Consider the following 57,671-nt stretch of genomic DNA (forward strand, 5'->3'; position numbering starts at 1 on the left):
GGTTGCGCAATTAGCTCATCAATATCAAGTCAGCAATGAGGCTATCGTGCTGGCTTGGTTAATGCGTCACCCTGCAAAAATTCAACCTGTGATTGGTACTACGCATCTTGATAGGATCAAAGCGAGTGCGCAGGCGATGCAGGTAACCCTTAGTAGAGAAGATTGGTACGCTCTGTATGCAACAGCTCGTGGTCAAGAGATGCCATAGGTTAGTTGTAAATGAAGGTAGTGGGTATTTACTTTGATGAATCGAGAAGGGCAGCGTAGAGAGTCACAGTTAGCATTTTTACAATCGGGTCAGGATATTCTCATCGGTGATGCGAAGCAGCTACCTCTTTCGATCGCGCAATTACAGAATAGCAGCATCGATAGTGATTATGTGCGCAATTATTTTTCTGATGGTTTAACGGCGCAGGTCTTTAAACTGCAGGCTGGCGGCTCTGCGTGGACGCTAAAGTTAAAACGTGAGCAGAGCTTAGTTAAAAATGTCGATGGTCAAACCTCTTTCTTAAACGAAGTGCAGCGACGTCGTGATTTTCAGCTGCTGAAAAATGACCAGAGCAAGGCTGCATTTTTCCATCACGTAGTCGATACCGAGTATGCATCCTTTCAGCAGGGAATTCTGTTATCTCCGTGGATTGAGGGAGAAATATTACAGACATTTAATGAACGTGTTTTAACGCAATTATTTAGCACATTAGTACAATTCGAATTACACGGTTTCATGGAGTGGGATCTCTGTCCTGGCAATATTCTCGATGATGGAAAAAGTGTTCACCTATTTGATTTCGGCTACTGTTATCGCTTTGATCCCTTAACTGAATTTAATAGCAATGGCATTAAAGACCCGTTATTTCATTGTGCGGAACGATTAGAGACTCGCAATTTTTTTGCTCATTTATTGAATCTACAATCGACTAGTGGTGAAAATGCAGTGTTCGCTTTATTTGAATTAGAGAAAAGGCTAGCTTTACAGGCATATCAATTTAAATATAGTGAGCTAAAAAGACGAGGGGCAAGTCAAACGATATTGGCTTGGACTCAAGGAATAATCAAGCGTTGGCAAGAGGCGTTGCAATCACGCGTTACCTTAGAAGATTTATTGGTGATAGAAGGGTATCGATCTCATCTTATCGACCTTTACGATGATCTACATGGGCAGTCGTGTACCGAGATGACCTTAAAAAGAGTTGATGTGATTGAGTCTATATTGACTGAGCAGTTTGATTTATTAGTAAAAAACAAAGGTCTCTTTTTTGGTGATGAAGAGAAAACACAGCAGCAGCTATTAGCGAGGGTCAGAGAGCATCGCCAACAGGCAATACAGTTTCAACTTTCAGCACAGAGATAAATTAACATTGCGTTAAAATAGAAAAACCCAGCGACTTGCTGGGTTTTTTATTGCAGTGGGTAATTGATTAAGCTGTCGCTACTTTCTTATTATCACTTCTTTTTAGGAAGGCATAACTAAAGCCTGTTACTAGCGTACCAGCAACGATGGCCAGCAAGTAGGGGAGTACCGGGGTGATCGCACCAGGAATAAAGAGTACGAATAAGCCCCCGTGAGGCGCTAATAGATGTGCACCAAATACCATAGATAGCGCACCAGTTAATGCTCCACCAGCCATACAGCATGGGATCACACGTAATGGATCGTGTGCCGCAAAGGGAATTGCCCCTTCAGAGATAAAACAGAGTCCCAATACAAAAGAGGCTTTACCCGCTTCCGCTTCACTAGCCACGAATTTAGATTTTGCTAAGAAGGTCGCTAGTCCCATCCCTAACGCTGGCACCATACCTGCAGCCATAATGGCTGCCATTGGTGCATAGGATTGTGATGCTAATAGACCAACACCGAACGCATAGGCCGTTTTATTAACTGGGCCACCAAGGTCGAAACACATCATCGCACCCAGCAAAATACCTAAAAAGATTGCATTAGCTGAACCCATGTTACTGAGGAAATTAGTTAACCCTGACATGATTGCAGAAACCGGTGTACCGACAACATAAATCATAATCAAACCGGTAATTAAAGTTGCGAATAAGGGGATGATTAAGATTGGTTTAAGTGCCGCCATTGAGTCTGGAATTTTTACTTTATCAGCAATGAATTTAGCGGTGTAACCTGCGATAAAGCCGGCAAGAATACCACCAAGAAAACCCGCGCCAGTAGAGCTTGCTAACATACCGCCAATTAAACCTGGGGCAAGTCCCGGTCTATCGGCAATAGAGAAGGCGATGAAGCCTGATAATACGGGGATCATTAATGCAAACGCGGATGCGCCACCGATAGTCATTAATGCTGCGGCAAGTGTGCCCTCTTCTTTAAAGGCTTCAATACCAAATACAAAAGAGAGTGCAATTAATAGGCCGCCAGCAACAACGACGGGTAGCATATAAGATACCCCCGTCATAAGATGCTTATAAATCGCCGAACCGTGTGATTGAGGCTCCTCTTTTTTACTGCATGTGGTGCTTTCGCTATGTTGATAAATAGTTGCTTCGGAAAATGCTTTGTTAATTTCTTGATCTGTTTTTTTCAATGCTAGACCCGTGCTTGTTTTATATAGTTTTTTACCATTAAAACGAGCTAAATCAACTTCTATATCTGCAGCAATAATAACCATGTCAGCGGCTTTAATATCGTCTTCTGTGAGTTGATTTTTAGCACCCACTGAGCCGCGAGTTTCAACTTTGACTTCATAACCTAAAGCTTTACCATGGTCTTCTAGTGCGGCAGCAGCCATAAAAGTATGGGCAACACCCGTTGGGCAGGCTGTGATAGCGACGATTTTTTGTTGTACCGAGGTTGCTGCAACCGTGTTAACGGTCGTTACTTCGGTTAGTAGCGTTGCTTTATCAACGGCGTTTTGTAAATAGCTTTTACTACCAGTTAAACATTCGCTGATATTGGATTGGTAAACTTTTTTACCTTTAAAACGACTGTTATCGACGGGCGTATTCGTCGCAATAATAATGCACTCTGCCTCTTCAATCTGCTCTGTAGTGAGTGACTGCACAGGCATGATACTCGAGTGGCACTCAATATTGACTTGCCAATTTAACTCCTTGCTCGCTTTTTCTAATAGACCAGCAGCAATGATGCTATTGGCTATGCCACTAGGGCAGGCTGTTACGATAGCTAATTTCATGTTATATCCCTCTTGGTGATTGTTCTGTACGGACATTGTTTTGTGCTGCTAGTACGGCGTTAATATCATTAACACCAACGCCGACTTGACTAACTGCAAGCGAAGCAAGTGCGGTGGCAAAACTAAGAGTTTGCGTTTTTGGCCACTGTTGTAATTCTCCCCAACATAGCCCCGCGACTAGGGTGTCCCCTGCGCCAACGGTACTCACAACTTCACTTAGGGGTGGTTGTGCGGTTATCCAGCCATCTTGATGAACCCATAAAGCACCTTTTTCGCCTAATGAGATAACCACATTGCTACAGCCTTGCCGTTGTAATTTTTGTGCCGCTTGTTGAATATCACTGTCGTTAGTCAGTGGCGCATCGGTTAAAATAGTTAGCTCATGGTCATTAGGTTTGATTAGGTAAGGGTTACTTTTAACGCCAGCAACAAGAGCTTCATTACTGCTATCAAAAAAGACTTTTTTACCCTTTTTCTGTAATGTTTCTATCCATTTTGCGCAGCGTTCAGGTGCAATTCCTATCGGTAAGCTACCTGCTATCACAAAAATATCGTGATCTAGAGAGAGTGCTAACAACTTATCTTCAAAGGCTTGTAAATGTGCTTCTGTCACGCTAATTCCCGGGAAATTAGAATCACTTACTTGCCCCGAATTTTCGACAATTTTTACATTGGTGCGTGTATTGCCAGCAACGCGGATGAATTGATCATTCATATTCAGTGAATCAAATAATTGTGTAAATGGTGCTTGATTGTCACTACCTAGAAATCCACTTACCGTCACTGCTGCGCCTAGTTCAGCTAACACTTTTGCGACATTGATTCCTTTACCTGCGGCATGTAAATCAGCCGATTCAATGAGGTTGACGTGACCAATCGCTAACTGTTGTAGTGAACCTGTTAGGTCTAAAGCGGGATTCAGGGTCACTGTGACGACTTTTAATTGTGCCTTCATACTGTAGTCTCCCCTAAACCTTGCGCAATGGCTTTACCAATTGCTTCTAGTGCCTGTGCGGCATCTTCACCTTCAGCGCTGAACTGTAATTGATGGCCAACTTGTACACCTAGCGTCATTACTTTCATCAAACTCTTGGCATTCACTGATTTGCCACTACCATTGAGGTTGATCATCTGAATTTGTGAGGTAAATTGTTTCGCGGTATGAACCAGCATTGCGCCGGGGCGAGCATGCAAACCATGTGGGTTTTTAATGGTAAAGACCTGTTGCATTCCTGTAGGCTGTTGTTGCGTCAATAGAGAGATGATCTCGGTTGCAGAGGCGCTGAATAGCGACTCAATTTTTTCTGTTTGCAACAATGTAATTAATATTTCCAGATTATTTAAATGGAGTTTGTTGTTGCTAGCAATAGATAATAAACCTTTAACTGGTTTGTCTTGATAGGTAAATGGCGTTGCCACTGTAACTAAAGCGAGTGCACTTTTTTTGATACCTTGATTGCTACTTGTTAGCCATAAACCTTGACCTAAGTAGGTTGCCTCTTTATTGATTAGAGCGGCAATAAAATCGTTTTCTACCGCATCTTGGTTTTTGATGAGGCCAGCGACTACTGCGGTGAGTTGTAATATATCGGTTGCTGGAAAAGCGCATTGGATAAGGTCGCTAGTGAATAGAATTTCCGTTTGTAGTTTGCTATTGAGTAGATCGACGATCTCTTCTGCACTGTTCGCTTCCTGTAGTTGTTGCTCAACGCCATCGGCGGATAACACTTTTGTTAGCTGTTTCAAAATCGCTAAATGTTGATCTGATTGTGCAGCAATACCAATTGCTAAGTAAACCTTATTACCATCGCCCCAATCGACACCTTGAGGAAAGTGATGTACCACAATGGCCGTTTTTTTTACTTGGTCACGCGTATCTGTGGTGCCGTGCGGAATCGCAATGCCGCTACCTAAAAAGGTCGAGTTTTGTGCTTCGCGAGCGAGCATCCCGTCTAGGTAACCGGATCCGACATAACCTTTATCAATTAAGTTATTGGCAATAGATTTGATTGCCTGCTGTTTATCATTCGCGACTTGGGCAAGTACGATATCGTTGTTGCTAATGGTTAACATATTCGGACCTCTATCATATTGGCTGAAATTACAATAAGCGTAGTTTTGTAATTCAAAAAATTCACTGTAGTGACTATTTGCTTGTTTGCTGAAACGATTCAGTTGATATACTGAATCGTTTCAGCTAGGATTGCAATCAGTTTTTAAACAATTATTTATTGGTTAGTAAAAAAATTGCGATAAACTTCACGATTTTGTACTGAACAACTGCGAGTTAACGATGAAATTAGAAGAAATAGCTAAATTAGCGGGTGTCTCTCGTACTACTGCAAGTTATGTGATCAATGGCAAGGCAGAGCAATATCGAATCAGCGAGAAAACGCGTCTAAAAGTGATGGCGGTGGTCGAGGAACATAATTACAAACCGAATTATACAGCAAGCTCATTGCGTGCGGGTAATAGCCATACATTCGGTTTAATTATTCCTGATTTAGAAAACTCAAGTTATGCAAAGTTAGCGAAATTATTAGAGCGAGATGCGCGTAAAGCAGGGTTTCAATTGATCATTTGTTGCTCCGATGACCAGCCTGAAACAGAAAAGAGCGTGGCGGAAAGTTTACTTAGTCGTCGTATTGATGTGCTACTTGTGGCGAGTGCGTTAGCTGCGAACGATAGCTTTTATCGTAACATTCAAGCGAAGGGGGTTCCCGTTGTCGCCCTTGACCGAAGTATGGATGACCAATTTTTTGCCAATGTTATTAGCGAAGATTTAGAGGGGGCGCTAAGCCTAACCTCCTCGTTATTGAGTAAAAATCCGGCTTCTATTGGGTTGATTGGTGCCATGCCTAATTTTAACGTTTCGCAGGAGCGTGAACAGGGCTTTAAGAGTGCCGTTAGCAAACATCAATATCCCTTGCGTGTACAATATGCCTACGGTGACCATTTTAGTATTGAGCAAGGAAAGTATTTAGCGCAGAAGTGGATAGATCAAGGATGCTTTCCCGATGCCTTACTCATCACCTCTTATACCCTCTTTGAAGGGGTATTAGATTGTCTCTCTGCGTATCCTGATTTGTTACAAACAACCGCTTTAGGAACCTTTGGTGACAATCGTTTATTAGATTTTTTACCCATAAAGATACAATCACTGCCACAGCAATACGAAATAATTGCCGATAAAGCTTTACAGCTCGCATTAGCTGCGGCTAACGGTGACTATCAAGCTGGTGTGGACGTTGTTTCGCGTAAATTAATTAAACGGTAAATATTTCGCTAATTAGTAAAGGCATCAATAATCGGGCAATCTGGTTTATCGTCACCACAGCATTTTTCGGTGATCGCTTTTAAACTATTTAAGACCGCCTGTTGCCGTTCAATTTTTCCTTGTAGCTCAGCGATTTTTTCTGACAACAGCGCTTTGACATCGGCGCTGCGTCTAGCTTCATTCGCTGATAAGGTTAATAACGCCTTGCTCTCTTTTAAATTAAACCCCGCCTCTTTGGTTTTTTTAATAAAGTGCAATTGTTGAATTAAATTGGGGGGATAATAGCGATATTCATTGTCACCCCGCGGCGCCGGTGAAATTAATCCAATCTCTTCATAGTGACGAATAGACTTTACCGATAAGCCCGTCTCTTTTGCTGCTTGGCTAATAGTTAGCATGGTTGTTCCTCTTTATCTATTTGATGCGTCGTTTTTATTGAAACGCTGTTGCAACTTTTCTTAATCCGTTTTGGCTTTAAAAAAACGTAAGCGATTCGCATTGCTGACCACGGTGAGTGATGACAATGCCATCGCACATCCAGCAATAACCGGGTTAAGTAATAGGCCAAAAAAGGGGAATAACACCCCCGCAGCAATGGGAACACCTGCGACATTGTAAATAAATGCGCCGACCAAATTTTGTTTGATATTACGCAGCGTGGCTTTACTCACGGCAATCGCATCGGCAAGGCTATGCAGCGATCCGCGCATTAAAGTGATATCGGCGCTCTCTATCGCAATATCGGTGCCCGTACCAATGGCAAAGCCGACATTGGCCAGTGCCAGTGCAGGCGCATCGTTAATGCCATCTCCCGTCATACCGACAATTTCACCCTGCGCTTGTAATTCCGCCACCTTTTTCGCTTTATCTTCGGGGGGGACTTGTGCAAAAAACTCACTGATGCCAACGTCATCGGCAACCGCTTGTGCTGTCTCCTGATTATCCCCCGTTAACATGATCACGCGGATACCACGTTTTTGCAAACGTTTGATGGCGGCGAGGGAATCCTCTTTGATCGGGTCAGCAACGGCAATCACGGAGGCTAATTGACCATCAATGGCGAAGAAGATCGGCGTTTTCGCGGCTTTAGCCATCTTTTTGCTGACCTTGAGACTGTTATCATCAATGGCGATACCTTGGCTGACCATCAGTTGCTGATTGCCCAAAAGGAGCTGCCTGTTTTGCACTTTTCCTTCGACACCTTGAGCAACGATGGCATTAAAATCGCTGACCCTGTTAATCGTTATCTTGCGCGCTTTGGCGGACTCGACAATCGCCTCTGCAAGCGGGTGCTCAGAACCCGACTCTAAACTGGCAGCCAGTGCCAATAAACGCGCTTCATCCATATTGTTAGTGATATAAATATCGGTGACCTTAGGTTTACCCAGGGTGATGGTGCCCGTTTTATCGAGCAACATAACCGTTATTTTTGATGCATTTTGTAGCGCTTCGCCATTACGAATTAACACACCTGCTTCCGCTGCTTTGCCGACACCGACCATCACCGACATCGGCGTCGCTAGCCCTAGCGCACAGGGGCAGGCGATGATCAGCACGGTGGTCGCCGAAACAACGGCAAAGGCGATACTGGGTTGGGGGCCAAAATTTAGCCATGCTAAGGCACTACCGATAGCGATGATTATAATGGTCGGTACAAAATAGGAAGCGATAACATCGGCTAAACGTCCGATCGGTGGTTTAGCGTTTTGTGCTCGTTTAACCATGGTGATGATGCGAGCGAGTGCGGTCTCTTTACCCACGCGTAGGGTGCGAAAAATAATCGTGCCACTTTTATTGATGGTGCCTGCAGCGACTTCGTCATCGACCCCTTTCTTAACCGGCATCGGCTCGCCAGTGAGCATCGATTCATCAACGCTGGTTGTCCCTTCGCAGACTTTACCATCAACGGGGATACATTCACCGGGGCGAACACGAACAAGATCGTTAACTAATACCGCAGCGATGGCAATATCAACCTCTTTACCATTGCGGATAACGCGCGCTGTTTTTGCCTGTAAGCCGATTAATCGTTGTATCGCTTCGCTCGTGCGGCCGCGCGCTTTCAATTCCAGTGCTAACCCTAAATTAACGAAGGCGATGATCATCGCACTCGCTTCAAAATAGAGATGCCTAGCCATCTCTGGTAACGCTTCTGGGGAGATAACCACGACCATAGAATAGAGCCAAGCGGTTCCTGTGCCCAAGGCGATTAAGGTATCCATACTGGCACTATGGTTAAGCAAAGCACGCCACGCTGCGATATAAAAATGTCGCCCGGCAAAGTACATCACTGCCACGCAGATAAGCCCTATCACTAGCCAAATAGTTCGCTCGATAGCGGTGTTGACGGTCATTGCTCCGCCCAACATGCCATATAGCATCAACGGGATGCCCAGCCCTAGGGCGATCCACATTTGGGTTATTAATTTCTGATAATTTATTTGTTCTGCTTGCTGTTTTTCTTCGAGCAGTTGCTGATCACTGGCATTGCCCGTGCTTTTGGCTTGATATCCAGCGGCAACAATTGTGGCTATTAATGTTTCTTTCGCCACATTACCGGTGACGGAAACGGTTCGCAGGGGGAGATTCATTTGCGCCTGTTGTACACCAGTCAGGGCATGTAATGATTTTTCGATTTTATTGACACAGCTGGCACAGGTTGCACCTTCAATCAGTAATTCTTGCGTATTACTGTGTGCGGTTAATTCAGTTGCGTCTGCTTCCGCTTTGCCGCTATCTATCACGGTTAGCGTCGCGCTTTTATCGGCAGAGTCATAATCAGAGGGCGTGGTGGTTTGATAACCTTTAGCGCTGATTACGGCGAGAATCGCATGCACGCTGTTATCGTAATCGACACTCGCCGCGATAGTCAGTTGTGCACTTTTGCTAGGAAAATCGACGGTCGCGCTGACCCCCTCAATCTCATCGAAGGCGCGTTGCAATCGATTGGCGCAGCCATTACAGCTCATTCCCTCTATGGGTAATGTTAAAGTGCGAGATGAAGGCATAGTGAGTCCTGAGTCATAAACAGCGATAATTGAAGTTTAGACCTTACCCTAACGTTAAGGTCAATGGTCAATTAAATAAAATGGACGTATCTCCGTTGACATTCCCCTTGGGGTAAGGCTTATTATAAAAATACCATTTATCTATCGATGTTAATATGAGACAAGCGATTACTTTAATTTTGATGCTGACAATTATGGCGACTTTCACTCAGAAAGCGGCCGCATTTGCATCTTTATTGGATAATGGCATGGTTTCCATGAGCCACTGCCCGATGTCGATGGGATTAAAGCAAGCGCCGATGGAGATGGATAAAACAGATTGTCCAAGCAATGACAGTGCGCAAACGATGGATTGCCAAAGCGATTGTGATTTGATGACGGTTGTCTCTGTTCTCTATTTTATTGATAATGATACCTCTGTTAGCCAACTTATTTTGCTGCAAAGCTATCACCCCGTTACCACTTCCTCCCCCTATTATTTTTCCGAATCCCCATATCGGCCCCCCTTTATAGGCTAATTGTTTTTTTAAACGAAGATTTATTTTCAGGTGTTGATGCACCTAATGATTATAAAAAACAGTTAATTTATTATCCCTAACATCTTTATTTTTATCTGTTTATCGCAAATGAAGTGTGTGGGAGAGAAGGAAATAGAGGATGAAAATTACCTCCTGTTTATTAGTTATAAGTCGTTCATTACTGACGCGTTTGTTGAGCACTGCTATTTTACTTGCTGTCAATCATCTGGCCGCCGCAATGAGTCTTGAGGATGCGGAATATTTGGCGATTAAATCCGATCCTGCACAACAGATCTATCAATCAAAACAGGCCGCCTTGATTGCCCAAGGGGTAGCAGGTTCAACGCTGGCCGATCCGATGATCAAAATAGGCATGGCGAATATCCCGACGGATAATTTTGAGTTAGACCAAGATCCCATGACCCAACTTAGCTTTGGGGTGGCGCAGCAATTTAGCCGAGGCTCACAACGAGAATTGACCCAAGCTGGCTTTAACCAGCGTTCAGAAATAGCCGTTTTGCAAGCCTTAGATCGCCAATTGAGCGTAAAAAAAACGGTGCGTGAACTTTGGTTTAACATTTTATTTATTGATAAATCAATGCAAATCGTTAACGAAAATAAAGCCCTCTTTTTAGGTTTTTATCGCGATCTGCAGTCGAAATTCTCCTTGGGGTTAGCACAGAGTGATGATTTGATTTCTGCAGAAATTGAGATAGGTAAGTTCGATGAAAAATTGGCGTCACTGAATCAGAAGCGCCTTAACTATCGCACCTTACTGAGTGAGTATATTGGTCAATATGCCTACGACAAGCTACCCAGTGATATTCCCCAATGGTCTGAAACCCTCTCCTATGTCAGCACTGCAAAGGTGCAAGGGGATCATTATGATTTATTGACCATGCATCCAAAAACCAAAGCGTTAACGCAAGGCATTAGCGTGGCGGATAACGGCATTGCCTTTGCAGAAGAGAACTATAAACCGAGTTTTAAGGTCGAGGTGGGTTACGGGCAGCGCTTTAGTGAAGATGCGATGGGGCAGTCAAGGTCAGATCTGGTGAGCGCCTTTGTCTCCATGGATCTGCCTATCTTTACCGATAAACGTCAAGATCAGCAGCTTATCTCTGCGCAACATAACAAGGGGCAAAAACAAGCAGAACAGCGTCTCTTATTACGCCAATTGAATGCGTTGCTCAATAGTGAATTGATTAATTATCAGCAGATAAAAGAGCGCATGCAGCGTTATCAAACTAGCTTACTGAAACAGGCAAAGCAGCATAGTCAAATAGTCGAGGAGAGTTATCAATCTAATACGCGTTCCTTTAAAGCGGTGATTGATGCTTACATTCATGAGCAGAGCCTGACATTAGAGTATCAACAACTTTATTTTGAAAGCCTTAATATGCTTGCAAAAATTCGTTATTTACAAGCACTGTAATAGGAAAATAGGATGCGTTATTTAATTATTTTAATCATAGGATTAGTGGTCGGCTTCTTTGCCGCCAATATAGAACAGATCAATGGCCTATTTGCCAGCAGTGAAAAAAACGCTGAACCAGAAATTTTATATTGGGTTGCGCCGATGGACGCCAACTATCGCCGTGATAAACCCGGGAAATCACCGATGGGGATGGATTTAGTCCCTGTCTATGCAGAAACAAATAGTGCTACAAAAGCTGCGCCTAAAATCCTCTATTGGGTTGCGCCGATGGATGCCAATTATCGCCGTGATAAACCCGGTAAATCGCCGATGGGGATGGATTTAGTACCCGTTTATGAAGAGAGCGCGGGGCAATCTGAAGCAGGCCTTGTTACGATTTCGGCGCAAGTTGAGAATAACTTAGGTGTACGTACCGCTGCCGTGGTTAAAGGTGACTTTACAACGGAGATCAACACGCTCGGTACAGTACAGGTGAATGATGACGCCGTTTGGCAGATTAATAGCCGCGTATCGGGATGGATAGATAAACTTTACGTGAAATCGGTGGGCATTGAGGTTGGCAAAGGCGATCCGCTATTTGCATTATATTCACCAGAGTTAGTGCAAGCGCAAGAGTCGTTATTAAATGCCATGCATTTGCAACGCAGTGAACTGATTCGTTCATCGAAAGTGCGTTTACAAGCCTTGGGGGTGAATAGTGAGCAGATTGAAAAAATCGCTAAAAGTAAAAAAGTTTCCCAGAACATTACGATCTATGCACCGCAAAAAGGAACGATCTCAGAACTGAAATTAAATGAAGGTGCCTTTATTTCACCCGCCACGCAGGTTATCAAAGCGGTCAATTTAGACACGGTTTGGGTGGACGTAGAAATTTTTGCAGGGCAGGCTTCTCTGGTCAACTTGGGCGATAAGGCCGTTATGCAGCTAGACTATTTTCCCGGTCAGGCGTGGCAGGGTATTGTTAGTTTTATTTATCCAGAAATGAATGTTAATAATCGTACCTTGGTCGCACGTTTACAGTTTGATAACCCCAATGCGCAATTAAAACCGAACATGTTTGCACGCGTCCTTTTACAGCCTGAAATTGAGAAAAACAGATTACAAATTCCACGCCAAGCGGTTATCTATGCGGGCAATATGAACCGTGCTGTTTTAGCCTTAGGCAATGGTCAGTACAAATCGGTACTCATTAATTTAGGGTTAGAGAATAGAGACTCGGTCGAGGTGTTATCGGGTTTAAATGAAGGAGATAAAATCGTCACCTCGGCACAATTTTTACTCGACTCCGAGTCCAGTATTAGTGCCGATTTTGAGCGAATGTTAGAGCTTGAAAAAGCCAAACCAGTCGAGCCTGAATATGATTCGACCATTCCCGATGATTCCCTCGATTGGTTAGATTTAGGGGTAAATTGGCCGGCTAGTGGAGTAGCGAGTGAGGTGACCTCATGATTGCCAAGGTCATAAATTGGTCCATTAAAAACCGCATTATGGTGCTATTGATAACCGTGGCGATTGTTGCCTATGGGATATTTGCCGTACAGAAAACGCCGATTGATGCGATTCCCGATCTTTCCGATGTACAAGTCATCATCAAGACGAGTTATCCGGGGCAAGCGCCGCAAGTGGTTGAAGATCAAGTCACTTATCCTCTGACGACCGCGATGCTCTCGGTGCCGGGGGCAAAAACGGTACGTGGTTACTCCTTTTTTGGTGACTCCTACGTCTACATCATTTTTGATGATAATACCGATATCTACTGGGCTCGCTCGCGGGTATTGGAGTACCTTTCGCAAGTTGCCCCAAATCTCCCTAAAGAGGCGCGTTCAGCCTTGGGGCCTGATGCCACGGGCGTTGGTTGGATATTCAGTTATGCGCTGGTGGACAAAAGTGGTCAACACGATTTAAGTGAACTGCGTAGTTTACAGGATTGGTTCTTAAAATTTGAACTGCAAACCGTTGCGGGTGTTTCCGAAGTGGCAACGGTTGGCGGCATGGTAAAGCAGTATCAGGTACGGGTTGATCCGAATAAGTTACGTGCTTACAACCTATCGCTTAGCAAAATCATGGCGGCAATCCAGAGTGCCAATCAAGAGAGTGGTGCTAGCGTTATTGAGATGGGCGAAGCAGAATACATGGTGCGAACATCCGGTTATCTCTCATCGATAGATGATCTCAAGGCTATTCCATTACAGGTCAATAGGCGAGGGACGCCGCTATTATTGGGGGACGTGGCAACGATTAATCTAGGCCCACAAATGCGCCGTGGTATTACTGAACTTAACGGCGAAGGGGAAGTGGTCAGTGGCGTGATCGTGATGCGCTTTGGTGAAAATGCACAGGGTGTCATCGCAGCGGTTAAAGAGAAACTGAATGAGTTGCAAAAAAGTTTGCCGAGTGGTGTTGAAATTGTGCCAACCTATGACCGTTCTGAACTCATTGCCGATGCGGTAGAGAATCTTTACCATAAGCTACTGGAAGAGTTTATTGTGGTCATTTTGATCTGTGCCGCTTTCCTATTCCATTTCCGCTCCTCCTTGGTGGTCTTACTCAGTTTACCCATAGGTATTTTTGTCGCCTTTATTATTATGTCTTGGCAGGGAATTAACGCTAATATTATGTCCCTTGGCGGCATTGCCATTGCCATCGGCGCGATGGTTGATGGGGCGATCGTGATGATCGAAAATGTCCATAAGCATATGGAGAAAACCGAGCTAAACGATGAAAATAGGTGGCAGGTAATTAGCAAAGCAACCCTTGAAGTGGGGCCAGCACTGTTTTTCTCACTGCTAATAATCACCTTTAGTTTCCTACCAGTTTTTGCCTTGGAAGGGCAATCGGGCAAAATGTTTTCGCCACTGGCCTTTACTAAAACCTATGCGATGGCGGCCTCCGCAGGGCTGGCGATCACCTTGATCCCAGTATTAATGGGCTATTTTATTCGCGGCAAAGTGTTAGCTGAACATAAAAATCCATTGAATCGCCTGTTGATTGCTATTTACATGCCTGCGTTATCCCTGAGTTTACGTTTCCCAAAACTCGCGATCAGTGCTGCATTCACTATTTTATTAGTGGGGTTCTATCCGATCAGTCACATTGGTAGTGAGTTTATTCCACCTCTCGATGAGGGTGATCTGATGTATATGCCAACTACTTATCCGGGGATCTCCATCGGTAAAGCGCGTGAGTTGTTACAGCAAACCAATAAGCTGATTAAGACCGTGCCTGAAGTGAAAACCGTTTGGGGGAAAATAGGCCGTGCTGAAACAGCCACCGACCCTGCACCATTGACCATGATTGAAACCACCATACAATTTAAGCCCAAAGCGCAATGGCGCACGGGCATGACTAAAAAAATGATCATCGATGAACTCGATAGTTTGATTCAATTTCCGGGGTTAACTAACGCTTGGGTGATGCCGATAAAAACACGTATTGATATGTTGGCAACGGGGATTAAAACACCCATCGGGATTAAAATTGCGGGAGCAGATTTAGCGGAAATCGAAAAAATCGGCAAGCAGGTTGAGCTGATTTTAAAAGAGGTTAAGGGAACCGCCTCGGTCTATGCTGAGCGAGTCTCCGGTGGACGCTATGTGAAGGTCGACATTGACCGAGAGAAAGCTGGACGTTATGGGCTTAATATTGCGGAAATTCAGCAGTTAGTTGCCGTGGCGATTGGGGGTAAAAACATTACCGAAACCATTGAAGGGTTAGAGCGGTACCCCGTTAATTTACGTTATCCGAATGATTATCGTGATTCCGTCACTGCCTTGAAAACACTGCCGATAGTCACAGCAAATAAAATGAACATCAGTTTAGCCGATGTCGCCAATGTTTATATCGAAGCGGGTGCGCCGATGATAAAAACAGAAAATGCGCGTCTTAACGGTTGGATTTTTGTAGACATCGAAAACCGTGATTTGGGTTCCTATGTGCAAGAGGCAGAGCGGCAAGTCAATGAGCAAATTAATTTACCAGCGGGTTATTCGTTAGCTTGGTCTGGGCAATATGAGTACATGGAAAAAGCCAATGCGCGTCTGGCCAAGGTGATCCCTGTGACCCTCGTTATTATTGTTTTGTTGTTGTATTTCGCTTTTCGTCGAGTAGCTGAAGTATTGTTGATTCTTTCGACCTTGCCCTTTGCCTTAATGGGGGGGATTTGGTTGATGTTTTTACTTGACTATAACTTCTCCGTTGCCGTTGGTGTCGGCTTTATCGCGCTCGCTGGCGTTTCGATTGAAATTGGCGTTATTATGCTATTGTATTTAAATCAAGCATTAAGAGAAAAACAGGATAAGCGGCTTGAAAAGTTTAATCTTAATGATCTCAAAGAGGCTGTTATGGAAGGGGCTGGGCTGCGTGTGCGCCCAATCATGATGACGGTGGCCACCGTGGTCATCGGCTTAATACCTATTATGTACGGTGATGGTACGGGATCATCGGTGATGCAGCGTATCGCGACACCGATGATCGGCGGCATGGTTAGTGCCATCATATTAACGCTGCTGATTTTACCCGCAGTCTATTTTCAGTGGAAAAAAATGAGCTATACCCCTATTTTCAAAGGTCATTATAAAAAGGAAACATTATGAATATCAGAAAAAGTAAAATCGCATTAGCACTAACAGGCGTACTCTTTATGGCTATGCCACTTTCTAGCGCCTTCGCCGATCAAGACAGTTGTGAAATAAAAGAGACACGATTGGGTGAAAACATGAAGCACATGAAAAGTGAGTTGCGTGCCTATGTAAAAGCGTTTAAAAAAGATGATGCTAAAATGATGCAGGACCATCTTGATAACTTGTTGAAGTTAAGCGAGCAGGCTGCGCAGGAAACACCCGTTAAAATAAAAAACATGCAGGCGATGCACGATGATCACATGGAAGAGATGGACCATAGTGATATGGACAAGATGTCCCATGATGAGAAAAAAGATAAGAAAGATAAGAAAGATAAGAAAGATAAAAAGGATAAAAAAGAGAAAAAAGATAAGAGCGATAAAAAAGATAAAGACGCACATAACCATATGAAGGATAAACATGATCATGAAACGGATCACGACATGGACCTTGATATGGAGATGGATCATGATATGTCCGCTATGCCGACAATGGAGGGAATGAGTGCTGAGCAACATCATCAACATATGAAGTATTCTCAGGGAATGATGGAACTACAGGATCTCTTTAAAGCGTTAAATCAAACCAAAGATAAAGCTAAAATTAAAGAGATTTTAGAAAAAATAAAAGAGCACAGTAAAAAAAGTCATCAAAAATTCCGTCAACATTGTGATTGATTTTAACCCGTAAAATTGATCTGCGATTTATACCAACTCCGGTAAGTATGTGATCTAAATTTCGCGTAGGATAAACAGCTTAATTCAAGGCGTAATTTGACGTAAATGGTTATTCCCTTTGCGAAAATTACAACGCAGCAGTAAGTTGTTTTAACCAGTAAAATAGATCAGCTATTTATCGGAATTGGTATTATTCCGATTGCTATAATAATGAAAGCAACCGTTGCAGCACGGTTGCTTTCTTTTTTAAACTGGGCAAGGTTATTGAGGGTATTTCTGCTAAAATAACGCGATTGTATCTATTTGTTCCCCCTCAATTGGGGCTATTTATTCAGAAGAGAGTTATGAATAAAAAACTATTTGCGCTTAGCTGCGTATTATTTTCCCTTGTGATTACCCCGTTTAGTGTCGCCAAGCAGGCAGCCCCTGCGCCACGTGCCGTACCCGTCAAGACCGAAGTTGTTGGACTGCAAGAGAGGGCGCAATCGATCTCCTTAATCGGTAAGTTGCAATCGCAGCACTTTGTGAATTTGGCCTTTGAAGTATCAGGTAAAATCAGTGCTATTCATGTTAAAGCCAATCAACAGGTAAAAGCTGGACAGTTATTGGTACAACTTGATGATCAAACGGCACAAACGGAACTACTTGAAGCGCAAGCCTATTTGGCGGATGAAAAACGTAAGTTAGCTGAATTTAGTAAGTTATTGTTAAAAAATGCCACTTCACGAACACAGGTCGATGCCCAGTCGGCGTTGGTAGAAATTGCAGCGGCCCGTTTACAGGCGGCAAAGGTTCACCTCGATTTACATTATTTACGCGCTCCATTTTCAGGTACCTTGGGCTTTATTGATTTTAGTTTAGGTAAACTCGTTAATGTAGGTGAAAGCTTACTAACCTTAGATGACTTGTCAGTAATGGATCTTGATTTACATATCCCTGAGCGTCATCTTTCTCAGCTTAGGATTGGCATGCCCGTTAGTGCAACGACCTATGCCTGGCCTGATAACCGTTTTATCGGAGAGATCAAAGCGATCGACTCTCGTATTAACAGCGATACACTTAATTTACGTGTACGAGTACAGTTTGCTAATCAGCAGCTACAACTGAAACCGGGCTTAATGATGTCAGCGAAAGTGAATTTCCCTGCCGTGGAACAAGCTATTATCCCTATTCAAGCGCTTGAATATTCAGGTAGTAAACGTTTTGTGTATGTGATTGATAAAGAGAGTCGTGTAACACGCCAAGAGGTGATACTCGGTGCACGTATCAATGATAGTGTGCTCATTGAAAAAGGCGTTAACGTCGGCGATGTGGTCGTTGTACAGGGCTTAGTGAATATGCGTGATGGCCTATTGATTAAAGATTTAGGTGACCCAAAAGATAACCGGGAGGTGCACTGATGTGGCTCTCTGATACAGCGGTAAAACGACCCGTTGTCGCGATTGTATTGAGTTTATTGCTCTGTGTCTTTGGTGGTGTCTCTTTTTCAAAACTCGCAGTGCGTGAAATGCCCGATGTAGAAAGCCCCGTGGTGACCATTAATACCCGTTACGATGGTGCTGCTGCCTCGATCATGGAAAGTCAAATAACCTCGGTGATTGAAGAGCAAATCACCAGTATTAGTGGTATTGATGATATCACTTCGGTGTCGCGTAATGGCATGTCTCGTATTACCGTTACCTTTGAACTCGGTTGGGATTTAACGGAAGGTGTCAGTGATATACGTGACGCGGTCTCAAAATCGATACGCCGTTTACCCGATCAAGTGGATGCGCCCATTGTCTCTAAAAATAATGGCGCGGGTGAGCCTTCTATCTACATAAATCTTAATTCAACGGTGATGGATCGAACACAGTTAACAGATTATGCGGAGCGTGTCCTAGAAGATAGATTTAGCCTCATTTCTGGTGTCAGCTCGGTATCATTGTCCGGTGGCTTGTATCAGGTAATGTACGTGAAATTGTTCCCTGATTTGATGGCGGGGCGTGGGGTGACGACCAAAGATATTCTCGATGCACTGAAAAGCGAAAATATTGAAAATCCCGCGGGTGAAGTGCGTAACGATACGACTGTTATGTCAGTGCGAGCGGCACGTTTATATGAAACCCCTCAGGACTTTGATTATCTGGTGGTACGCACCGCTAATGATGGCACACCAATCTATTTAAAAGATGTTGCTAAGGTGTCCGTTGGTGCTGAGAATGAAAATTCCTCCTTTAAAAGTAATGGTGAAATTAATCTTAGCTTAGGTATTATTCCGCAAACCGATGCAAACCCTTTGCAGGTGGCGCAAGCGGTGCAGCAAGAAGTGGACAATATCCAACAGTTCTTACCGGAAAATACCACGCTCAAAGTTGATTACGATGCGACTGTATTTGTCAAACAATCGATAAGTGAAGTTTATCAGACCCTGTTTATTACTGGCGGTTTGGTGATTCTGGTTTTGTATATTTTTATCGGGCAAGCGCGTGCTACGTTGATCCCCGCTATCACCGTTCCTGTCTCTTTGATCTCCTCTTTTATTGTTGCTTACTCCTTGGGCTTTTCCATTAACTTAATCACCTTAATGGCACTCATTTTAGCCATCGGTTTGGTCGTGGATGATGCCATTGTGGTGGTCGAAAACATATTTCACCATATTGACCGAGGTGAAAAACCGCTATTAGCGGCGTACAAAGGGACGCGTGAAGTGGGGTTTGCGGTTATTGCCACCACGCTTGTGTTGGTGATGGTCTTTTTACCTATCTCTTTTATGGATGGCATGGTTGGTCTATTGTTCACTGAGTTTTCGGTATTACTGTCGGTGTCAGTTATCTTCTCTTCACTTATTGCGTTAACTTTAACGCCCGTATTGAGCAGTAAAATTCTTTCCGCTAAACGCAAACCGAATGCTTTTAACCGTTTTACAGATGAACTTTTCCAGCGCTTAGAAGGTTTTTATCGAGATATCGTGAAGCAGGCAATCCGTTTCCGTTATGCTGCTCCTTTTGTGATTATCGCCTGTATTACAGGCTGTCTGTTTCTCTTTAAGGCGATACCGAGTCAATTAGCACCACAGGAAGATCGCGGTGTTATTTTTGCTTTTGTTAAAGGCGCGGAAGGAACCAGTTATAACCGTATGACGGCCAATATGGATATTGTCGAGGCGCGTTTGCTACCTCTATTAGGGGAGGGGTTGATCAAGTCAATCAGCACCCAAGCGCCCGCCTTTGGAGGAAACGCGGGCGATCAAACTGGTTTTGTGATCATGGTGTTGGAGGATTGGGCTGCACGAGATAAGAGTGCCCAGCAAGCCCTTGGCGTGGTACAAAAGGCGCTTGCCGATATTCCTGATGTGAAAGTCAGACCGCTTCTGCCCGGATTCCGAGGTGGCTCCAATAATCCAGTGGAATTTGTCTTAGCTGGTTCTGATTATAGTGAACTGAATGAATGGGCTGAATTACTCAAGGATAAAGCAGAACAAGCTGGTTACTTAAGCGATGGGCAACTCAATTATTCAGAGAAAACACCTGAATTGGTGGTGTCTATTGATAAAGAACGCGCGGCAGAATTGGGCATTAGTGTCAGTGATATATCCAGTACCCTTGAAGTGATGCTAGGTGGACGATCTGAAACAACCTATGTTGAGCGCGGTCAAGAGTACGATGTCTATCTACGTGGAGATGAAAATAGTTTTAATAATGTTACCGATTTAAGCCAAATTTATATGCGCAGTCGCAGTGGGCAATTGATCACCCTCGATACCGTGACAAACATAGAAGAACAAGCAGGTGCCAATAGACTCTCTCATACTAGTAAACAAAAATCGATCACTATCGAGGGGAATATGGGGGGCAGTTACTCTCTGGGGCAGGTATTAGATTATTTAGATGCGCAATCCGCATCATTGTTACCGGGGGATATATCTATCTATTATTCCGGTGAATCGAAGGATTTTAAGGAAAATCAAAGTAGCGTCTTAATTGTCTTTGCTTTAGCTTTGTTGGTCGCCTACTTAGTGTTGGCGGCACAATTTGAAAGTTTTATTAATCCGCTAGTTGTTATGTTAACCGTACCAATGGGCGTCGTAGGCGGGTTTATTGGCTTGAATTTGATGCAGCTGGGACTCAATATATATAGCCAAATCGGCATGCTAATGCTGATCGGCATGGTTACTAAAAATGGTATCTTAATTGTCGAGTTTGCCAATCAATTGCGTGATAAAGGGGTGAGTTTAGATAAGGCGATTATTGATTCTTCTGCGCGTCGTTTAAAACCGATCTTAATGACTGCATTTACTACTTTAGCAGGCGCTATACCGCTTATTTTATCAACGGGAGCAGGTTATGAAAGTCGAATTGCCGTGGGAACTGTGGTCTTTTTTGGTATGTCCTTTGCTACCTTCATCACCCTCTTGGTCATTCCTGCAATGTATCGCCTCATTTCTGGCAACACCCATTCTCCGGGTTATGTACAGCAATTATTAGAAGCAGAACTTGCTGAAAATCAAATAGATAAACAGGCGAGAAATATCGATTAATAATGATGGATTGTGACACTAAGCCCGTTAATCATTAACGGATTTAGTGTTGCTGTTACATGACGCGGTTTCTACCTGCTTTTTTAGCAAGGTACAGGTTTTCGTCAGCCATTTTAATTAAAGTGGCTGCATCCCCGTTTTGCTCACCTATGGTGGTGGCAACTCCAATACTAATGCTGAGGCAATTTGAGACCTGAGAGCCTTGGTGTGGAAGTGCTAAATTTTCGATACCAAGGCGCAGCTTTTCCGCTATCTGCATGGCAGCCTCAGGTGTTGAATCGGGTAAAATAACGGTAAACTCTTCACCACCATAGCGGCAAACAATATCGGTTCTCCGTGCGATTAAACTTGATAGCGTTTGTGCAACGCTCAGCAAACATTGGTCACCGGCTGCATGGCCATAGGTGTCGTTATATTGTTTAAAATAGTCAATATCGATCATTAATAATGATAATTGCGAGTGATAACGTTGTGAAAGCAACCATTCTCTTGCTAAAAACTCATCAAACTTACGACGATTAGCAATACCCGTAAGCGCATCTTCATTTACTAGCTGCTGCAATAATTTACTCTGTTCTATCAGTTTTAAATGGTTTTTTATGCGCAGTTTAATCAAAGGTAAACGAAAGGGTTTGGAAAAAAAGTCGACGGCGCCAAGCTCTAACCCTCTAATCTCATTATCCATTTCATCTAACGCAGAGATAAAAATAACCGGTATTTTAGCGAATAGGGGAGACTCTTTTAGAGATTCACAAATTTCATAACCACAGACGTCGGGCATCACGATATCTAGTAGTATTAAATCTGGAATGGTGTTTTTCAGCCGCTGTAGCACCTCTTTAGAGTTACGAGCGACAATAATATGATAATCAGCGGATAAACACTGCGCTAGTACATCAATATAAAGCGGCTCATCATCAACGATAAGAATGGTGCTTTTGCTGGTCATTTTCTTTTGTTCCTAGCTAATATCTATTGCAGATGCCTTGAGCATCTCTAGCAGTTTGCTATGTGCGGCCTCAAATTCAAAGTTATCGAGCAAGATTGTTAAGGGTGTCATATCGATATTACTATCATCATCATTGAGCAGGCATTGTAGCTCAGATAGATGCTGCTTCGCCTCAAATGCCCCATCACGGAGCGATTTTTCAAGGAGCTTAAAAGTATGAGTTACTTTTTCTCTGTTAGGAATTTTGTTACCTGCAAGGTTATCACATGACTTACTGTGAACTGTAATATTATCAAGTAATTCCTGGAGGGTATCTTTAACTAGTTTAAAGCTCATGGCTAGTTTGTCAATTGCGACTTTAGATGAAGATGCACTCTGTCCCGCGAGGTTTTCTAGGTTTTTAGCGTCTTGGTAAAGTGTCTCGGCAGCAATGGTTGCCGCTACTCCTTTTAATGTATGCGCTATTCTTTTGATCTCTTGGAATTTATGTTCAGCGAAGGCATCGTTAATCGCCACTATGTCATCGCCATGGTTGTCGTAAAATTGCAGCAATAATTTTTTTAAAAAAAGTGCATCACCACCGACATTTTTTATGGCTGAGGCAATATTAATTGGCGAGTCTGTGCTTAATAGTTGAGCTGGAAATAGCGATTGCGTTGCTGGCACCTGTTTATTTAAAGGGAGTGGAAATTGGTCTGATTTTAATTTTGCGACGGAGGCTAATATGGCGGTAAACAATGTCTCTGGATCGAAAGGCTTAGCAATAAATAGATTGAATCCTACATCTAAAATCTCTTTCTGTACATTACATGCGGTTATCGCAGATAACGCGATAATGGGTAATTGCTGTTGATCATACTGCTTGCGTATTTGTGTACAGGTTTGGTAACCATTCATGCCCGGCATGTGAATATCCATCAGTATGACATCAAATTCGCCATCGCTTTGCTTGACTAGCTCTAATGCTTTTAAGCCATTATTTGCCACATAGACAGCCGCCCCTTCTTTTTCTAACAACTTGGTCGCTACTTCTTGATTGATAGGATTATCTTCGACCACTAAAATATTAATACCCTGTAACTTATTGCTGTGTTCTCTGTTTTTCTCTAGTAGTGGTGGCATGCCATTACTGAGGTTTTCCAGTTGTATTAAAAGGTTTTTTATGGTTATAGGTTTTTTTAATATGGCATCGATAGCATTTTCAAGCCCATGATTATCGGCCAGTTGCGAAGTCATTAAGATAACAAAGGGGGGATTTTCTCCTGCAAGTTCTTGGTTTACTTTAATTAGCTCGAGTATAGACGCTTTGCCCATTTTTTGATCCACCAATATGAAACCATAGCGATGGTGTGGGGCATTAAAGCTATCAGATAATTTTGCGATACCATCCTGTATTGATTGCGCAGTGTCGCTTGAAAACTGTAACCGTGTTGCGATATCAGTCATTTCCCGTCGAACGGTTTCATTACCATCAATAATGAGTAAGTGGCAATTTTTTATTGCCCCGTCATACAGGGAACCTGTAAGTGGCGCCGATGATAGAGAATCAGTAGGCAAGGCGAGCGGCAGGTCAAAAGAGAAGGTGCTACCTGTATTAAATTCACTATCAACCCGTAAATTTCCCCCCATTAAGGTGATCAGGTTCTGGCTAATAGTGAGCCCCAATCCTGTTCCACCAAAACGTCTGGTTGTCGATGAGTCGGCCTGCGCAAAAGGGCGAAAGAGCCGTTTAAGTTGCTCATCGGTTATTCCAATACCGGTATCCTGTACGGAAAACTGAATACGCAGCGGTTGCTCTTTTCTCTTTAGCTGTTTAAGGGAAAGAATAACATGGCCCGAATTGGTAAATTTTATGGCATTATTCAGTAAATTTAATAACGCTTGGTGGATACGAAATCTATCACCGTAGAGTTGGTCGGGAACATCATGTTGCCCAACAATGATAATTTCAATATTTTTTTCATTGGCATTGACAATAACGAGGTTGATTAAATTGTTAAGAAGCGTATCGAGGCTGAAAATTTGTTTATCAATGATCAGCTGCTGCGCCTCTATTTTTGAATATTCAAGAATATCGTTAACAATATGTAACAATGTTTGAGAAGCGTTATTAACTTTACTCAGGTAATTGTGAGTCTCGGTGTCTACTTTACCCTGCAACGCGAGGTGATTTAAGCCAATAATAGCGTTTATTGGTGTACGAATTTCATGGCTCATATTGGCTAAAAAGTTAGCTTGAGCTTGCTCTGCTTTATTGGCCTTTTTTATCGAATCGAATAATTTTGTCATGGTGCGATTGATGTGGTCAGATAAAAACTGAAACTCACTGATCCCTTTATAAGAGGGGGGCTGTAACTCGGTTATCGCCTTGGTTATTTGTAAAATGGGTTTAAAAATAGAGAAATAGCTGATAGCAGCAAGACTGAATATAAAGAGGGCAAGTAAAATTAGAGTATTAGATATTTTTTTTGTAAGGGTAGTATTGTTCGTATAACTTTCACTACTTTTAACAAATAGAATATCCCATTGCCAAGGTTTAAAGGAACGTTTATAGATAAAATAAGGGGTTTCTTGAATATTCACGACCTGTAATTTTTCGTATTTTAGCTCTTTATTAATGAAACTTTGTAAGTCCGTTAACTGCTCTCCATTATAAACAGTGGTAACATTTTTTTCTTTAAAATTGGTGTAGATAAATTGCCCCTCTTTAAGGATCCCCGCTTTTAAGTCGTAGCGTTTAAAAAAGGTATCTAAGCGACGTATGGCCTTTGTATGGGCAATACGCGATACCACCGGGGTTATGACCTGATTATTGTTAAGCATTTCGTTTAGAGCGTGGTCGTTGATAAGAGAAACGTGGTCTGCCAATAAGGTATATTCCTGCTGCACCTGTGCGAGGGTAAATTTAGTATAGGCATCTTCGGCGTTATTAAATATGAATATAGCGCTGATAATTAAGAGTATCAGTATCTGCAAAAAGAGCCGGCTGACTAGGCCGTTGCCGAGGTATCTTTTATTTAGTTTGAAGGTCATTGCCACCGCCTATTTTTCAAGCACAATAGTGGTTGATGAAAGAGATTTTGGCCAGACGGTTTGCAGTACCCCATTTTGCCATTGACTTAAAAATTGGCGCTGTTTGATTTGTTTCCCCGTTTTGTCAACGGCAAATCGTCCAATGACGGTCACCGTATTCAGGCTAAGAATAGTCTCTCGAACCTGCTGTGCATTAATGCTACCCGCTCTCTCTATTGCTTCTTGAAAAATTTCACCGGCGGCATAACTTAATGCAGAAATATAGGAAGGAGGCTGCTTAAACTGAGTGTGATAGGCATTTTTAAAGGAGGTAACATTCGCGTCATCATATTGTACATTTGTCACCCACCAAATGGAGGTGACGGTATGTTCAGCTAATGGCCCTAGCTCTGCTTGGTAGTATGCATCAGCAGCGCCCGACGCAGCACTAAAAAAGGTCATAGGCCTAGACGGGTTATTCGCTAATGCCCGACGCATGGCGATAGTTTCCTCTAATGAACCAGTAAAAATGAGATCGGTCGCATTGGTTTGGATAACTCGTTTCGCTAATTTATTGAAAGAGAACTCATTTTTATTGAATATATGATTGAGCACAATATCTACGCCAATGCTATCGGCCCATTCTTGAGCACCATCAGCAACCGAACGGCCGAAGGCATCATCAATACCGAGTATGGCTAGCTTGTGATCGCCATCAAGGGCAAGTATTTCAATAAAATCATTGGTAATATTGGTGGATACTTGTAAAAGTCCAAAGATATTTTTATAACCCTTACTCCATAATTCACTGCTATTGGCTATCATCGCGATTAGTGGGATTTTAGCTTGTTCAACGATGGGCATGATGGCCCCTGTTAATTTGCTGTTGTAGGGGCTGAAAAGAAAATTTATATTTTTGTTGCGAACATAATCTTGATAGATTGTCATGGCGCGCTTAGGGTCACCTTGATCATCTGTAAAGATCAGTTTAACGGGGTGGCCTAAAATCCCTTGGCCGCTATTAACTTGTTTTTGCCATAGTAGAAGACCATTTTTTATTGATGAGCCTATTCTGCTATTTTCGCCCGTTAGGCTTAATGACAATGCAAATGTAATCGGTTTTTTATCTAATGCTTGGCATAGCGGAGCAACCGAAAAAATGAGTATAAAAGAGAGCAACAAGCGAATATATTTTTTTAGCACCAGAGATCATCCATTATTAATGTTTCAATTATATTGTCTAATTAGCTGATTTTTATACTGATAAGTTGGCGAGGCATTGTATGCTAGTATTAATCATTGAGACCATTATCGCCAGCGCATTTTATAAGAGGTATAGCATGAGTCATTTACAGGGTAAAGTTATTTTAATTACAGGCGCGACATCGGGAATAGGGCGAGCTATCGCCCTGCAAGCGATTGCTAAGGGGGCGCGTTTAGCATTGTGTGGCCGAAGCGATGTTAAAATGCAAAAATTGCGTGCCGACTTGAGTAAGTATCAACATGTTTATAGTTCCTTCTTTGATATTACCAATGAGTCATTGACGATGGCATTTATTGGCGATGTGATTAACCACTTTGGGAAAATTGATATATTGATAAACAATGCCGGTGCTAATACCGCAAAAAATAGTGTTGTGGATATTAAAACTTCCGATTACGAATATATGATCAAACTCAACCAAGTCGCTCCCTTTGTGGTGATGCGCGAAGTGTTTAAGGATATGCAACAGCGTCAAGCTGGCCATATTGTTAACATTCTATCCTCGGTTTGTAAGTTTTCCAATCCAAGTATGGGTGCTTATACGGGATCTAAGGATGGTTTTGAGGGGATGACAAAGGTCTTTCGCAAGGAAGCTGCCGAAGATAACGTGGTGGTCACTGCGGTATACCCTGGTGGTGTCGATACTGATTTTCGAGCAATGGACCGCCCTGACTATTTAAGCTCTGACACCGTAGCACAAGCTATTATATCGATGCTTGAACTACCCGCTGAAGCCGCAGTTCATGAGTTATTACTGCGCCCGCATGTAGAGCGAAATTATTAACATTCTGTTGCCAGAATTTTGCATTCATCTAGGGCGAAAGCTTTAGTCATAGTGTTGCAATTACCGGGGCGCAGGCTTTAGCCTGCTAGTTGTTCTGGTGGGCTGAAGCCCACGCCCCTTGTGGAATTGTTTGCCGCTGGGGCGCAGGCTTTAGCCTGCTAATTGTTTTGGTGGGCTGAAAACAGGATGCGCAGAGCTTATCCGCTCATGATACTAAACTGTCGTTTAATTCGCTCCACGCATCTTCATAACACATTGCTTATATCATATAACATATCACTCTAATCTATCCGCTTATATTTCATGCATAATAAATTCCAGTTAAATCATGTGCAGTTGAAGGAATATCATGGACAAAAATAAACTCACTCACCTCAAGGCGCTTGAGGCAGAATCAATTCAAATTATGCGTGAAGTGGCAGCTGAGTTTGATAACCCAGTCATGCTTTATTCGATTGGTAAAGACTCATCAGTGTTATTACATCTGGCTCGTAAAGCATTTTATCCGGGTAAAATCCCTTTCCCATTAATGCATGTCGATACTAACTGGAAATTCAAAGAGATGATTGAGTTTCGGAACAAGTTAGCTGAAAAGTATGATTTCGATTTAATCGTTCATAAAAACCCACGTGGTTTAGCGATGAACATTAACCCCTTTGAACATGGTAGTGCTAAACACACTGATATCATGAAAACAGAAGGGTTGAAGCAAGCACTCGATAAATATGGCTTTGATGCCGCTTTTGGTGGTGCACGACGAGATGAAGAAAAATCGAGAGCCAAAGAGCGAGTCTATTCTTTCCGTGATAAAAAGCATCGCTGGGATCCTAAAAATCAACGCCCTGAGTTATGGAATATTTACAACTCTAAGGTGGATAAGGGCGAAAGTATCCGTGTGTTTCCGCTATCTAATTGGACGGAACTCGATATTTGGCAATATATCTATCAAGAAGGTATCGATATGGTGCCACTCTATTTTGCTGCGAAACGTCCCGTTGTGAAGCGTGATGGCGCGCTTATTATGGTTGATGATGAGCGTATGCCGCTTAACGAAGGGGAAGTGCCTGAAATGAAAATGGTGCGTTTCCGTACACTAGGCTGTTATCCATTAACGGGTGCCGTTGAATCGCAAGCGACAACATTACCGGAAATTATTCAAGAGATGTTGCTAACCACAACATCGGAACGCCAAGGCCGAGTTATCGATAACGATTCAGCTGGGTCAATGGAGAAGAAAAAGATGGAAGGGTATTTCTAATTAGCAATGCTAATGGAAATAGTGCCTTCAGCTTTCGGCTCTCACGAGCTATTGAGCAGATTTAATAACTGAAAATTATATTTTTCAAGGATTTAAAATGTCGAATGATACAAATTTAATTGCGACAGATATCGAAGAATATCTACGCGTACATGAAAACAAAGATCTGATGCGCTTTATCACCTGTGGTAGCGTGGATGATGGTAAATCAACACTGATTGGTCGTTTGCTCTATGACAGCAAGATGATTTTTGAAGATCAAATGGCTGCCATTGAAAAAGATTCGAAAAAATTCAATACCACCAATGAAGAGTTCGATTTGGCCTTGTTGGTTGACGGTTTGCAGTCAGAGCGTGAGCAAGGCATCACGATTGATGTCGCTTATCGTTATTTTTCCACGGAGCAACGCAAATTTATCATTGCTGACACTCCGGGGCATGAACAGTACACACGGAACATGGCAACGGGGGCTTCGACCTGTGATTTAGCCATTATTTTGATTGATGCGCGTCATGGTGTGCAGGTACAAACACGTCGTCATTCTTATATCTGTTCTTTATTAGGTATTAAGCATGTTGTGGTTGCGGTTAATAAAATGGATGCCGTGGAATACAGCCAAGATGTGTATAAGAAAATTAAAGCTGATTATCGTGCGTTTGCAGAGCAGTTAAATATTGCTGATATCCGTTTTGTGCCGATTTCGGCATTGAAGGGGGATAACGTTGTTAACGAAAGCGAAAACATGCCTTGGTATCCCGGTTCGCCTTTATTACGTTTATTAAATTCGATTCAAATTAAAACCGATACGAATGAGAAATTCCGTCTGCCAGTGCAGTATGTTAATCGACCAAACTTAGATTTTCGTGGCTTTTGTGGCACGGTTGCATCGGGTGAAATTCGCGTAGGCGATACGATAGAAGCACTGCCATCGGGTAAGCAAAGTAAAGTTAAATCGATTGTTACTTTCGATGGCAACCTTGATAGCGCTTTTGCGGGGATGGCGATTACCTTAACGCTTGAAGATGAAATTGATATTAGCCGTGGAGATATGATTGTTCGTCCCCATGAAAAGCCTGAATCGACAAAAAGTTTTGTTGCTGATGTGGTGTGGATGTCAGAGGAAAATCTTCATGTTGACCGTGAATATATTATAAAAGCGGGCCCTCATTCGACCTATGGTTCAGCGGTTGCTATCAACTATAAAGTTGATGTCAATAGCATGGAAAAAGGGGAGACGACTCAGTTAGCCTTGAATGAAATTGGTAACTGCCATTTTGAAGTGGCAGAGGCTCTACAGTTTGATGCCTATGCAGAGAATCGCAATACGGGGGCTTTTATTATCATTGACCGCCTCAGTAATTCAACCGTAGGTGCTGGTATGATAACCGGTTCAATTGAGTCTCAACTGAACAACAAACCAGCCTATAGTGCCTTCGAACTTGAGTTTAATGCCTTAGTACGTAAGCACTTCCCGCACTGGAATGCGAAAGACCTTCTTAAAGGATAATTGCTAAATGCTATCCACTGGCCGCGTTAGGCTAACAGTGGATAGCCCTAGCTAATGGCTGATTTATATGACGATTCAAGCGTATTTTGTTTTAGCGGTTTTTATAGGCACGATCGTTGGCCTGATTAAATTTCAGCAGCGTCCCAGTCTAGTGCTTGGCGTGACATTGTTGCTGTTATTTATTTCCGATACGGTGACCACTGAGCAGGTATTAAAAAGTATCTCTAATCAAGGTTTAGCGACCTTAGTTTTACTGTTGCTTTGTTCGCTAGCGCTTGAAAAAACGCGTTTGTTGCGCATTATTGCTGCGCGTGTTATCCAAAAAAATTATGCGTCAACATGGCTTCGCCTATTTGCCTTAACGGTATTTTCATCTGCTATTTTAAATAATACCGCGGTCGTTGCCACCATGTTAGCGCCGATTCGTAATAACCCCTATCATGCGGCAAGTAAATTACTGTTACCGCTCTCGTTTGCTGCTATTTTGGGGGGAACATTAACCTTGGTTGGTACCTCTACCAATTTAATTGTGAATAGTTTGGTGTTAGAGGCTGGATTGCCCTCACTTGCTTTTTTTGATTTTACGCTGGTGGGGGGATGCTTGGTTGTCTCATGTGGTTTGCTGCTCTGGGGATTGTGCCGTTTTCTACCCGAGAATAAAGTCTCCGCGGACGTGCAAAAATCCTACTTTATTGATGCGGAAGTGACGCAAACATCGGCACTGATTGGGCGTTCTATTGATGAAAATGGGTTGCGTCATTTAGAATCACTGTTTCTTGTCGAAGTGGTGCGCAATGGGCATCTGTTAAGCCCCGTTGCACCTTCAGAGATAATCCAAGGTAATGATAGATTAGTGTTCAGTGGAGATGTTTCTAAGGTCAAGCAGCTCAATCAGTTTGATGGTTTATCCATTTTTGCTGACCATCAGGGGTTGTTGGTGGATGATTTAACGGAGGTGGTGATCCGTCCCGAAAGTGTCTTGCTTGGAAAAACCTTAAAAAAAGTGGGCTTTAGGGCGCTCTTTGATGCCGCCGTTGTTGCCATCAAACGCGATGGTGAGAAAGTTTCTGGAAAATTGGGCGATGTCGTTTTAAGGGCGGGCGATTACTTGGTGTTAGCCGCTGGTGAAGACTTTAAATCGCGCCGTAATATCAGTAAGAATTTTATTCTAGTGAGTGATGTGGAATTAGATTCCATGCTCAGTGGTGCGAAGGAACTATTGGCTATCGTTGGCTTCTTTATCGCGATTGCCTGTGCCGCATTGGGATTAATTACTCTGTTTAAAGGCATGTTGTTGCTGTTGGGCGTATTGCTGATGAGCCGCTGTTTAACCTCTGGGGAATTATTACGCCGTTTACCCATTGATATTTGGCTCATTATCTCATCCGCATTGTTGTTGTCTAATGCATTGAATAACAGCGGTTTATTAGCTATTTTAAATGAGTTTGTGAATGGCAATGCAATGGGTTTTTCTCCTTTGCTAGCATTAATTGTTGTTTATATTCTCACTTGGACATTAACTGAGTTGGTGACTAATAATGCAGCAGCGGCGCTTATCTTTCCGATTGCCTACGGTTTGGCGAACAGTTTGGATGCTAATCCAATGGCGTTTATTATGGCGGTTGCCTTTGCGGCAAGTGCCAGTTTTGTTAGCCCCTATGGCTATCAAACCAACTTAATGGTGTTTAATGCAGGGCAATATAAACTGCTCGACTTTGTTAAAATTGGTTTACCCATTAGCCTTGTCTATGGGGTGGTGGCAATTACTGCGATTACGTTCGTTTTTGGACTGTAAAGGAAACATATGAATACTCCGTATATAGAAAAAGAAGTGCTTGGCGATAAATCATCGGATGTTGTTTGGCATCAAGCCGCGGTTTCCCATCAAGATCGTATTCAATTAAATGGGCATAAACCAGCGGTGCTTTGGTTTACTGGGTTGAGCGGATCGGGTAAATCGACCGTCGCCAATGCGGTTGACTTAATGCTTTATAATCTTAACGCAAGCACCTATGTTTTAGATGGTGATAATGTGCGCCATGGGCTTAATGGTGATTTAGGTTTTTCTGATGTTGACCGTGTGGAAAATATTCGCCGTATCGGGGAGGTCGCTAAACTGTTTGTGGATGCTGGTTTGATCGTGTCAACGGCATTTATCTCGCCCTTCATTGCCGACCGTGAAATGGTGCGCAAGCAATTGCCAGAGGGGCAATTTATCGAGGTGTTTATTGATACACCACTGGCCGTTTGTGAATCACGCGACCCTAAGGGGTTGTATAAAAAAGCGCGCGCGGGGGAGATTAAAAATTTCACAGGTATTGATTCCGCCTATCAAGCACCGGTTAATGCCGAAGTGCATGTGCAAACCGCAGATAAATCAATTCAAGCCTGTGCTCAACAGGTTATCGATTATTTACAAAAACAGGGTTATTTAGGCCGCTAATGAATTACGATATTTTTAATGGTGATGCCGACGGCATTATTGCGCTTTTACAATGGCGGCTCGCTTTCCCGCTACAGAGCCAGTTAATTACTGGGGTGAAACGTGATATTCAGCTAGTTGAAAAAATCACACCAGCGAAGGGTGATTCACTAACGGTGTTAGATATCTCCATGGAAAAAAATAGCACCGCGATAAAAGACGCATTAGCGGTTGGTGCTGCTGTTTTTTATGCCGACCATCACCGTGCGGGTGACATCCCAGAGCACCCAAAATTACAGGCGCATATCGACCTTGACGCCAATACCTGTACTTCATTAATTATTGATAAGCTTCTTGATGGGCAGTTTCACGATTGGGCGATTGCCGCTGCCTACGGTGATAATTTAATTGTTAAAGCCGACCAGCTCGCAGAATTGGCGGGGCTATCGCGTGAACAGGCTGAACAGTTAAAGGAGCTAGGGACATTAATCAATTACAATGGTTATGGAGCAAGTGTTGACGACCTGCATTATCATCCCGCGCAATTATTTAAAATGTTACGCAATTATCCTTCTCCCTTTGATTTACTAGCAGATAGCGAATCGCCTTTTTATGTTTTACAAAAAGGATATAACGCAGATATGGCAAAAGCGTTGGCCATTACGAATAGTTATCAAAGTGAGAAACTTGCTATTGTTGAATTGCCCGTTAAGGCTTGGGCGCGACGTATTAGTGGAGTTTACGGTAATTTATTGGCGAATAACGACCCTGACAGAGCACATGCCGTACTAACTGAAAACAGTGATGGGAGTTACTTACTTTCGTTGCGTGCGCCGTTAAGTAAAAAGCAAGGTGCAGGTGAAATATGTAGCCAATTCGCCACGGGTGGTGGACGAGCCGCCGCAGCTGGTATTAACGCCTTAGATAAAAAAGAGCTACAACGCTTTATCGATGTAGTCGAAAACACCTACTGACCTTCAGAATCGCAAGTTTCGCTTTGTGGCGCAGGCTTCAGCCAGAGTGTTGCAATCACCTGGGGCGCAGGCTTTAGCCTGCTTGTTGTTTTGGTGGGCTAAAAACAGGATACGCAGAGCTTATCCGCTCATGGCACTAAACTGCTGTTTAATTCACATACAGGGAATTGCACTTGGGGCGCAGGCTTTAGCCTGCTTGTTGTATTTGGTGGGCTAAAGCCCACGCCCCTTGTGGGCTGAAAACAGGATACGCAGAGCTTATCCGCTCATGATACTAAACTGCCGTTTAATTCGCCCCACGCCCCTTGTGGGCTAAAAACAGGATGCGCAGAGCTTATCCGCTCATGGCACTAAACTGCTGTTTAATTCACATACAGGGAATTGCACTTGGGGCGCAGGCTTTAGCCTGCTTGTTGTATTTGGTGGGCTAAAGCCCACGCCCCTTGTGGGCTGAAAACAGGATACGCAGAGCTTATCCGCTCATGATACTAAACTGTCGTTTAATTCGCCCCAGGCTCCTTTGTATAACTAAAAACAATATGTGTAAGGCTGATTTTGTGTAATTAATGTAGAAAAAAACTAAAAAAATCTGCTAATATCCGCACTTAATTTATCTAAATAAATTTTTTTGCAAACAGAGCATCAACCAACATTTATAACGGAATATACATGACGAAGCCGCAAGTTGGACTAACTACACTCTCTGTTCGCAATAAAAACAACCCCTTATCAGTTCACCGCTCACTAAGACTAAAAGATATGATAATGAAAAATATAATGCGAAAGATAGGCTTGTCGATGCTGTTTTTTACGACAACCCTTTTTGCTCAAACCCCGACTGCAGCACAAATGGCACAATTTAAACAGTTGCCAAGAGCGCAGCAAGAACAACTTGCAAAGCAGTATGGTGTTGATTTAAGCGCGAGCGGAAGTAGCGAGGTGGCTGAAAAAAAGCCGTATATCCCTCCAACTAAAACAGTGGCAGAAAGAAATATAGAAAATGTTGATATAAAAGTTGACTACCAAAGTGGCAAGCAATTAAAACCTTTTGGTTATGATGTGTTAGCAGGGCAGGCAACTAATTCACCGATTGATGATATTCCCATTCCTAATGATTACATTATGGGGCCTGGCGATGAAATTAAAATAGAACTCTACGGTAAGGTGAATAATACCTTTAATCTTAAAGTAACGCGTGAAGGTAAAGTCCATTTACCCGAATTAGGTCCTATTAATTTATCAGGCTTAACCTTTCAAGAAGCTCGTGAAGAGCTAACTAATAGCATTAATAATAAAATTATCGGTGTTGATAGCAGTATCACCATGGGCAGTTTGCGTTTAATGCAAGTCTATATTGTTGGCGAGAGTGCTCAACCGGGCGCCTACAACGTTAACCCTATAACTACGGTGACGCAGGCGCTTGTTGCCTCTGGTGGCGTAAAAGTGACGGGCAGTTTGCGTAATATCCAACTAAAACGAAAAGGTCAAATTGTGACCACGTTAGATATGTACGACCTTATTTTAAAAGGTAATACAGCTAATGATGTGCGCTTGCAGGGTGGAGATACTTTATTTATACCCCCGCGAGAGAACACCGTTGTTGTTGACGGTGCAGTGATGCGTCCTGCAATTTACGAGTTAAAAAATAATACCTCGTTAAATGAGTTGATTGAGCTTGCAGGTGGCACGCAAATGGATGCCTTTTTGCAAAATGTTACCGTACGCCGTCTAACCACTGAGGGTGTTGAGGTTAAATCCGTTGACCTTAGCAATAAACAAAGCACTAAATTTAGTATAAAAAATGGCGATGTAGTGCAAGTAAGCCAAGTAAATAAAACGCTGACAAACGCAATAGCAGTGAGAGGCGAAGTTATTCGCCAAGGTGTTTATCAGTTCGTTCCTGGTATGAAGGTGAATGATGTCATTACCTCTATTGCATCGGATTTAAAATTAACCACGGACCTTAACTATGCATTAGTCGTGCGAGAAATTAACGCACAACATGATATTGAAGTGCTGCAATTTGATTTAGGTGAAGCGATTAAAACGCCACACTCTCGTGAAAACTTAACCCTGCAGAAACTCGATCAGATTTTTGTCTTTAGTAATAGTGTTAATAGTCAATTTTGGCGCGGTGAAACCGAAAAATCGGCATTATTATTAGAACAAGAAAGAAATAAAGAGCAACTGTCTCAAGCGGCTAAAGAAAAAATTCAACAAGATGGCATGCCTGAGAAAATGATTGATGATGTCACTGGTGCCGAAGTTGAAGTTTCTTCTAATCAAGATAGCAAGGCGATGGTTGGCAGCGAGTTAGCAAGCCAATCGGTTGAAAACCTTCGCGAATCGCAACTTGAACCTATTTTGACCCGTTTACGTTCTCAGGCATCATTGATTAATCCTATACAAGTTATCGAAATTGGTGGGGATGTAAAATACCCTGGCACTTACCCCTTAGTTAAAAATGGGCATGTTAAAGATGCGATTAAAGCCGCGGGGGGGTTATTAGAGTCTGCCTACTTAAATGAAGCTGAATTAACGCGTACCAGTTATGTTGAAGATGATTTGAAAATCAAGCAATATCGTCTTGATTTGCATCAATTAGATGCCGCAAATAGCAAGTCTAATTACCAATTAAGATCAAAAGATCGCCTTAACATACTCACCAAACCGGGCTGGAATGATGAATTAGTCGTGACCCTGCAAGGAGAGGTTCGTTTCCCTGGGGAGTACTCCTTCAAACGTGGAGAAACGATTAAGGATATAGTGCTACGAGCGGGTGGTTTGACTCGTTTTGCAAATGCGGAAGGGGCTGTTTTTGCCCGTGAACAGTTAAAAATTCGCGAAGCAAGGGAGATGAAATACCTAAAGGCGCAGATGCAACAGCAAATTTCAGCCATGACTCTACGTAAAAATAGTGTCACGGGGAGTTATGCATCATCTCCTCAGGATGCGCTTAATGTGGTTAATGAATTAGAAACATTGCCAGCACTCGGGCGTATGGTGATTAATCTACCTGAAATACTCAATAACAATGAAAAATTGGATGTACAGCTAGCGAATGAGGATAAAATTTATATCCCTGAGTTAGTCAAAGCTGTTTCAATTATTGGTGAAGTACAGTTTAAGTCAACGCATACCTTCGATGAAAATTTAACTCTTGATGATTACATTGATTTAGCAGGGGGCATGAAAAAACAAGCCGATAATGACCGAATTTATGTAATTCGCGCCAATGGCTCTGTGATGGTGCCAAAAAGCTCTTACTGGTTTAACAATCAAAATCAGCCATTAAAGCCCGGTGATACTATCGTCGTTCCGATCGATGTTGATTACATGGATGGCTTAAGCGCAGTTGCAACGGCAACACAAATTGTTTATCAATTGGGTGTTGCTTGGAGCGCAATTAATAATTAATCGCAATCACGCAAATAATTTTGTTTATAAAGATACAGGCATTGCTTAACTAAGTGATGCCTGTCATAGGCTAATCAATGAATCATAACTACCCTGAAAATATGCAACCTTTTATGGCTGCACAAGCTGATGATGAAATCGACCTGCGTGAATTGTTTCATGCACTATGGAAAGGCAAATGGATCATCATACTCTGTACCGCTGTGCTTGCCGTTGGCGGTGTTTTTTTTGCTTTATCGCAACCCAATACCTATAAATCTGATGTGTTACTCGCTCCCACGCAGGGCAGTTCTGGCGGAGGTTTGTCAGGACAACTTGGTGGCTTAGCTGCATTAGCAGGAGTTAATATCGGTGGTGCACAAGCGGATGATCCTAAGGTTGAGGCATTAGCCGTTTTACAATCGCGTAAATTTATCGACGCTTTCATTGTTAAACATGACCTGTTAGTGCCCCTGATGGCCAGTACAAAATGGATAGAGGATAGTAACACCCTGATTTTAGATGAAGAGCTATATGATGCCGCCACTAAGGAGTGGTTATTTGACCCAGAAGAAAATGAAACGTTAAAACCGACCCTCTGGGATGCTAATAAAGCATTTAAGGAATTACTTGCAGTATCGGAAGACAAAGAAAGTGGTATGGTGACTATCAGCGTTACGCACTTTTCTCCTTTTGTTGCACAGCAGTGGGCGACATTATTGGTTTCTGAGCTTAATGAGTGGATGAAACAGAACGAATTAGACAGATCCAGCAAAAATCTTGGCTATTTGCAGTCTAAAATAGACGAAACATCTATTGCTGAATTGCGTACGGTATTTTATCAAATGGTAGAAGAGCAGATTAAAAAAAGAATGATTGCCGAAGTACAGGATGAATACGTTTTTAAAACCATTGACCCTGCCGTGGTTGCAGAGGAAAAAGCTGGACCTAAACGCGCCTTAATTTGTGTATTAGCAACCCTGTTAGGTGGTATGTTAGGTGTCGCCATCGTACTCGTGCGGTTCGCCTTTAATAAAAAAGAGCCAACAGAGCTCACTACAACCGTATAGTCAAGCAAAGCTCAAATTAGCCTGCCAGAGTATTGTAATAATTAGGGGCGCAGGCTTTAGCCTGCTTGTTTTTGGTGGCCTAAAAACAGGCTGCGTAGAGCTTATGTTGGTTATGGGGCGCAGGCTTTAGCCTGCTTGATTTTGGTAGGCTAAAAACAGGCTGCGCAGAGCTTATGTTGTTATGAGGCGCAGGCTTTAGCCTGCATATTTAGCACTGTCATTATTCATATTCATAAGCACCATAAAAGCGTAGTTCAGCATTATTTAGACCACCTGTTTTTTGGGTGGGCTAAAGCCCACGCCCCTTGTGAGCTAAAAACAGGATACGCAGAGCTTATGTTGTTATGGGGCGTAGGCTTTAGCCTACATATTTAGCGCTGTCATTATTCATATTCATAAGCACCATAAAAGCGTAGGTCAGCATCATTTAGCCTGCTTGTTGTATTTGGTGGGCTAAAGCCCACGCCCCTTGTGAGCTAAAAACAGGCTGCGTAGAGCTTATGTTGGTTATGGGGCGTAGGCTTTAGCCTACATATTTAGCACTGTAATTATTCATCTTCATAAACACCATAAAAGCGTTGGTTAGCATCTTTTAGCCCTGCTTTTACCGCATTGTTTTTAATATATTGATAAGTCATTACAAATTGCTTTTCCGTTCTGACGACCTTATCAAAATAACTCCGATCCCAGACAATCCCTCTTCTTTGATAGTGTTGGTTTATCAAAAAAGCACTACCACCCTTTATTTTTTGCATAATATTAACAAGTGGCAATATTTGCTGAAAAAGCAGGTGGATATGATTGGGCATAATCGAGACTGCAATAAGTTCATAACAACTGGTATTTTTTGCTTTAAAAAAAGCGATAAGTTTGCCAATGATTTCATCATTTAATATTGCCCCTGCATTACAAATATCTAAAAATTGGTCTTGTTTAAATTGTTGCTCTGAAACACTTTGGCTTATATCCGGCCTGTTTTTGTGAAGATAGTAGCGAACACTCTCCTGTGTTCTAAATGTCACGAACTGAATTGCATTAATTTGATCGATATGAAAAAGAGTTTTATGAAGCATAATATAGTGCCATTAAAAATGGATTCATTATTGGTTTAAACAGCTAAGTCTAGAACAGCAAAGCAACATCGACAATTAACGGTTCCCCGCAGTTTATATTGCTCACTAGACTCAGACTTCAGTCAGAGTATTGCAATCACCAGGGGCGCAGGCTTTAGCCTGCTTATTTTTGGTGGGCTAAAGCCCACGCCCCTTGTGAGCTAAAAACAGGCTGCGTAGAGTTTATGTTGGTTATGGGGCGTAGGCTTTAGCCTACATATTTAGCGCTGTCATTATTCATATTCATAAGCACCATAAAAGCGTAGGTCAGCATTATTTAGACTACCTGTTTTTTTGGTGGGCTCAAGCCCACGCCCCTTCACTGCCCCTCATTCGTAACGCTACGGTGGCAAAAAATCAATATTTACCTAATATTATTCCTATTAATTTGAAAATTAGATAGGGAAATCAAGCGTATGCAGATACTCCATCACGGTGCGACTTGTGGCGTAACTGGCTCTTGCCATCAACTGATGATTGATTCGCAAAACAGTCTACTCATCGATTGTGGCTTGTTTCAGGGGGCTGAAATTGCCAATCACAAAAATGAACAACACTTAACCATTGAGTTTGATATTAGCACCGTGCAAGCGTTATTAGTTACACATTGCCATATCGACCATGTTGGTCGCATTCCCTACCTACTCGCCGCAGGTTTTACCGGGGCGATTCTCGCAACAGAAGCCACTGCTTCCTTGTTGCCCATGGTGCTAGAAGATGCGTTAAAAGTTGGCGTGACGCGTAATAAATCGATTATTGATGCTTGTTTAAAACGGTTAAAAAAGCAGTTAGTTTCGGTGCCCTATAAGCAATGGTTCAATGTGGCGCTCACTGGCAATAGTAAAACTAAAATTAAGTTCCAACCTGCAGGGCATATTCTTGGTTCGGCTTACATTGAAGTTGATGTGAAAGTGTATAATAGTCAGACACAACGAGTCGTCTTTTCTGGAGATTTAGGCGCTACCTATTCGCCCTTGTTGGCATCACCCAAAAGCCCCTATAAAGCGGATATATTGGTATTGGAAAGTACCTATGGCGATAAAAATCATGTTGGGCGCAAACAGCGTAGTGAAGCCTTGCGTAAGGTGCTAGAAAAAGCGGTGGCAGATAATGGCGTAGTGATCATCCCCGCATTTAGTATTGGCCGCACCCAAGAGCTATTGTATGAACTTGAAGCGCTTATTTCATCCGCTAAAAATAAAAAACTAGCAGAAATTGAGATCATAGTGGATTCTCCAATGGCAGCTAAGTTCACTAAATACTATCAACAATTCCAATCACTGTGGGACGCCGAAGCGAGGCGACGTATTACGCAAGGGCGGCAACCACTCAACTTTGATTCACTCTACACCATTGATACCCATCAACAACATTTACAAGTTATCGACTATTTAGCGAAGCGCGATAAACCCGTCATTGTTATTGCTGCTAGTGGCATGTGTAGTGGTGGGCGAGTCGTTAATTATTTACGTCGATTTTTAGCAGAAAAAAGTACCGACGTGCTATTTGTTGGTTATCAAGCCGAAGGAACATTAGGGCGCGATATTCAGCATTACGGTCCGCGTGGCGGTTATGTGTTTATTGATGGCCAGAAAATAACGATTAATGCGGGCATACATACCCTATCAGGGTACTCTGCCCATGCAGACCAAAGCAACTTAGTTAACTTTGTAAAACGAATGCGACATAAGCCAGAAAAAGTGATCCTAGTGCATGGTGACGCAGAGGCTAAGCAAATATTAGCTAAACAATTGCAACAACAGGGAATTAGCGTTGTTTTTGGTGGCCTGAAAACAGGATGTGAGAGTTTATGTTGATTTTAGGGCGTAGGCTTCAGCTAGAGTATTGCAATCACCTGGGGCGCAGGCTTTAGCCTGCTTGCGTTGGTGTTTTTTTGGTGGGCTCAAGCCCACGCCCCTTGTGGCCTGAAAACAGGATGTGAGAGTTTATGTTGATTTTAGGGCGTAGGCTTCAGCTAGAGTATTGCAATCACCTGGTGCGCAGGCTTTAGCCTGCTTGTGTTGGTGTTTTTTTTGGTGGGCTAAAGCCCACGCCCCTTGTAGGCTAAAAACAGGATGCGAGAGTTTATGTTGATTTTAGGGCGTAGGCTTCAGCTAGAGTATTGCAATCACCTGGTGCGCAGGCTTTAGCCTGCTTGTGTTGGTGTTTTTTTGGTGGGCTCAAGCCCACGCCCCTTGTGGCCAGAAAACAGGATGCGAGAGCTTATGTTGATTCTTGGGATGCAGGCTTCAGCTAGAGTCTTGCAATCACCTGGGGCGCAGGCTTTAGCCTGCTTGTGTTGATGTTTTTTTTGGTGGGCTCAAGCCCATGCCCCTTGTGGCCTGAAAGCAGGGTGCTAGAGCTTGTTTTGATATTAAGTTCAGTTCCTTTTTTGTGAAATATTTGCTTTTTACAGGTATTCAACTAGAATACTGCGACCCCAAAAGCATGCGAATTTAAAAATCAATACTTATTGTGCATTAATGTGTGCTGATGGTGGGAAAATTTCAACATTTTTAAACATAGTACTTTTATAGTGCTTATCTTAAATACTTGCCTTTAGGAGCGATGAACCTAAGGGCGGTAGCGTACCTATTTTTAACTGACTACGTCCAAAGTTAAAAATAGGTCAATGTGTAAAATCATTATGTTTTTAGCGACAAATATTAAGTTAGCCTCTGAAACTGGGACATTATTTCAATGATTTTCGCGGCCTATTGGGGCTGTTTTGATAAAAGTAGTAAAAGCTAGGGTTTATAAGGGATGGTAAGAAATGGACCGTCTCAAAATGAATAAAAAGCGTCTCAGTGTGGTTTGAAAGGCTGAGGTTGAAAGTTGTAAAAAATCAATTCACTTAAGTCCAGTAGAATACTTATTTGGACAATGAAGATAGATGGAAAGCATAAAAATGAAAATTCTTGTTACTGGTGGCGCTGGATTTATCGGCTCTGCTGTTGTTCGTTATATCATTAATAATACTCAAGATAGCGTTATTAATGTAGATAAACTCACTTATGCTGGAAATCTTGAGTCCTTAATCAGTGTTGAGTCTAATAAGCGCTATTCATTTGAGAAAGTTGATGTCTGTGACCGCACTGAATTAGATCGTGTTTTCAAAACATACCAACCAGATGCAGTGATGCACTTAGCTGCTGAATCTCACGTTGATCGTTCAATTACTGGGCCATCAGACTTTATTCAAACTAACATAGTTGGTACTTATACAGTGCTTGAAGCGACTCGTGCGTATTGGAATCAGTTGACCGATGAAGCAAAGAAAGCATTTCGTTTTCATCATATTTCAACGGACGAAGTGTATGGCGACTTACCCCATCCTGATGAACAAGAAGGTGAATTACCATTATTTACTGAAACAACGCCTTATGCGCCAAGTAGCCCTTATTCAGCATCTAAAGCATCAAGTGACCACTTAGTACGTGCATGGTTACGCACCTATGGTTTACCGACAATAGTAACCAACTGTTCAAATAATTATGGTCCATATCATTTCCCTGAAAAATTGATTCCATTAGTTATCCTTAATGCGTTGGAAGGTAAAGATTTGCCTATTTATGGCAAGGGAGATCAAATTCGTGATTGGCTATATGTTGAAGATCACGCTCGCGCATTGTATACAGTTGTCACTGCTGGTAAAGTCGGAGAGACTTATAATATTGGCGGTCATAATGAAAAGCAGAACCTAGAAGTCGTGCAGACTATATGCGCTATTTTAGACGACTTAGTGCCGAAAAAAACTAAGTATGTTGAGCAAATAACGTATGTAACGGATAGACCAGGACATGACCGCCGTTATGCTATTGATGCAACTAAAATGAGTTCTGAATTAGACTGGCAACCAGAAGAAACCTTTGAAACGGGACTTCGCAAAACAGTCCTGTGGTATTTAGATAATTTAGAATGGTGTAATAACGTTCAGGACGGTAGTTATCGGCGTGAGCGTTTAGGTGTTTTTACTGGAGATCTAAGTTAATGAAAGGCATTGTACTGGCTGGAGGCTCTGGCTCGCGTCTATATCCCATAACGATGGGGGTTTCTAAGCAACTGCTGCCAGTCTACGACAAACCAATGATTTATTATCCGCTGTCGGTTTTGATGTTGGCTGGGATAAGAGATATTCTTATCATTACTACACCGGAAGATTTGGATAGCTTTAAGCGTCTGTTAGGTGATGGCAGCCAGTTTGGGATTTCCTTAGAATACGCTATGCAACCAAAGCCAGAAGGATTAGCTCAGGCATTCTTAATTGGTGAAGAGTTTATTGGCAATGAGTCAGTATGTTTAGTGTTGGGTGATAATATATTCTGGGGACATGCGTTCTCACCTAAACTGGTGAAAGCCGCAAGTAATGAATCAGGTGCGACAGTATTTGGTTACAAGGTTAAAGATCCGGAGCGTTTTGGTGTCGTTGAATTTGATAGTAATAGCCGTGCTATATCAATAGAAGAAAAGCCACAACAGCCCAAGTCTGATTTTGCGGTAACCGGCCTCTACTTCTATGATAACCATGTTGTTAAGTATGCTAAATGTGTCGAGCCTTCCGAAAGAGGAGAATTAGAGATTACCGCAATCAACGAAATGTATTTGAAGGCAGGTAATCTAAATGTAGAGCTATTGGGGCGGGGGTTTGCGTGGCTTGATACTGGAACTCACGATAGCTTACTAGAGGCGGCAACGTTTGTTGAGACGCTAGAAAAGCGACAAGGATTTAAAATAGCTTGTCTAGAAGAAATAGCCTTTTCGCAAGGTTGGATAGACAAAATTCATCTTCAAGAACGTGCCGCTTTAATGAGTAAAAACAGTTATGGGCAGTACCTGCTAACAATTAAATAGGATTTATGTATGGCATTTTTGACAGAACAAGAATTGGCGGCGTTGAACTTCAAAAGTTTAGGGGGAAATGTCAAGAATCAGTGATAAAGCATCTTTGTATAATACTGAAATGATATCCATTGGTGCTAATTCTAGGATTGATGATTTTTGTCTTATTTCTGGAAATGTTACTATTGGTAGAAACGTTCATATAGCGGCATATTGTAATATTGCAGGTGGGGCTCCTGGTGTTAAGTTTGACGATTTTAGTGGGCTAGCATACGGTTGTCATGTTTTTTCTCAAAGTGACGACTACTCCGGAAAAACGCTTACAAATCCAACAGTCCCTGATAAGTACAAAAGTGAAACATATAAGTCAGTGACCATTGGGCGGCACGTAATTGTTGGAGCTCAAAGTATAATCCTGCCGGGGGCTAATTTAGCAGAGGGGTGTTCCGTTGGAGCAATGAGTATGGTTACAAAGCCAACGAAAAGCTGGGGGATTTATTTCGGCATACCAGCTAAAAGGATTAAAGAACGTTCAAACGATTTACTGAAATTGGAAGAGGGGTACCTAAATGAAAACTGTTAAGTTTAGTGAACCTGCAGTTTTAGGTAGAGAACTTGGATACATTTCTGAAGCGTTAAATAGTAAGAAACTATGTGGAGACGGGCCCTTCACTAAGCGGTGTCAAGAATTTTTTGAGAAAAGATATGGTGTAAAGAAAGCATTGTTAACGACATCGTGCACTGATGCGCTAGAAATGGCTGCAATCTTGCTCGATATTGAAGAGGGGGATGAGGTAATTGCTCCATCCTACACTTTTGTTTCTACAGTTAATGCGTTTGTTCTTCGTGGTGCAAATATCATGTTTGCAGATAGTGAAGAAACATCTCCTAATATTTCTGTGAGTGAAATTGAGCGTTTAATTTCTCCGAAAACTAAAGCGATCGTTGTTGTTCATTATGCGGGTATGGCCTGTGATATGGATGCGATCATGGATCTAGCACAACGGCATGGTATTTCAGTCGTCGAGGATGCAGCGCAAGCGATAGAGGCTACCTATAAGGGCCGCCAACTTGGTACAATTGGTGATTTTGGTACATTTTCTTTTCATGAAACTAAAAATATAGGTTGTGGGGAGGGGGGGGTATTATTTGTCAATAATGAACGCTATATTCAACGGGCTGAAATAATTCGTGAAAAGGGCACGAACCGCGCATCATTCTTTCGTGGTGAGATAAATAAGTACGGTTGGGTAGATAAAGGTTCCTCGTTCCTACCTTCTGAGCTAAATGCTGCGTTTTTATGGGGGCAGTTAGAGAGCCTGGAAGAGATTCAATCAAAGAGAGTCGCTGTATGGGAGCGTTATTATAATAACCTTAACGGCAGATTGAAAAACTTTACATTAGCAAGTTTCGCATCAGAGCAGAGCAATAATGCACATATGTTTTTCTTAGTTGCAAAGATGCCAGAGTGTCGATGCGAGTTGCTTAAGTGCTTGAAGGAAAAGGGGGTTTTGGCTGTGTTTCATTATTTGTCACTTCATAAAAGTGAGTACTATCGAGCCAAGTATAATGGGCCAAAGTTGCCACAATCAGATAGGTATACTGATTGCCTAGTCCGATTGCCTTTGTTCTATTCTCTTAGTTTGGAGCAGGTTGACTATATTTGTGATGTTATTCTTGGTATAGGGGGTGATTGTGAATAAAGTTGTTCACCTGTGTCCGGTAAATAAGTTTATGCCAGCCTTTATTGAATTGATAAACAGTCGTTTATGTTGTGCTCACGAGTTTTTTGTTTATTCCAATGAGGAATACTCAGGAGATGCTGAGAATGTAACATCGCCATTTTATAGTGGTTTTTCATTGTCGAAGTTTTATACGATGGTTAGGTCTATGAATAGAGCTGACATAATCATTATTCATGGACTGTTTGATGTTAAAGTTATGTTTACTTTGGTGTTTATGCCGTGGCTGATCCGAAAGTCAAAGTGGATTGTTTGGGGTGGAGACTTATACGTATGGACGGGTAGATATACCTTTCGAGACAAGCTGTCTTCTGCACTCAAAAAGATAATCGTTCCTAACCTAAACTCAATGATTACCTATGTAAATGGTGATTATGCATACGCAGTGTCGCAATATAGCTCAAAAGCTAAGTTTGAAGAATGCATTGTGTATCCGAGCAATTTTTTTCGCTATGGCTTCGTGGATAAAGCCGTAAATGAAAGTAACATAAATCAAGTCCTTTTAGGAAACTCAGCGGATCCCCAAAATAACCATTTGGAAGCATTAGAAAAACTAAAGTCGATTGACGATGGAATAATGGAACTAACGATACCACTTTCCTATGGTTGTAAAAAAAATGCGGTTATTGTAGCACAAAAAGCGTCAGAAATGTTTGGTGACAGGGTTAGGATTATTAGTGATTTTATGACTCTGGAAGAATATTCCTCTTTACTAGCATCAATTGATTTTGCTGTTTTTTGTCATGACCGTCAGCAAGCAATGGGGAATATCATTACGCTACTTGGAATGGGTAAAACAGTCGTTCTTAAAAGCGGTTTATCGCATTCGAACTTCTTGACCTCTAAAGGGCTTGTATACAAGGATATTGCTTCATTATCCTTAGATTCAATCTCGAGAGAAGAAGGTATTCGCAACTCAGAGATCGTGTCTGCATATTTTAATGAAAGTAACTGTGTAATGCAGCTTAATAGAATATTTGGCGATAACTAGGGATGGATAGAAAGAGTGTATTGTATTTTGCTTTAGGTCCAATAGGAAGTGCAGCGATAAGTCTTATTACGCTGCCATTAATAACGTGGTATTTTTCCATTGAAGACGTAGGTAGGTTTTCACTATTGCAAACCTTCACTGGTTTTGCAACATTGGTGTTCTGTCTTGGCTTTGATCAAGCATTTGTTCGCTCTTTTTACACAAGTAAATTACCTCGGTCTTTATTCCTGAGTGCGTACGTACCACCTTTAATCTTGTATGCTAGTATTGTCACGGTAGCGTTGTATTTCTCTGATGCTCTGGACAGCTTACTCTTTGGGGAAAGTGGGACGCCTGAGCTGCTACAGGTGCTGGTTGTTTGCTGTGGATTATCATTTTCTGTAAGGTTTCTCTCTCTTATTCTCAGAGTAAGCGAAAGAGGGTTAGCATATTCTATTTCCCAGATGTCACCTAAGTTGTTGTTTTTGTTGTTGGTTTTTATTTCGGTTTACTATGTAAATGGCAACTTTATGGCATTGGCTATATCATATATGGCCTCATTGCTTGTAGTGTTTATTGTATTACTTTTTAATAATCGAGATTTTTTGTTTTGTTCGTCAGGTCCCTATAGTTACCTTTTGACAAAAAGTATGTTTGCTTTTGGTTCCCCCTTAATTATATCTAGTGTCGCGTTTTGGGGGCTGACAGTTTCAGATAAAATATTGATCGGCAGGCTATCTAGTTTAACCGAGCTGGGAGTGTACTCGGTTGCTGTAAGTTTTGCTGGTGCAGCTATCGTACTTCAAAGTATATTTTCTACAATTTGGGCTCCCCTGATTTATCGCTGGATTGATAAAGATAATATGGCTAAAGATGAAGTAGCTACACATATTAATATGATGGCTGATTTAATGCTGTTGATTATTGTGCTTGGTGTTTCTTTAGCAGGTAGTTTGTCTTTCGTTTTGGATTACATTCTTCCTGAGCAATATAGTCAAGCAAAGTACGTAATGTTGTCGTGTATGTGTTACCCTTTGTTTTATACACTTTCGGAAGTGACTGTTGTCGGGTTGCATGTAAAAAAACGAACAATAGTTTCGATGCTGATTACTCTGGTATCTTTTATTGTGAACTTATTTGGTAACATTATTCTAATTCCAGAATTTGGTGCAAAAGGTGCGGCATTGAGTACGGCAGTTTCATTTTGGTTATTTCTATTTTTGAGAACGGAATTTAGTTCTAGATATTACAGCAAGCTGCAAAGAATAAAATTGTACTTTATTACGCTTTTAGTGGTATGCCTTACTACGGTTAATTTGTTTTATGGTTCCGCGCAGGTAGCTTGTTTTTCAATTTTATGGTTAGCCATTGGCGTAGTTTATTTATCGCTAAATTATAAAACACTTGCTTATCTTAGACGATAACGTGGAGATGATTAATGATCGATTTTAAAATTTTAGATTGCACCCTTCGTGATGGAGGTTATTACAATGACTGGGACTTCAACGGTGAAGTGCTAACGAATTACTTAAATGCTATCGCGGAATCTGGAATAGAATATGTCGAGCTAGGTTTACGTAACTTCCCTAAAGGTGGCTTTCTTGGGGCATTTGCCTATACGACAGATCGTTATATTAATACGATAGACTTGCCTGATGGGCCAACCTACGGGGTAATGGTCGATGCGAAGACGATTTTAAATAGTGATATGTCAGTAGAGCTGGCAATTGATAGTTTGTTCGCTGATGCTGCTGATAGTAAAGTCAGCTTGGTTCGCGTGGCTGCTCATTTTGGCGAAGTCGAAGCATCTGGGCCCATTGTTAAGCGTTTAAAAGAAAAGGGGTACATTGTAGGTTACAACCTGATGCAAGCTGGTGGCAAACCGACTGAGGTGATTGCAGAAAAAGCGCGAATTGCCGCGAGCTGGAATGTTCTCGATGTATTGTATTTTGCTGACTCGTTGGGCAACATGGACGCAGACGAAGTACGTAGAATCGTCAAAACCCTGCGAACTGAATGGCATGGTGAACTAGGTATTCATACTCATAACAACATGGCTAAAGCTCTGGATAATTGCTTAGCTGCGAAGCATGCCGGCGTGACTTGGTTGGATGTGACAATTACTGGTATGGGGCGTGGCGCAGGTAATGCGCAGACAGAGAACTTGCTTGCGGTTGTTAGTCAAGAAACAGGACGCTATCAGCCTAAGTCTATTTATGAACTAGCTATCCGTGATTTCGAACCAATGCAGAAAAAGTATGGTTGGGGTAGCAATCTGCTTTACTTTATTGGTGCGCAACACAATGTGCATCCAACCTATGTACAGAATTTGTTATCAGACACCCATTACGGGCCTGATGAAATTGTAGGTGTCGTAAAGTATCTTAGCTATTTAAACAACAGCGAGTCATATAGTGATGAGACGTATGCAGCATCACTAATGTTTTCGGCCGCTTCTTCAGAGATATCTGGTAGTAATGCTTTAGCTGGTTCAGCCAAAGGTAAAAACGTTGTTATTTTGGCCAGCGGCCCGTCTCTATTTCGTTACAAGAAGGATATCGAGACATATTTGTCTGCATTGTCGGAAGACAGTCTCGTCATTGCAATTAACACTCTTATTGATTTTGAACAGTACATTGATTACTATTGCTTATCTGGTAATTCAAAGATGTTATCGCAATCAGGAGATTACAGTTCTCTGGGTAAGCCTATTATTCTGCCTGCTCATCGCTTCTCAACTGAGGAATTGGCTGGAATCAAAGCTAACGGTCAAATATTTGATTACGGTGTCGAAGTTAAGTCCGATACCTTCCTCGCCGGAGAGTCTAACTGCATACTACCTTATGACATCACCGCTGGCTATTTGTTCGCACTTTGCGAAAGCATGCAAGCTACGCAAGTTAAACTCATCGGTTTCGATGGTTACAGCAGTGGTGATTCGCGACAATCTGAGATGATTGAGATTTTTTCGAAGGTTAACAGTGCTCATTATACAGCATTAACACCAACAACGTATCCAATTTCACAAGGCTCTATTTATGGTGAAATTTAGCCAATATGATGTCATTGTTTTTGACTGTGATGGGGTTATTCTTGATTCGAATAACCTCAAAATTGACGCCATGCGAGTGGCGCTAGAGAATTTAGCTTACCCTCAATCTGAAGTTGATGCTGCAGTAGGCTATTTCGCAGTCAATTTCGGCAAAAGCCGATTTCATCATATTGCATACTTTGTTGATCATATACTCTCTGGCATTTACGACAGAGAGGCAGCCTATGATGCTTTGCTTTCCGATTACTCTAAAGCTTGCAAACAGTTATACATGACTGCTGAAATGACGGAGAACTTTAACTTAGTATTAGAGAATGTTAGTGCAGCTAAGCATGTTGCCAGCGGATCAGAGCAGGAAGAGTTGCGCCAAGTTTTCGAAGAACGCGGCTTAGCAAGACATTTTGGTTATATTCTTGGCTCTCCAACAGCCAAATCTGAAAACGTCGCACAAATTATTTCTGAATACAAAGAAAAAAAAATACTGATGGTTGGTGATGCGAAGTCAGATTTCGATGCGGCCAGAGTAAATAGTATTGATTTCGCATTTTATGCGCCCTACTCCAATGTGCAAGGGCAAATGTTAAACCACGCCTCAATGTACGGGTTTCCAGTCATACACAGCTTTAAAGAGGTACTCTAATGAATAAAGATAACTACGCAGTTATCATTCCGGCTCGTTTCAAATCTAGCCGTTTTCCAGGGAAGCCATTGGTCGATATCTGTGGTAAACCAATGATACAGCATGTATGGGAGCGTTGTGTTAGTGCTGTAGGACTAGCTAAAGTTTATGTAGCCACTGACGACCATCGAATCTCAGATGCAGCAATGAGTTTTGGCGCTCAAGTTGTCATGACCAGTGATAACTGCTTGACAGGCACCGATCGATTGGCTGAAGCGAATCATACATTGGATTTGGATTTTGTGATTAATGTTCAGGGGGATGAACCGTTGATCAATCCTGATGATATTCGCATGGTACGAGACCGCTTTTTGCAAACGGGTAATATTACCAATGCGATGTGCCGCATTCATAGCAAGGAAGAGTTCTTTAGCTTGACTGTGCCTAAGGTGGTTACATCTAAATCAGGAAAACTGCTTTACATGAGTCGAGGAGGGGTGCCGTTGAATAAAGCAGGCGAGTTCAAAGAGGGCTGGAAACAGGTATGTATTTATGCCTTCTCTCGTGAGCAGTTGAACTTCTTTGCCAGCAATGCAAAGAAAACACCGCTGGAACAGCATGAAGATATTGAGATCCTGCGTTTCTTAGAGAATGATTATCAGATAGATATGGTGCAAGTTGAGTCTGGTTCTATAGCCGTGGATGTGCCAACAGACTTAGATGTCGTTTTACAATTGATGCGAAATGAATCTAAATAGCAGAGTGAGAAGATATTCTTTAGTATATCGACTTTACTTTATCTTGATTAGTATAGCTTTATCTTTAATATACTCTCAGAGATCATTGTATAACGATAGAAATGATACTTTAGCCTATTTTAAACAGTTTTCATGTGAATTTGTTGCTAATCCGAATTGCTATCTTTTTGCTTCTGAATCAATAGCTGTGTTTTTCAATTTTTTTGTCGAAGCAAGTGCTAAAGTGTTGTCAGGGCTACCGCTCGACGCTCTACTTTCTTACAAGTTGTTTCTCTTTCTTTTTGCACTACTAGTAACGTTAAGCGCAGTTGCATTTTCTGTATGTCATGCACGTAATTCTATATTTGTCTTTATGTTGATTTTTCTTGATCCAAGATTTTTTGAATTATCAACTAATACATTAAAGCAAGGCTTGGCTTTTATTGCTATATTAATTTCTTTTGAACTTGCAATGAGAGGTAGTAAATATTCATTACTAGTAAAATTAGTGTCTTCTTTTTCTCATGTCTCGGGTGCAGTAGCCTTTTGTCTTGTTAGAAAGAAAATTAGCTTTCTTTCTATTTTTTGCATTATATTGTTTCTTGTTGTTTTTGAATTTATCGGCGGGCTGTCCTTTTTAGCAAAGTATTTAGACTATGGTAAGTTGCACTATTATTTAGCTCAGTCTGAAGGTGAGATTTATAGCTTTACTAGTGTTTTTTCAATGGTTTATATTTTTGTTATGGTGGCGGCTATTCCACTTTACCTAAAAACAAATGATGTCAAGTTTTTGTCATCATTTAACTTTGCTTTTTTTTGTTTTGTAGCTGCTTTAATAACTTATAAAATTGGTATTGGATATCGTTTTACATTCTACATGGCACCTTTTATTTCTCTTCTTGTTGACCGCTTAATGTGGAATGTTAAATCTCTATATGGGAGTGGCTATTACTACTTTTTTGTTTTTATTGTGCTGGTTGTTTTTGGTTCACGTTTTTTGGGTAATTACAAATTTATAATGGGACATATAGCGGGTTAATTATTATGAAAACACTCCCAGTTTTAATTCTGGTTTTTAATCGAATTGATGCCTTAGCACGACAGATAGCCGTACTAAAAATTTATAAAGCGCAACGAATTTTTATTGCTTGCGATGGTGGTAGACCAGAGAAAGAAGGTGAATTAGAGAACGTTGAAAAAGTTAAGCAAGAGTTGTTACACCTTATTGACTGGCCTTGTGAGATAAAAACCCTTTTCCGTGATGAAAATCTCGGTTGTAAACTTGCCGTGAGTCAAGCTGTGCAATGGTTTTTCGCTCAGGTTGGTGAAGGTATCGTGCTAGAAGATGACTGCATTCCGTCCCCCGCTTTTTTTTCTTATGTTGCCGAAATGCTGGATGTTTACCGCAATGATAAACGTGTGGCAACTATTGGTGGGCGGCGTGAGCTATTAGGTGAAGGGACCCCTAAGTTTTCATCAAAATTTTTTTGCTGGGGTTGGGCGAGTTGGGGCGACCGTATTAATGGAATAGATGTTGAGTTTGGTTATCAAAAGCATCTTCCTGCCAATATAAATACAGAGCTGAGCTTTGCCGAAAAACAGCATGTTAAAGGGATACACAATTTGATGCTGACAGGAATGGTTAATTCTTGGGCATATTCTTATGATCTGTGGTTTCGTGCGCAGGGGCAATTGCATTTAGTGCCCGCCAAAAACTACATATCAAACGTTGGCATCGGCAGTGGCACGCATGACACTAAGCAAAAAGAAGATGGTATTGCCTCACATGACACTTACGACAGTCTAACTGAACTGATTCCAGTGCAGCGTGATGCCGACTACATGCAAGCGTATTTTCGTCAAGTTTATTCACCGTTAAAAATATTACTGTTTCCATTTGTTGGTGATATTAAACGATTCTTAAGAAAGTTGAGCGCATAAGGTGGAATATTTATATTATACTGTTTCACCTGAAGGTGATCTTATTCTAGTTGATAGTAATGGTGGTGCACATAATGCAGATTATTCCTCCTTTGCACACCAGCAATTTGTTAATACTGTCGGGAATAATTACTCTAGTAGTCTGAATGCTTTAGGTGTCAGTGATTATTCGAATGAGATATTTTTACAATATTTTGTTCGCCAACAAGAGTGGAACAATGTTGCTAAAAAACATGTAAAACGACAGGCTGCTAAGGGCAAGAGCTTAAATGAGCGGTTGTGGAATGATTTATTAGTCCGGTCACCAAGATTAAATAAACCATTTAGTATGGGCATGTTTTATACAAAGCTGTTGGTGGCTGCACTAGCAATTTGGTTATTAGTTGTAGCGCGCAAGCTCAAATGCAAGTCTGATGTGCTAGCCCCTAACGCAAAATTATGTGTTGTAAGGTCCAAGGCCAGCTTATCTAAACTGCGTGCCGTAAAAGAGGAGCTTGGACTGACGATCATAAGTGAGGACATAGTATATAAAACGGACCTTATGCCATCAATGTTGTCGTACCTATCATATGGTGCTGTACTTAAAGCATTGCCTATTCTGATATTAGCCACTATTAAAGATGGAAAAGCAATTAATCGTGAGCTTGGCGTGTTATTTGGGGATGACTTACGGTTAGCGATACTAAATACTTACCCTGCTAGAATTGTCCTTAAGTGCTGGTATCAGTATGCCCTCGGTGGAATTGTTGATAAGTCCAATCTAGGTGCTCTTTACACTGGCAATAAAGAAGAATCGCTTTGCAATGGTAGAACAAAAAATTGCTAACCGACAAGCTATAGAGTTGGTGTGTGTTCCTCATGGTTTAGAGTATAGCTTCTTGTTTCCAGGCGGGGTGGCGGGTAATAAGTTTTATTGTACATCACTGAATGCATTAAATAAATTCTCGGAAATTTATCCTCATGTAAAGTCTGTTTTCAGTAATGAACTGCAGGAAAAACTCTATTCGTTGGGTGGATTAGTTAATCTTAATGAGCCTAAACGAATAGTTTTTTTTACCGAGTCGCGTGATGTAGATGTTAACCGTAAAATTATCGAAGACCTGAAAAATGCAGGGTTATCATTTTCACTAAAGTTACACCCTAAAGATGATGAAACTAATTATGCCTGTTTTCCAGATATTGATATCGAGGAAGACTATTCTAGAGCAATTACGAGTGTTATCTGTATAGCTCGAAAATCGACAGTGCTTATTGAGGCATTATTTAATCAATCTTTACCCATTGCTTATATTAGAGATTCAAAAGATACATATTATGTCACTTCGGTTTTTCCATCATTAAATGATGCGTCAATTGTAAAGTGCAATAATTATTTTGAATTATTAGATTTCATAAAGAATAATGCGAGGAAATAATGTTTTCAGAGAAAGTACTACTTATTACCGGTGGAACAGGATCTTTTGGTAATGCGGTTTTGAATCGCTTTTTAGAAACAGATGTTAAAGAAATACGTATTTTTTCCCGTGATGAGAAAAAACAAGATGATATGCGCAAGAAATATAAATCGGATAAATTGAAGTTTTATATCGGTGATGTCCGTGATTATCAAAGCGTGTCTAATGCTATTCGTGGTGTTGATTATATTTATCATGCTGCAGCATTAAAGCAGGTTCCATCTTGTGAGTTTTATCCGTTAGAAGCGGTTAAAACCAACGTGTTGGGCACAGAAAACGTACTTGAGGCCGCTATTCAACACGGTGTTGAAAGAGTTGTTTGTTTAAGTACAGACAAAGCTGTTTACCCCATTAATGCGATGGGGATCTCTAAGGCAATGATGGAAAAAGTGATTGTTGCAAAATCTCGTAATGTGCCCAAAGGCATGACGATCTGTACCACTCGCTACGGTAATGTGATGGCTTCACGCGGCAGTGTTATCCCTCTTTTCTGTCGTCAAATTATTGAAGGTAAATCGTTAACGGTAACTGATCCCAACATGACCCGTTTTATGATGACTTTAGACGATGCTGTAGACTTGGTTCTACATGCATTTGAATACGGCGATAACGGTGATATTTTTGTCCAAAAAGCGCCAGGTGCGACCATCGATGTGCTGACCAAAGCTATCTTTAACATTATGGATAAGCCTAATCATGAAGTGAATGTGATTGGTACACGCCATGGTGAGAAGTTGTATGAAGCACTTTGTAGTCGTGAAGAAATGTTTGTCGCTGAAGATCAAGGCGGCTATTATCGCATTCCTGCTGACAATCGTGATTTGAACTATGCGCAGTATATGGAAGAAGGCGAGAAAGACCTTTCTGTCGTTGAAGATTATAACTCGCATAATACCGAGCGTTTAGATGTCGCTGGAATGGAAGCATTACTGCTTAAGTTAGATTTTATGCGCGAGATTAAAGCTGGCAACTTAAATGTACCAGAGGGCGTATAGCATGAATATTGTCGTTACGGGGGCAAATGGTTTTATCGGTAAAAACCTCTGCACCATGCTCGCTGAACAAGGCTATACCGATTTAATTAAAGTTGACATTGAAACTTCTCGTGATGAGCTCGCTGGCTATTTGCAGTCTGCTGACTTTGTGTATCATCTTGCTGGTATTAACGGCCAAAAGATGACTCTGAGTTTCAAGAAGGTAATGCGCATCTAACAACGTTTATTGTTGATGAATTGCGTAAAGCAGGCAAGCGTACACCGATAATGGTGAGCTCTTCGATTCAAGCAGAACACGACAATCCCTATGGCACGAGTAAGGCTCAAGCTGAACAAGCTTTAGTTGAATATAGCTCTGAAACTGCGGCTGATTATTATATTTACCGCTTTCCAAATGTATTTGGTAAATGGTGCCGACCAAACTATAACTCTTTTGTTGCTACCTTTTGTCACAACATCGTAAACGATATTGAAATAACGATAGATAACCCTGAAGCCCCTGTTACCTTGGTTTACATAGATGATGTTTGTGCAGAGTTAGTTTCTTTACTATCGAGTAAGAAAGAGACAGGTTTAAATTTTGTTAAGCCTGAATACCCGACTACTGTTGGCGATGTTGCGAAGCAGTTACGCGCATTCAAAGCTAGCAGAGAAAACTTAGTGACTGAAAATGTCGGTACTGGGTTAACCCGTACACTTTATTCTACTTACCTAAGTTATTTTTCGCCTTCACAGTTCAGTTATACCGTACCAAGCTATGGTGATGAACGTGGTGTTTTCTGTGAAATGCTTAAAACAAAGGAATCGGGGCAATTTTCTTTTTTTACTGCTCATCCTGGCATCACTCGTGGTGGCCATTATCACCATTCTAAGAATGAGAAGTTTTTGGTTATCAAAGGTAAGGCTCTGTTTAAATTTGAACAAATCATTACTGGCGAGCGTTATGAATTAGTCGTTGATGCTATTCGTCCCGAAATTGTTGAGACGGTGCCTGGTTGGTCTCACGATGTCACGAATGTGGGCTGCGATGAATTAGTTGTAATGCTGTGGGCAAATGAGATTTTTGACCGAGAAGCCCCCGATACGATTGCCAAGCCACTTTAAGAGCGACTATTGAAATGAAAAAATTAAAAGTTATGTCTGTGGTCGGTACTCGACCTGAAATTATTCGCCTGTCACGCGTTTTAGCTAAGCTAGATGAGCACTGTGAACATATTTTAGTCCACACTGGCCAAAATTATGACTTCGAGCTTAATGAAGTTTTCTTTAATGACTTGGGTGTGCGTAAGCCTGACTACTTTCTTAGTGCGGCAGGTAAAAATGCAGCGGAAACGATTGGGCAAGTCATCATTAAAGTTGACCAGGTGCTCGAAGAAGTAGAGCCTGATGCCATGTTAGTGCTAGGCGATACCAACTCGTGCATTTCAGCTTTACCGGCTAAACGTCGTAAAGTACCTATCTTTCATATGGAAGCAGGTAACCGTTGTTTTGACCAACGTGTTCCAGAAGAGACAAATCGCCGTATAGTGGATCATACTTCAGATATAAACCTTACCTATAGCAGCATTGCTCGCGATTACTTGCTTGCCGAAGGTTTGCCTGCTGATCGTGTTATAAAAACAGGCAGCCCGATGTTTGAAGTGCTGAATCACTATATGCCGCAGATTGATGCCTCTGATGTATTAACCCGATTGGGTCTCGAAAAAGGTCAGTTTTTTGTTGTGAGTGCCCATCGTGAAGAGAATGTCGACTCACCTAAGCAACTAGCAAAGTTAGCTGAGACCTTGAATACGGTCGCTGAGCATTATGGTCTGCCTGTTATTGTCTCAACACACCCTGAACGCGTAATCGAATTGAAGCGCAAGGTTTGCAGTTCCATCCGAATGTTCAATTACTGAAACCGCTGGGATTCCATGATTATAATCACCTGCAAAAGAGTGCAAAGGCAGCCCTTTCAGACAGCGGCACGATTAATGAAGAATCTTCAATTATGAATTTCCCTGCGCTTAATTTGCGTGAAGCCCACGAGCGACCAGAAGGTATGGAAGAAGCATCCGTTATGATGGTTGGCTTAGGCGTTGAGCGGGTGATGCAAGGTTTACAGATTTTGGAGTCACAGCCATCAGGTGATGAGCGACTGCTTCGACCAGTTTACGATTACAGCATGCCTAATGTATCTGATAAGGTTGTCCGGATACTTCATTCGTATACTGACTATGTTAAACGTGTTGTTTGGAAGGAATACTAACCAGTGCGTATAGCTATGTTTCCAGACGATTATTTGCCCGATAGTACGCTTGTTCATGCTAAAATGTTCCATGAACTAGCCATTGAATTAAAAAGACTAGGTCATGAAGCAATAA

Annotated in this window: 45 protein-coding genes and 1 pseudogene (2 of these 46 cut by a window edge); 37 read left to right on the top strand and 9 right to left on the bottom strand. The window is 41.9% G+C overall.

The genetic code is table 11. From position 1 onward, the window contains the following. Both AB2N10_RS15065 and AB2N10_RS15070 read left to right on the top strand, forming a co-directional pair. Positions 1–208 carry the final stretch of an aldo/keto reductase gene (locus AB2N10_RS15065; RefSeq protein WP_354623184.1) on the top strand. 776 nt of this gene lie to the left of the window's left edge, so the window shows 208 of its 984 coding nt (coding positions 777–984); the start codon falls outside the window, past its left edge; its stop codon occupies positions 206–208. A gap of 33 nt (positions 209–241) precedes the next feature. Further along, positions 242–1,351: a hypothetical protein gene (locus tag AB2N10_RS15070; RefSeq protein WP_354623185.1), complete on the top strand. Its 1,110-nt coding sequence runs from the start codon at positions 242–244 to the stop codon at positions 1,349–1,351. A 67-nt stretch (positions 1,352–1,418) separates the two neighbouring features. On the opposite strand, the gene fruA is transcribed toward AB2N10_RS15070, so the two are convergent. Genes fruA through fruB form a run of 3 tightly spaced genes read right to left on the bottom strand, consistent with a single transcriptional unit; the run spans position 1,419 to position 5,228 of the window. After that, positions 1,419–3,155 (bottom strand): PTS fructose transporter subunit IIBC, encoded by a 1,737-nt coding sequence (gene fruA / locus AB2N10_RS15075; RefSeq protein ID WP_354623186.1) that lies wholly within the window; start codon positions 3,153–3,155, stop codon positions 1,419–1,421. 1 nt (position 3,156) lies between these two features. After that, positions 3,157–4,110, bottom strand: a complete 954-nt coding sequence (gene pfkB / locus AB2N10_RS15080; protein ID WP_369434040.1) for a 1-phosphofructokinase — start codon at positions 4,108–4,110, stop codon at positions 3,157–3,159. Beyond that, positions 4,107–5,228 (bottom strand): fused PTS fructose transporter subunit IIA/HPr protein, encoded by a 1,122-nt coding sequence (fruB, locus tag AB2N10_RS15085; RefSeq protein ID WP_369434041.1) that lies wholly within the window; start codon positions 5,226–5,228, stop codon positions 4,107–4,109. Before fruB ends, pfkB begins: the two co-directional genes overlap by 4 nt. A 220-nt stretch (positions 5,229–5,448) precedes the next feature. On the opposite strand from fruB, the gene cra reads away from it, so the two are divergent. After that, positions 5,449–6,432, top strand: coding sequence for a catabolite repressor/activator (gene cra, locus AB2N10_RS15090; protein ID WP_354623190.1), 984 nt, complete (start codon positions 5,449–5,451; stop codon positions 6,430–6,432). Between the two features lie 8 nt (positions 6,433–6,440). Here the strand turns inward: cra and AB2N10_RS15095 are convergent, their stop codons facing one another. Further along, positions 6,441–6,830, bottom strand: coding sequence for a MerR family transcriptional regulator (locus AB2N10_RS15095; RefSeq protein ID WP_354623191.1), 390 nt, complete (start codon positions 6,828–6,830; stop codon positions 6,441–6,443). 60 nt (positions 6,831–6,890) lie between these two features. Next, the gene (locus AB2N10_RS15100) at positions 6,891–9,440 is read right to left on the bottom strand and encodes a heavy metal translocating P-type ATPase (RefSeq protein WP_369434042.1); all 2,550 of its coding nucleotides are present in this window, start codon (positions 9,438–9,440) and stop codon (positions 6,891–6,893) included. A gap of 155 nt (positions 9,441–9,595) precedes the next feature. Between AB2N10_RS15100 and AB2N10_RS15105 the strand changes: the two genes are divergently transcribed. From AB2N10_RS15105 to AB2N10_RS15135, 7 genes are all read left to right on the top strand, one after another. After that, entirely contained in the window at positions 9,596–9,958 is a 363-nt protein-coding gene (locus AB2N10_RS15105; RefSeq protein ID WP_354623192.1) for a hypothetical protein, read from the top strand. A gap of 139 nt (positions 9,959–10,097) precedes the next feature. Then, positions 10,098–11,393, top strand: a complete 1,296-nt coding sequence (locus tag AB2N10_RS15110) for a TolC family protein (protein WP_354623193.1) — start codon at positions 10,098–10,100, stop codon at positions 11,391–11,393. 12 nt (positions 11,394–11,405) lie between these two features. Continuing rightward, positions 11,406–12,845 carry an efflux RND transporter periplasmic adaptor subunit gene (locus AB2N10_RS15115; protein ID WP_354623195.1) on the top strand — a complete coding sequence of 480 codons (1,440 nt, stop codon included), beginning with the start codon at positions 11,406–11,408 and terminating at the stop codon, positions 12,843–12,845. After that, positions 12,842–15,988 carry an efflux RND transporter permease subunit gene (locus tag AB2N10_RS15120; RefSeq protein WP_354623196.1) on the top strand — a complete coding sequence of 1,049 codons (3,147 nt, stop codon included), beginning with the start codon at positions 12,842–12,844 and terminating at the stop codon, positions 15,986–15,988. Before AB2N10_RS15115 ends, AB2N10_RS15120 begins: the two co-directional genes overlap by 4 nt. Further along, entirely contained in the window at positions 15,985–16,692 is a 708-nt protein-coding gene (locus AB2N10_RS15125) for a hypothetical protein (RefSeq protein ID WP_354623197.1), read from the top strand. The genes AB2N10_RS15120 and AB2N10_RS15125 overlap by 4 nt, the downstream gene beginning before the upstream one ends. A 344-nt stretch (positions 16,693–17,036) precedes the next feature. Next, complete coding sequence (locus AB2N10_RS15130; RefSeq protein WP_354623198.1) at positions 17,037–18,092, top strand: efflux RND transporter periplasmic adaptor subunit; 1,056 nt, start codon at positions 17,037–17,039, stop codon at positions 18,090–18,092. After that, on the top strand, positions 18,092–21,211 hold the full coding sequence (locus AB2N10_RS15135) for a multidrug efflux RND transporter permease subunit (RefSeq protein WP_369434043.1): 3,120 nt from the start codon (positions 18,092–18,094) through the stop codon (positions 21,209–21,211). Before AB2N10_RS15130 ends, AB2N10_RS15135 begins: the two co-directional genes overlap by 1 nt. A gap of 55 nt (positions 21,212–21,266) precedes the next feature. On the opposite strand, the gene AB2N10_RS15140 is transcribed toward AB2N10_RS15135, so the two are convergent. Genes AB2N10_RS15140 through AB2N10_RS15150 form a run of 3 tightly spaced genes read right to left on the bottom strand, consistent with a single transcriptional unit; the run spans position 21,267 to position 26,375 of the window. Beyond that, a complete protein-coding gene (locus AB2N10_RS15140) occupies positions 21,267–22,160 on the bottom strand; it encodes a diguanylate cyclase (protein WP_354623199.1) in 894 nt (297 codons plus the stop codon). 12 nt (positions 22,161–22,172) lie between these two features. Then, on the bottom strand, positions 22,173–25,193 hold the full coding sequence (locus AB2N10_RS15145; protein WP_369434044.1) for a response regulator: 3,021 nt from the start codon (positions 25,191–25,193) through the stop codon (positions 22,173–22,175). Positions 25,194–25,202: 9 nt separating this feature from the next. Beyond that, complete coding sequence (locus AB2N10_RS15150; RefSeq protein WP_369434045.1) at positions 25,203–26,375, bottom strand: amino acid ABC transporter substrate-binding protein; 1,173 nt, start codon at positions 26,373–26,375, stop codon at positions 25,203–25,205. Positions 26,376–26,512: 137 nt separating this feature from the next. Here AB2N10_RS15150 and AB2N10_RS15155 point away from each other — a divergent pair, with 137 nt between their 5' ends. The 8 genes from AB2N10_RS15155 (at position 26,513) to AB2N10_RS15190 (ending at position 37,847) form a co-directional block, all read left to right on the top strand. Further along, the gene (locus tag AB2N10_RS15155; protein WP_354623205.1) at positions 26,513–27,220 is read left to right on the top strand and encodes an SDR family oxidoreductase; all 708 of its coding nucleotides are present in this window, start codon (positions 26,513–26,515) and stop codon (positions 27,218–27,220) included. Positions 27,221–27,569: 349 nt separating this feature from the next. After that, on the top strand, positions 27,570–28,478 hold the full coding sequence (gene cysD, locus AB2N10_RS15160; RefSeq protein WP_354623206.1) for a sulfate adenylyltransferase subunit CysD: 909 nt from the start codon (positions 27,570–27,572) through the stop codon (positions 28,476–28,478). Positions 28,479–28,575: 97 nt separating this feature from the next. Beyond that, positions 28,576–29,985: a sulfate adenylyltransferase subunit CysN gene (gene cysN, locus AB2N10_RS15165; RefSeq protein ID WP_354623207.1), complete on the top strand. Its 1,410-nt coding sequence runs from the start codon at positions 28,576–28,578 to the stop codon at positions 29,983–29,985. A gap of 67 nt (positions 29,986–30,052) precedes the next feature. After that, a complete protein-coding gene (locus AB2N10_RS15170; protein WP_354623208.1) occupies positions 30,053–31,780 on the top strand; it encodes an SLC13 family permease in 1,728 nt (575 codons plus the stop codon). Positions 31,781–31,789: 9 nt separating this feature from the next. Beyond that, entirely contained in the window at positions 31,790–32,428 is a 639-nt protein-coding gene (gene cysC / locus AB2N10_RS15175) for an adenylyl-sulfate kinase (RefSeq protein WP_354623209.1), read from the top strand. Beyond that, the gene (locus AB2N10_RS15180) at positions 32,428–33,381 is read left to right on the top strand and encodes a DHH family phosphoesterase (protein ID WP_354623210.1); all 954 of its coding nucleotides are present in this window, start codon (positions 32,428–32,430) and stop codon (positions 33,379–33,381) included. The genes cysC and AB2N10_RS15180 overlap by 1 nt, the downstream gene beginning before the upstream one ends. Before the next feature lie 765 nt (positions 33,382–34,146). After that, the gene (locus AB2N10_RS15185; protein ID WP_369434046.1) at positions 34,147–36,798 is read left to right on the top strand and encodes an SLBB domain-containing protein; all 2,652 of its coding nucleotides are present in this window, start codon (positions 34,147–34,149) and stop codon (positions 36,796–36,798) included. Between the two features lie 77 nt (positions 36,799–36,875). Beyond that, positions 36,876–37,847 carry a Wzz/FepE/Etk N-terminal domain-containing protein gene (locus tag AB2N10_RS15190; protein WP_369434047.1) on the top strand — a complete coding sequence of 324 codons (972 nt, stop codon included), beginning with the start codon at positions 36,876–36,878 and terminating at the stop codon, positions 37,845–37,847. Between the two features lie 548 nt (positions 37,848–38,395). On the opposite strand, the gene AB2N10_RS15195 is transcribed toward AB2N10_RS15190, so the two are convergent. Further along, complete coding sequence (locus tag AB2N10_RS15195; protein ID WP_354623215.1) at positions 38,396–38,920, bottom strand: transposase; 525 nt, start codon at positions 38,918–38,920, stop codon at positions 38,396–38,398. Positions 38,921–39,375: 455 nt separating this feature from the next. Between AB2N10_RS15195 and AB2N10_RS15200 the strand changes: the two genes are divergently transcribed. The 19 genes and pseudogenes from AB2N10_RS15200 to AB2N10_RS15290 form a co-directional block, all read left to right on the top strand. After that, a complete protein-coding gene (locus tag AB2N10_RS15200) occupies positions 39,376–40,776 on the top strand; it encodes an MBL fold metallo-hydrolase (RefSeq protein ID WP_354623216.1) in 1,401 nt (466 codons plus the stop codon). Between the two features lie 1,091 nt (positions 40,777–41,867). Further along, positions 41,868–42,950 carry a dTDP-glucose 4,6-dehydratase gene (gene rfbB, locus AB2N10_RS15205; RefSeq protein ID WP_354623217.1) on the top strand — a complete coding sequence of 361 codons (1,083 nt, stop codon included), beginning with the start codon at positions 41,868–41,870 and terminating at the stop codon, positions 42,948–42,950. Then, the gene (gene rfbA / locus AB2N10_RS15210; RefSeq protein WP_369434048.1) at positions 42,950–43,810 is read left to right on the top strand and encodes a glucose-1-phosphate thymidylyltransferase RfbA; all 861 of its coding nucleotides are present in this window, start codon (positions 42,950–42,952) and stop codon (positions 43,808–43,810) included. Before rfbB ends, rfbA begins: the two co-directional genes overlap by 1 nt. A gap of 67 nt (positions 43,811–43,877) precedes the next feature. Next, on the top strand, positions 43,878–44,381 hold the full coding sequence (locus tag AB2N10_RS15215) for an acyltransferase (RefSeq protein ID WP_369434049.1): 504 nt from the start codon (positions 43,878–43,880) through the stop codon (positions 44,379–44,381). Continuing rightward, positions 44,368–45,501 carry a dTDP-4-amino-4,6-dideoxygalactose transaminase gene (gene rffA / locus AB2N10_RS15220; protein ID WP_354623220.1) on the top strand — a complete coding sequence of 378 codons (1,134 nt, stop codon included), beginning with the start codon at positions 44,368–44,370 and terminating at the stop codon, positions 45,499–45,501. The genes AB2N10_RS15215 and rffA overlap by 14 nt, the downstream gene beginning before the upstream one ends. Next, positions 45,494–46,531 carry a TDP-N-acetylfucosamine:lipid II N-acetylfucosaminyltransferase gene (locus AB2N10_RS15225; protein ID WP_354623221.1) on the top strand — a complete coding sequence of 346 codons (1,038 nt, stop codon included), beginning with the start codon at positions 45,494–45,496 and terminating at the stop codon, positions 46,529–46,531. Before rffA ends, AB2N10_RS15225 begins: the two co-directional genes overlap by 8 nt. Positions 46,532–46,533: 2 nt before the next feature. Continuing rightward, the gene (locus AB2N10_RS15230) at positions 46,534–47,934 is read left to right on the top strand and encodes an oligosaccharide flippase family protein (RefSeq protein ID WP_354623222.1); all 1,401 of its coding nucleotides are present in this window, start codon (positions 46,534–46,536) and stop codon (positions 47,932–47,934) included. Between the two features lie 14 nt (positions 47,935–47,948). Further along, positions 47,949–49,562 (top strand): aldolase catalytic domain-containing protein, encoded by a 1,614-nt coding sequence (locus tag AB2N10_RS15235; RefSeq protein WP_354623223.1) that lies wholly within the window; start codon positions 47,949–47,951, stop codon positions 49,560–49,562. Continuing rightward, complete coding sequence (locus tag AB2N10_RS15240; protein ID WP_354623224.1) at positions 49,549–50,202, top strand: HAD hydrolase-like protein; 654 nt, start codon at positions 49,549–49,551, stop codon at positions 50,200–50,202. The genes AB2N10_RS15235 and AB2N10_RS15240 overlap by 14 nt, the downstream gene beginning before the upstream one ends. After that, on the top strand, positions 50,202–50,939 hold the full coding sequence (kdsB, locus tag AB2N10_RS15245; protein WP_354623226.1) for a 3-deoxy-manno-octulosonate cytidylyltransferase: 738 nt from the start codon (positions 50,202–50,204) through the stop codon (positions 50,937–50,939). The genes AB2N10_RS15240 and kdsB overlap by 1 nt, the downstream gene beginning before the upstream one ends. 85 nt (positions 50,940–51,024) lie before the next feature. After that, the gene (locus tag AB2N10_RS15250) at positions 51,025–51,957 is read left to right on the top strand and encodes an EpsG family protein (protein WP_354623227.1); all 933 of its coding nucleotides are present in this window, start codon (positions 51,025–51,027) and stop codon (positions 51,955–51,957) included. Between the two features lie 5 nt (positions 51,958–51,962). Continuing rightward, positions 51,963–52,859 carry a hypothetical protein gene (locus AB2N10_RS15255; RefSeq protein ID WP_354623228.1) on the top strand — a complete coding sequence of 299 codons (897 nt, stop codon included), beginning with the start codon at positions 51,963–51,965 and terminating at the stop codon, positions 52,857–52,859. Between the two features lies 1 nt (position 52,860). After that, the gene (locus AB2N10_RS15260) at positions 52,861–53,685 is read left to right on the top strand and encodes a hypothetical protein (RefSeq protein ID WP_369434050.1); all 825 of its coding nucleotides are present in this window, start codon (positions 52,861–52,863) and stop codon (positions 53,683–53,685) included. Beyond that, entirely contained in the window at positions 53,663–54,274 is a 612-nt protein-coding gene (locus AB2N10_RS15265; RefSeq protein WP_369434051.1) for a hypothetical protein, read from the top strand. The genes AB2N10_RS15260 and AB2N10_RS15265 overlap by 23 nt, the downstream gene beginning before the upstream one ends. After that, a complete protein-coding gene (locus AB2N10_RS15270; RefSeq protein WP_354623231.1) occupies positions 54,274–55,308 on the top strand; it encodes a polysaccharide biosynthesis protein in 1,035 nt (344 codons plus the stop codon). Before AB2N10_RS15265 ends, AB2N10_RS15270 begins: the two co-directional genes overlap by 1 nt. 1 nt (position 55,309) lies before the next feature. After that, positions 55,310–55,525, top strand: a complete 216-nt coding sequence (locus tag AB2N10_RS15275; protein WP_369434052.1) for an NAD-dependent epimerase/dehydratase family protein — start codon at positions 55,310–55,312, stop codon at positions 55,523–55,525. A gap of 20 nt (positions 55,526–55,545) precedes the next feature. Beyond that, the gene (locus AB2N10_RS15280) at positions 55,546–56,412 is read left to right on the top strand and encodes an NAD-dependent epimerase/dehydratase family protein (RefSeq protein ID WP_369434053.1); all 867 of its coding nucleotides are present in this window, start codon (positions 55,546–55,548) and stop codon (positions 56,410–56,412) included. Between the two features lie 14 nt (positions 56,413–56,426). Continuing rightward, positions 56,427–57,556: pseudogene (gene wecB, locus AB2N10_RS15285) on the top strand (non-hydrolyzing UDP-N-acetylglucosamine 2-epimerase). Between the two features lie 3 nt (positions 57,557–57,559). Next, positions 57,560–57,671, top strand: partial view of a glycosyltransferase family 4 protein gene (locus AB2N10_RS15290; RefSeq protein ID WP_369434054.1) — the start only. It continues 1,091 nt past the right edge of the window; only the first 112 of its 1,203 coding nucleotides appear in the window; its start codon is at positions 57,560–57,562; the stop codon falls past the right edge of the window.

The organism is Psychromonas sp. MME1, assembly GCF_041080865.1.
Taxonomy (GTDB): Bacteria; Pseudomonadota; Gammaproteobacteria; order Enterobacterales; family Psychromonadaceae; genus Psychromonas.

Coding starts and splice junctions, on each gene's coding strand:
- fruA (WP_354623186.1), bottom strand. CDS start 3,155: ATGAAATTAGCTATCGTAACAGCCTGCCCTAGTGGCATAGCCAATAGC.
- pfkB (WP_369434040.1), bottom strand. CDS start 4,110: ATGAAGGCACAATTAAAAGTCGTCACAGTGACCCTGAATCCCGCTTTA.
- fruB (WP_369434041.1), bottom strand. CDS start 5,228: ATGTTAACCATTAGCAACAACGATATCGTACTTGCCCAAGTCGCGAAT.
- cra (WP_354623190.1), top strand. CDS start 5,449: ATGAAATTAGAAGAAATAGCTAAATTAGCGGGTGTCTCTCGTACTACT.
- AB2N10_RS15095 (WP_354623191.1), bottom strand. CDS start 6,830: ATGCTAACTATTAGCCAAGCAGCAAAAGAGACGGGCTTATCGGTAAAG.
- AB2N10_RS15100 (WP_369434042.1), bottom strand. CDS start 9,440: ATGCCTTCATCTCGCACTTTAACATTACCCATAGAGGGAATGAGCTGT.
- AB2N10_RS15105 (WP_354623192.1), top strand. CDS start 9,596: ATGAGACAAGCGATTACTTTAATTTTGATGCTGACAATTATGGCGACT.
- AB2N10_RS15110 (WP_354623193.1), top strand. CDS start 10,098: ATGAAAATTACCTCCTGTTTATTAGTTATAAGTCGTTCATTACTGACG.
- AB2N10_RS15115 (WP_354623195.1), top strand. CDS start 11,406: ATGCGTTATTTAATTATTTTAATCATAGGATTAGTGGTCGGCTTCTTT.
- AB2N10_RS15120 (WP_354623196.1), top strand. CDS start 12,842: ATGATTGCCAAGGTCATAAATTGGTCCATTAAAAACCGCATTATGGTG.
- AB2N10_RS15125 (WP_354623197.1), top strand. CDS start 15,985: ATGAATATCAGAAAAAGTAAAATCGCATTAGCACTAACAGGCGTACTC.
- AB2N10_RS15130 (WP_354623198.1), top strand. CDS start 17,037: ATGAATAAAAAACTATTTGCGCTTAGCTGCGTATTATTTTCCCTTGTG.
- AB2N10_RS15135 (WP_369434043.1), top strand. CDS start 18,092: ATGTGGCTCTCTGATACAGCGGTAAAACGACCCGTTGTCGCGATTGTA.
- AB2N10_RS15140 (WP_354623199.1), bottom strand. CDS start 22,160: ATGACCAGCAAAAGCACCATTCTTATCGTTGATGATGAGCCGCTTTAT.
- AB2N10_RS15145 (WP_369434044.1), bottom strand. CDS start 25,193: ATGACCTTCAAACTAAATAAAAGATACCTCGGCAACGGCCTAGTCAGC.
- AB2N10_RS15155 (WP_354623205.1), top strand. CDS start 26,513: ATGAGTCATTTACAGGGTAAAGTTATTTTAATTACAGGCGCGACATCG.
- cysD (WP_354623206.1), top strand. CDS start 27,570: ATGGACAAAAATAAACTCACTCACCTCAAGGCGCTTGAGGCAGAATCA.
- cysN (WP_354623207.1), top strand. CDS start 28,576: ATGTCGAATGATACAAATTTAATTGCGACAGATATCGAAGAATATCTA.
- AB2N10_RS15170 (WP_354623208.1), top strand. CDS start 30,053: ATGACGATTCAAGCGTATTTTGTTTTAGCGGTTTTTATAGGCACGATC.
- cysC (WP_354623209.1), top strand. CDS start 31,790: ATGAATACTCCGTATATAGAAAAAGAAGTGCTTGGCGATAAATCATCG.
- AB2N10_RS15180 (WP_354623210.1), top strand. CDS start 32,428: ATGAATTACGATATTTTTAATGGTGATGCCGACGGCATTATTGCGCTT.
- AB2N10_RS15185 (WP_369434046.1), top strand. CDS start 34,147: ATGAAAAATATAATGCGAAAGATAGGCTTGTCGATGCTGTTTTTTACG.
- AB2N10_RS15190 (WP_369434047.1), top strand. CDS start 36,876: ATGAATCATAACTACCCTGAAAATATGCAACCTTTTATGGCTGCACAA.
- AB2N10_RS15195 (WP_354623215.1), bottom strand. CDS start 38,920: ATGCTTCATAAAACTCTTTTTCATATCGATCAAATTAATGCAATTCAG.
- AB2N10_RS15200 (WP_354623216.1), top strand. CDS start 39,376: ATGCAGATACTCCATCACGGTGCGACTTGTGGCGTAACTGGCTCTTGC.
- rfbB (WP_354623217.1), top strand. CDS start 41,868: ATGAAAATTCTTGTTACTGGTGGCGCTGGATTTATCGGCTCTGCTGTT.
- rfbA (WP_369434048.1), top strand. CDS start 42,950: ATGAAAGGCATTGTACTGGCTGGAGGCTCTGGCTCGCGTCTATATCCC.
- AB2N10_RS15215 (WP_369434049.1), top strand. CDS start 43,878: ATGTCAAGAATCAGTGATAAAGCATCTTTGTATAATACTGAAATGATA.
- rffA (WP_354623220.1), top strand. CDS start 44,368: ATGAAAACTGTTAAGTTTAGTGAACCTGCAGTTTTAGGTAGAGAACTT.
- AB2N10_RS15230 (WP_354623222.1), top strand. CDS start 46,534: ATGGATAGAAAGAGTGTATTGTATTTTGCTTTAGGTCCAATAGGAAGT.
- AB2N10_RS15235 (WP_354623223.1), top strand. CDS start 47,949: ATGATCGATTTTAAAATTTTAGATTGCACCCTTCGTGATGGAGGTTAT.
- AB2N10_RS15240 (WP_354623224.1), top strand. CDS start 49,549: ATGGTGAAATTTAGCCAATATGATGTCATTGTTTTTGACTGTGATGGG.
- kdsB (WP_354623226.1), top strand. CDS start 50,202: ATGAATAAAGATAACTACGCAGTTATCATTCCGGCTCGTTTCAAATCT.
- AB2N10_RS15255 (WP_354623228.1), top strand. CDS start 51,963: ATGAAAACACTCCCAGTTTTAATTCTGGTTTTTAATCGAATTGATGCC.
- AB2N10_RS15265 (WP_369434051.1), top strand. CDS start 53,663: ATGGTAGAACAAAAAATTGCTAACCGACAAGCTATAGAGTTGGTGTGT.
- AB2N10_RS15270 (WP_354623231.1), top strand. CDS start 54,274: ATGTTTTCAGAGAAAGTACTACTTATTACCGGTGGAACAGGATCTTTT.
- AB2N10_RS15275 (WP_369434052.1), top strand. CDS start 55,310: ATGAATATTGTCGTTACGGGGGCAAATGGTTTTATCGGTAAAAACCTC.